The sequence below is a fragment of the Flavobacteriales bacterium genome (genome assembly GCA_016779995.1).
Taxonomy (GTDB): Bacteria; Bacteroidota; Bacteroidia; order Flavobacteriales; family UBA7312; genus UBA8444.
In genome coordinates, this window is sequence record JADHMO010000001.1 from 115,344 (window position 1) to 173,014 (window position 57,671).

The window sequence follows — 57,671 nt, forward strand, 5'->3', positions numbered from 1 at the left end:
AACGACACTAGTAAATTGGAGAAACAAAATAAAAGGCGACTTTAAAAAACGAGAAGGTCAGAACATTACCTTTACACCTATCTTTATTGAGGCAGTAGCCAAAGCCATCAAAGATTTCCCTATGATTAACGTATCGGTAGATGGTACTAATATTGTTATTCATAAAGACATTAATATAGGAATGGCAGCCGCACTACCATCGGGCAACCTTATTGTTCCTGTAGTAAAAGGTGCAGACCAAATGAATTTGATGGGTATTACTAAAACTGTAAACGATTTGGCCAACAGAGCACGTAACAATCAGCTTAAACCAGACGAAATACAAGGCGGCACCTTTACACTCACTAATGTAGGTTCTTTCGGTAATGTTATGGGAACACCGATTATCAATCAGCCTCAAGTAGCTATTATGGCAGTTGGTGCTATCAAGAAAAAACCTGCCGTTATAGAAACACCCCATGGCGACTTAATAGGTATTAGACACATGATGTTCTTGTCCCTATCTTACGACCACCGAGTAGTTGATGGTGCTTTAGGAGGTAGTTTCTTACGCAAAGTAGCCGATTACCTCGAGCAATTTGACGATAACACAAGTATATAAATTATATGGAATTATCACTAAAAAAGCCTATTGTATTTTTTGATTTGGAAACAACAGGCGTCTCAGTAGCTAAAGACAGAATTGTAGAAATATCTGTATTCAAAGTATATCCTAACGGCAACAAAGAAAGTAAAACTTGGCTAGTGAACCCTACTATACCTATACCAGCAGAAACCACTGCAGTACATGGTATAGACGATGCTAAAGTGGCTAATGAACCCACTTTTAAAGAATTGGCACACGACATTAAAAATATGATGGAAGGCTGCGATTTAGCAGGATACAATTCTAACCGTTTTGATATACCACTACTAGCAGAAGAATTTTTGAGAGCAGATGTAGATTTTGATATGAAAAAACGTAAAGCGGTAGACGTGCAAAATATTTTCCATAAAATGGAACAACGTACCCTATCGGCAGCCTATAAATTCTATTGTGCTAAAGACTTAGAAAATGCCCACAGTGCAGAAGCCGATACACAAGCTACTTATGAAATTTTGACCGCTCAACTGGAAAAATACCAAGAATTAGAAAACGATATTGACTTCTTGTCCGAATTTTCACAAAGAGGTAAGCCTTTTGCCGATATGGCTGGTTTCATCGTCTATAATGAGGACAACGAAGAATGTTTTTCCTTTGGTAAACACAAAGGACAAACCGTTGCCAGTGTTTTACAAACTAACCCGGGCTATTTTTCTTGGATACAACAAGCCGACTTCCCCCTTTATACCAAGAAAGTTTTAACACAAATCAAGCTGAGGGATTTCTAAGATGGAAGGTTCACCTATTTTTTTACACCTTTTAATTGGACCGTTAATGTTAGTGATAAGCCTAATATTCTTCTATTTTCCACCTAAGAAAATCAATCATGTTTATGGACATAGAACTACTTTATCTATGAAAAACCAAGATACTTGGAACGAAGCTAATAAAAGAAGTACACATATGATGCTTTTAGTTTCTGCTTTAACTTGTATCTTACAACTCATTGGAATAGTATTCAATATCGATGTAGATACAACAATACTTTACGCTACTATATTTCTAGTCGCCGGTTTAGTTATTGGAGTATTAGTGATAGAAAAACAATTGAAAACCATTTTTGATAAAGACGGCAATAGAAAAATGCAGCTATGAAAATCATTTGTATAGGTAGAAATTATGTCAATCACGCCAAAGAATTAGGTAATGCTATTCCTAGTGAACCCGTATTTTTTCTAAAACCCGATACCGCTATTTCACCCAAAGGTCACCCCTTTTTCATACCAGATTTTACTAGCAATGTGCATTATGAAGTAGAATTGGTCATTAAAATCAATCGACTAGGCAAACACATCGAAGAAGGCTTTGCTCATAAATATTATCAAGATATTGGACTAGGAATAGATTTTACTGCTAGAGATGTTCAAGAAGAAGTTAAAGCCAAAGGTTTACCTTGGGAAAAAGCCAAAGGTTTTGACGGTTCGGCAGTAATCAGCCGTAACTTTATTCCTAAAGAAGAATTAGACCTTAACAACATTGATTTTACACTAGAAAAGAACGGTAATACAGTACAAGTAGGTAATTCTAAAGATATGCTCTTTAATTTCGACAAAATCATAGCCTACATCTCACAATTTTACACCCTCAAAATTGGCGATCTCATTTATACAGGCACTCCTGCTGGTGTTGGACAAGTGAATAATGGCGATATCTTGAAAGGCTTTATTGGTAGGCAAAAGATGTTTGAAATCAAAGTGAGGTAAAAATCCTAATCCACTATATTCAGTCGCTCTACAACTACCTTATCCCCTATGGTAGCCTCAAGGATATAAATTCCTGATGGTAAAGCTGGAATTTCTATTGGAATCAAAGCGTAGGACCAATCGTTTTTCCCTTGTAAAATCTCTTGACCTCGTACATCTACTAAACGGTAGGAGATATTTGTATGATTGGCAGTATAAAGGTATGCCTTAGCATTTGAAGACACTGGATTAGGATAAATGTCTAAAGTCACTTCATCAATAGCTTCAATATCTAGTAACAAGGCGTTAGCTAAGGAATAATTGGGAATACCAAAGCCCATTTGATTGTCAGGTGTTTGGTACAAGTGGGCACTCTGTGTTATAGCCTCTATAATTTGCATATTACTTTTTTGGTAGTGGGCTTGCCACAAACAAGCCGTCATACCCGCAATAATGGGCGAGGAAAAAGAAGTCCCATTACTAGTAGCAATAGCATTACTAGAAGTAATTACAGTAGTATTACCCCCTTGTGCTGAAACTGTAGGTTTGACTCTACCATCTGAGGAAGGACCATAAGAAGAAAATGAGGAGGATAAACCATCGGCATTGACAGAACCTACACTCAAAATGCTATCGGCATCAGCTGGAGCACCAATATAATACCACGAATTATTACCCGAATTACCCGCCGAATTACATACTATCATACCCTTACGACTTGCCATAGTAGCTGCTCTGCTTATGACGGTTGTCTTTCCGTCCATATCGGCGTAGCTATGATCTTGAGATGCAATATCAAAAGTGGTATATCCTAGAGAAGAATTGATAATATCCACCCCTGCACTATCGGCAAACTCGGCAGCTACTGCCCAATTGTATTCCTCAATAAGTGTCTCCGAAGATGCATCTTCGGTACGCAACAGCCAATAACTAGCTTTTGGTGCTGTCCCTAAAAATTCATTTTCCAAATATCCAGCAATAGTAGATAGTACTGACATGCCGTGATAGTTATCTTCATAAACCGAAGATTCGCCATCGACATAATCCCAAGTGCCTAATACCTGATTATTGGCAAATAGATGGGTGAATGCATCTATCTCATCAGTTTTTCTAAAACCAGCGTCTAATACAGCAATGTGTATTCCTTGACCTTGATAGCCTTGTTCGTGCAGATTATCCCCTGACAACATTTCTATCTGATTTTTGGATTGTCCATAATCGTTTTCAAAAACGATATCATCAAATTTTGAGGCTTTTCTGACATCTGATAAATCTATAAATAATTGCAAAGAATCTACTTCTTTAATAAAATCTAAAGTCAATAAAGTATCTACATTAGCACCAGAGTATGAGGCTGTTACACCGTTAAACCACTTGCTTTTGTTGAGGATTGTAAATCCCAAATCTTGTAAGGTCAAAAGGTAGTCCGTAGGTATGGGCAAATCCGAATAGTGCAAAGGGATATTTTGTTTTGCTCTACGCTCAATAGCTCGAGGCGATAACAATTCTGAAGGGGTAAAATCACTGACCGTATAACTGCCTTTATCTTCAAAAGCAATCCACAATTTTAAAGATATACTATCTTGTGAAAAACTGAATAAAGGAAGAAATATAAGTAGCGTTAATAGTCTCATTGTTTAGCAATAAAGCCGCCTCCTAATACATCATTACCTTCGTAAAAAACGGCAGACTGACCAGGAGCAATTCCTTCTACCTTTTTATGAAACAAGACTTTTATTTCGTTATCTATATTATTTAAGGTCGATTGTTCCCCTTGATGCTTGTAGCGTACTTTGGTTAAACTTTCAAAATTATCTGGTATACTATCGTACTTGATGTAATTCAAACCCTTAACAACCATTTCTTGTTTATTGAGGTCTTCTTTAGTACCCACTACCACCTCGTTGGTTTCTGGCTTAATCTCAATAACATAAGAGGCATCTAAACCGAAGGAAACCCCCAATTTACGCTGACCAATGGTATAAAAAGGATAACCGTCATGAGTGCCTATGACTTCCCCTTTGGTATTGATGAAGTTACCCCCTTTGACTTGCTCTTCCAATCCTTCGACTTTACGCTTTAAAAAGCCTCTGTAATCGTTGTCTGGTATAAAGCATATTTCGTAACTCTCAGGCTTTTTGGCTAATTCCTCATAACCCCTATCAATAGCCATTTGCTTGATATCGTCTTTGTGGTATTGTCCCATAGGGAAAATGGTTCTACTCAAACACTCTTGAGAAAGCCCCCATAACACATAAGATTGGTCTTTCCATTCGTCTATGCCTTTGGATACTACATAACGCCCATTTTCTTCTCTGACTTGGGCATAATGACCTGTGGCGATGTACTCACAACCCAATTGATCGGCACGTTTTAATAAGGCTTCCCACTTAATGTGTGTATTGCACAAAACACAAGGGTTAGGCGTTCTTCCAGCAATGTATTCGTCCACAAAGTTATCAATGATGTAATCGCCAAACTCATCACGTATATCGAGTATGATATGAGGAAAACCGCAATCTACTGCCAACTGACGGGCATCGTTAATGGAATCCAAACTGCAACAGCCCGTTTCTTTGTTAGAGCCTCCAGAATTGGCATAATCCCAAGTCTTCATAGTAATACCTACCACCTCATAGCCTTGCTCGTGCAACAACAAAGCCGTAACGGTGCTATCAATACCACCACTCATCGCTACTAATACTTTTCCTTTCTTATCCATCTTGTCTACCTTGTGATATGCCGTTGATGTATTCTATCTGATAGTCAAAAGATTTATCGTCTTTGTAATACTTCCAAATGCCGTCTTTGATGTCGTTTAAGTATTTACCACTGTATTTTTTGACACCTGCCGAATTGTAAAGGGTGTAACTGCCCTCCAATTTGTCAGCTTTATAGTTTGCACTTAACTTTAATTGTCCGTTTCTATAGTATTGCAAACTCTTGCCATCTTTTTTATCTGCTACATAGGTACTCTTTTCTAATACATTTCCATCAGGATAGTATAAGATAGTCTGACCTTCCAACTTACCATTTTTATAATTTTCCTCTCTTATGAGCTTTTCTCTATTGTCATAGTACTTCCACAATTGTTCTTTCAGCTCATTTTGGTAAAGTCCTACCGCTTGTACTTTACCATTGGCATGATACAAACGTGCCGAAGCCGATTCACCTTCATTAAAATATTCCAAATTGGCCTTGAGAACACCTCGTTCTGTATAGTACAAAAATATACCTGAAGGATTATCATCTACAAAGCTACCTTCATAGCGCAATTGTCCGTTGTCGTGATTTTGTGACCACTTGCCCTGCTTTCTACCCTGCTCATCGGTCACATTTTGCGCCAATGCTACTGCAGAAATAAACAAACACATTATAATTTTATACATAGTGCAAAACTACTAAGAATATGGGTATTCTAAAACAACTTCTTAAAGATGATAAAATTGTATGAAAAGAGAAAAGAGTTAGATGGTAAACTGTTAGTTCTAGTTTAGACTAAGTAAGTAATATATTATAGCACGAGCAAGATGCTCGCGCTAGCGGGGCTTTTTTCTTTTACCAACTTAGTCTTTTTACAATTATCGTTTCATTGTCCGTCAAGAAACCGACGTAATAGTACACTCCGCCACCTTCTTCCATTGTGAACTCCTTTTTAATTTCCAAGTTGTCTGTGTACTCTAATGCTTTATCATATTCTGTTGTATAGGTTTTTTGTCCATTTTCTTTAAATCCTTTTTCGGTTAAAGTCTTAGTTAAATTCTTGTAAAAGTCATTCCCGACATTAATAATCGAAATTGAAGTATAGTCTCCAAATTGGTCGGGATAGGTAGCAGACTTGTACTTAAATTCAACATGCTTTGGTAATTCAATTCCTGTTACTTCGGTAAAGTCTATTCGATAAAAGTCTTCGCTTGGATAAAGTGCTGAATAAATCAAGTATGACATTAATAGTGTTGGTATCAGAGCAATCAGTCTTAGTCGCTTGTCGTAATTCCTCTTGGTTATGAAACGATAAATTAAATAGGAAAGTCCAATCGGGATTCCGATTATCAGTAGAAAGGCTAATATGATAAAAAGAAGAAGAAACATTAATTCTTAGTCAACGGTGTTTTTGTTTTGCATGAACACTGGGATTCACGCATGGCGTAAATCCAATCTTTAAGTGGTGTTATTTATTAGTCTTTTTTTAATCACTTCTGCTCTCTTTTTCAGTACGCACCACAAGGAAACGCATAAAAAAAATCCCCAAGAACAGAAATTGTCAAGGGGATTTTTAAAATGTGTGAACTCGGAGGGAGTCGAACCCCCAACCTCTAGAGCCGTAATCTAGTGCACTATCCAGTTATGCTACGAGTCCAAAACGTCTGCAAATATAAATAGCTAATTGAATATGAAGGCAAAAAAATGAAATTATTTCTTCTTCTTTAAACTGACCTTATTTTCATCGCCTCGCACCAAGCGTTCTATATTTCTTTGATGGGTAGCTATGAGTAGTATTGGCACAAATACCGCAAAAATCATCATAGTAGGCACTAAAGTTACTGAAAGATAATACACTCCAAACGGAAAGAATAAACCCGCAAAAATAGAACTCAAAGAAACGTATTTTGAAAAGAGTAATGTCAATACAAATACAACGATGGATATGAGTGCTGCCTCTGGAAATACAGCGAGCATAAAGCCTAAAAGTGTAGCTACTCCCTTACCTCCTCTAAAGCCCACATAAACAGGAAAAACATGCCCCAAAACTGCCGCTATACCAAAAGTAAGTTGTAAGTTGATGTATATCTCGGTAGATGGCACATAGGAAGTGTACCACACCAAATTGACGGCTAGATAGCCTTTGAGAATATCAAGTAGTAAAACTGGTATTCCAGCAGTTTTTCCAAGTACCCTAAAGGTATTGGTTGCTCCAGCATTACCACTACCGTATTCTCTGACATCAATACCCTTCAATAGCTTACCTGCTATAATGCTAAAAGGCACTGAACCTATTAGATAGGAAAGTATTAGAAAAACAATATTTGAGCCTGTAAGCATGGTCGCTAAAAATACAAAGTTTGAATACTATCTAAAAAATCGTTTTTTGAAGTTATCAACATCCGTTTCTGAAGACAAATCGTATTGGTATTGAGCTTGTCCCTTAGAGGCTGGTAGCTTCTTTTGTTGGGATTTCACTTCCAAAATACCAATGTTGTAATCTTCTATTGAAGAACGACTGAGTAATACCTCATTAGAATAGGTAAAGAAATACCACTCGCCAATATCTGTTTCTAAATAGACATTAAAGATGTCACCAGAATAATCTTTATTGAGCTCCAGTCGTCCTTTGTACAGCTTATTGATTTGGAAGTCATTAACGTTACCCAAGCCTAACATCTTTTTAGACATAATGCTTGAATTTTCTTGATCCCACTCTAGATTAACATCGTAGAAATAAAGGGTTTTCTTTAGTTTAGATGGTAACTTTTGAAACTGTCCATACATCTCGTATTCAAAAGATAAATCCTCATCCTTCAAGATTCTTTTAAAATTAGGAATATAAAAACTCTCTTTCATCTCTAACTCATCTGCCATTGGGTCGTTAAACAAGTCTTGCCCCATAAATTCCATAGCGTTATTGCTCATGTAAAAATCTAAGGATAACATACACTTAGTTTTAAAGGTATTCTCTACAGCATTGTAGTTGAAATTACCAATAGTAGAAAGTTCTACTCGTCCTAAATCAAGTCCTAAATTAAACTCTCCCTCTCCTTTCATTATACAACCCTCGTTGGTCATCGTAAATTTACTTGCCAAAGAATCAGTTTTATCTTGTACAATAAACATAGAAAGCCCTGTATTATAAGATAAATAACCATTAATAGGCATCATAACCAAATCCGTTTCTTGCTCTAGTACAGAAAGGAAAGCTGGATAGATTCTATCTTCTGACATGATAGGGCCTACATACAAGTTCTTGCCATTTTCGTCAAGTACTTCACCACCTATCGGCAATTGTATGTCTTCTACCCCAACGTAATCGCTGAACTTAACCCAACCGTCTTTGACTAAGTAACATTCGTGTTGTACTTGAAAAGCACCGTCGTAATAAAACTCTTTCATAGAGCCTTCCATCTTAACAGACCCTTTGTAAGAGAATTGAGGGTTAAACTTAAACCCTCTTTCTGAGCTAATAGTTCCTATACCCACCGATTGATAAATGCTATCGACATACAAGGAATCAAAGCGAATCAATTGTTCTTCAACACCTCTACCCTTGTAGTTTACCGAAGCACGACCCGCATAACTTTTACCACCATGAATCGTCACATCAGCATCAAATAATTCGTGGTAGCGTTTATCTCTATTAACTAAAATAGAAGCGCCTTTAAAACTTCTCATTCTTGCTCCTGTCTCCACCGTAACAGAACCATCAGCAGGATAAATAGCTGCATCGGCAACTAGTATCTCATCCACTTCTTCAGCATCTATAATGTAATTCTTTAAACTATATGAGGCTTTTCTAGAAACAAAAGACAAGGAATCTTGCTCGGGGTGAGTAGAAACAAACCTAGAGCCACTTCCGCCCTCAGACACACCCAATTCTATCAAACTTCTATCCATGAACCATTTTAGCTCATCGATAAAACAGATGTATTGGTTTTCAGGAAATGCCACAAATGAATTGTTACCGTTAGATTGGAATTTACCTGTTCTTTCTAATAAATTAATCTCCGTACGCAAGTTTACAGACTCAAAGGCAATGGCTTTGAAATCATCAGAGCGGTGCAAGACAAAATCGGCTGTATCGGCATTAAATTCATTGTGATTGAAGTAGTATAAATTAGAACTTAATTCGGAATCTTCTAGATAAACATTACCTGCTCCCGTAAGTCCACTAGGGCGAAGATAAAAACGACCATCAAGGGTTGCTTTAGCAGAATACAATACCAAATCTTCGGTCTTTTTTTCTACCATTAGAACGTCATCATAAGGTCGCCAATGCTCATATATAGTTTTACCACTAGCCTGAGGAAATTCAGCAATATTGGCTGTTCTTTCGAGGTCAAATGTGTTAGCATGGGTATTCATAGAATCTGGGAAGAATATATAATCGTCAGACTGTGTAGTCGAAGATAAATAGTCAAACCCTCCTTTACCTCTTAATCCAGATTTGTCTAATGATAATCTATTGTTGGCATGAAATTGACCTTTATCGCCATACAAAGGATAGCCCGTTTCTGGAATATCAATCTTGAACCCTAAAGCATTATCTTCTTGCACTCTTAATTCTTCTCTAAAACTTGGGAAAATGTTTGCCGAATTCAGCTCACCAGGAAAACTAAGCGAAGAACGGTTGTATGAATCTAAAGAATCTATTTCGAAAGGGTCTATATCGAAGTAAAAACGCTCTCTATCATATACTCCAGAAAATATTTCTTCTTGGTCGTAATATACCTTAGAACGGTCATAACTTCTGATGATTGGGTATTGGGGATAATCTTCTTTCCATATTCCCGATTTATTGATGGTTGTATCGACCAACAATTCGCCATTGGCAATAGTAATTTCATTCTCTAAAGGTTCTAATACCAACTCCCCTTTTTCATTGTATTTCTCCTGATTGTTAGGAATCCAAACCTCTGTTGAAGCGTCTTTAAAATAAAGTCTAAAATCTTCGTAGTTAAAGGTTATATCTTCTGAATTTATTCTAAAACGTCCTCCTGCTCCTGCTATTAATCGTCCACCCATAGTGAAATTACGTCCTTCTTTAACAACAATTTCTTGCTTAGTAGGTAAAGCTATGACATCTCTTACTTCACTCAACTGAACCCGCTTAACGTTAAAAACTTTTAAGTCCATAGTGTTTAAGTCCAGAATAGCATTCGCATTGTCTTGTGGTGCACTAGATTTAAAACGAATAACATCGTGGTCTTCCTTTTCTGATTTGGCCATAATATAACGAAGAACGTTATCTTTTACTCCTACTGTCCCCAATCCAGAATTGTAGGTGATAAAACCTTGCTTAGCCAAATTCATCAAAAAACGAATGTCCTGATCATCGGAATAGCCCGAAAGCCTAACAAAATCATCAATCAAGAATATATTATTGATACCATACTGCTTGTTAAAATTGTTAATCCTAACTAAAGGATGCTGAGCATCTATTCCTAACAATGCATCAAAATGTTTTTCAGTATAATACCTATTGGACTCAAAAAAGGCTGGCTGACTAGTATTTTCTGGTAAGGTTCCAAAAATGATTTCATCGTCATCGATGTTCCAACCTAACTTCTGAAAACGCATATCTAAATCGTGATACGAATTGATATAAGGAGCAGAAGATATACCATCTTCATCAGAAATTAAATCCAAACGTCTATCTTCTTGGTCATATATAAAATTTAAACCAGGGTGGGTAATAGAGTCATTAGCTAAAATGATTTTTACAGATGCATTAGAGGCTAAAACCCGCTTTCCAGTAATTGCAATTCTTTCCGAAGAAATACGAACAAATTGCTGACCTTTACGATAGAATATCAAACTTGCTAATTGACCATCTCCTCCCTTGGATACAAAACGGTTGCCGTACAAAGAATACCCTCCTATAAAATCTACATCTTCAATTAAATCAGAAAGAGTAATTTTCTTATCGTAAGAATCGAATTTAGGATAAGCTACCTTGCTATCATTCTTGTTCCTTTCAACCAGTTTATTCTCAAGACTTCCTAGTATGGGCTTGTCGTCAAAAACCATTAAATTATAAAAACGCACGGAGTCTGCTGAAAAGCTAGGTTGCTTTAAAGCAATAGAATACTTTGAAAGTTCGGCATATACTTCGGCAAAACTAAAACCTGCCTTACGCCAATCTATTAAACCTTCATTTCCTCGCCATAAACCTTCAATAGGATAAAATGTACCACTAGTTTGGGCTATTTTCATAGTGTCTTGTCTAGCAATACACATCATATCTATGGGCTGATTGAACTTTATCACTGGCACACTATCTTCTATAGCAAATTGATAGTTTAAGTTAGAAGTGTACCAACTCAAAGAACGGTTTCTAAAAAGTGTTTTTAGAGTAAATAAATCGTCGGAAAGGGTGTAAAATTTCAGTAATCTAGAAGTTGGAGAAGTTTCAATCAATAAACTAACTATAGCTGACCAATTATTAAACTGAGTGTCAAAGGATTCGGCATCTGTAAATGATACTATGGCTTTTAACAAAGACTCAAAATGAGTTGGTCTTTTTCTGTCTTTCAACATTTTGTTGGATAAATCAATGATAGAAGATTTTTTATCCGAAGAAAAAGTATTGCCTTCCCACATCTTAGAAAAATCTTTCATCATTTTCTTAGTTTCTTCAGAGGCAGAACCCGTTAGCATAAAGGTATTGATTTCCTCTAAAAAGACCTTATTGTCATCAGTAAACGCCCTTAACCTCTTGTTTGATTGTGCATAGACAGAGGATGCTAAAATGAAAAAAGATAATAGAAAAGTTAGTTTTTTAATAGCTTTCATAGTTTTTGAAATTTTGCTGTTACCCAATTATTTTTGGAATTATGACTGATGTATTTTAATCCTTGTCTTTTAGCTTCTTGCTTTATCAAGTCTAAATCTTGCTCGTAAAAACCACTAAACAAAATCAATCCATTTTGAAGCAAATGGCTAGAGTATGCATACATATCTTGAATCAAGATATTTCTATTGATATTGGCTAAAATTATATCAAACTCTCCTTCAATTTTTTCTTTACCACCTTTATGCACTACTATGTTTGAACTTCCATTCATACTAATATTTTCTAGTGCATTATTGTAAGCCCATTCTTCAATGTCAATAGCATCAACCTTATTAGAACCTAATTTGTAAGCTAATATTGCCAATACTGCTGTGCCACAGCCCATATCTAACACTTTCTTATCTTGAAAATCTAAGCTTAGCATAGCCTCCATCATACCATAAGTTGTTGCGTGATGCCCTGTTCCAAAGGACATTTTTGGGGTAATAATAATTTCATACTCTACTTCTAGTGGTTTATGAAAATCCGCTCGAATACCACACTTACTCCCTATGGTTATGGGTTGAAAATCAGATTCCCATTTGGCATTCCAATTTTCTTGCTTTATAACTTTATGATTGATGTCAATCTTACAATCCAATTGACTACAAATGCTTTCTATATCAGAAAAGTTAAAATCATCTTCTTTAATGTAGGCTCTTACTCCTTCGTTGATATCCTCAAAGCTTTCAAAATCTAGGTCAGACAGATAGGCTACAAGAATTTCACTCCACGGTTGCAGAGGCTGAAATGAAAATATAACTTCTTTATAGTTCATTAAAATGCGTTTATAATTTGACTAAAGTCATTAGCATTTAAAGATGCACCACCAATCAAACCTCCATCAACATCTTCTTTAGAAAAAATTTCTTGAGCATTGCTAGGCTTACAACTCCCACCATATAAAATGGATAGATCTTGAGCTACATCTACACCATATTTATCCGTAAATATTGAACGAATATAGGCGTGCATCTCTTGGGCTTGATCTGAACTAGCTGTAACGCCAGTTCCAATAGCCCAAACCGGTTCGTAAGCTATCACTACTCTAGACATCTGTTCGGCTGACAAATGAAACAAAGCTTCTTCAATCTGTGATTTGACTACCGCAAAATGATTGCCAAACTCTCTTTCAGAAAGTAATTCTCCACAACAGTAGATAACCTTCAAATTGTCCGACAAACATAAATCTACTTTTTTAGCTAAATCGGCATTATTTTCTTGATGATATGCCCTTCTTTCAGAATGCCCTAGAATAACGTATTTTGCCCCTGTAGATAGTATCATTTTAGTAGATACTTCTCCTGTAAAAGCACCGCTTTCTTGAGCACTGCAATTTTGAGCACTTACACTAAACTTATCAGAAATAGAGGCTATCTTATCAAGGTGTGTAAATGGCACTCCCAATATTACTTCCACATTGCTCGAAGATAACGTCAGTATTTCTGACAATTCGTTAGCCAAATCAGCACCTTCATTCAAATCTTTATTCATTTTCCAGTTTCCTGCTACAATTTTCTTTCTCATTTTAACTCATTCTAATTCTAGGGTCTAACCATCCATAAATAAGATCAACCACAATATTAATAATTACAAACATTAGCGCAATAGTCAATACACTTCCCATTACTAGTGGTAAGTCCAATTGATTTAATGCATCGACAATTTCTTTGCCTAAACCATTCCATGCGAAAATGTATTCTACAAAAACAGCCCCTGCTAATAAACTAGCAAACCAACCCGATACGGCTGTAACAACCGGATTTAGTGAATTTTTCAAAACATGCTTTCTCAACACTTTAACAAAACTTAAACCTTTGGCAAAAGCCGTACGCACATAATCTTGTGTCAAAGTTTCTAAAAAAGATGACCTTGTCAATTGTATAATAACCGCTAAAGGTCTTACGCCTAGGATTATAGCGGGTAGAATAAGGTTAGATAAACTAAGGAACTCTCCCCTTCCATAATCATCTACCGAATACAAGCTGCCAGTCATGTTTAAACCTGTAAGATGGTTTAACACAAAACCAAACAACCAAGCAATGAGTATCGCTGAAAAAAAGGATGGAACTGACATTCCTAAGACTCCAAAAAATAGAGCCAACTTGTCAATCCAACTGTCTTTGAAGATAGCGGCCAATATCCCAATGAAAATACCAACTACAATAGCAATAAGTATTGAAGAAAGTGCTAAGACAACCGTATTGGGCAATGTGTCTGAAATAATATGACTAACTAATTTGCCAGACTTTTTAAAAGATGTCCTTAGATAAGGGAACTTAATTACGATATCTGTATGTTTGATAGAAACTATTTTAAAGTAGCTATATGCTTTGGATTCAAGGTTAGAATAATCATTAAGCCCTTGTGAGTGCAAGGATATTGGAGATAAATCATTGAGATATAAAGCATATTGAGAAGAAAGTGGCTTGTCAAAGCCATATTTGGCTCTTATATTTTTCAACTGCTCAGCATCTTCCCTTTGATCTAACATCATTCTTGCTGGGTCACCAGGCAAAACATTAAAGAGTATAAATACTACAGTTACTACTCCCCACATTACTAGGAAACCATAACTCAAACGCTTGATGACAAATGCTAACAAAACTAATTATTGAACTTCTATATCACTTAAAGATGGGAAATCATTATGATGCCATTTTCCCATAATTGTTCCTTTTTGCAGATACATTAACCCTGGATTTGAACGAATCATCGTTTTTAAAGTGGTTTCATCTGTAAAATAAAATGGATATTCTATGTTGTTTTCTTCTGCAAAAGCTAAAATATTATCATCGCTAGAGGCACACAAAGCATAGAAAGAAATTCCTGCCGTTTGACAATCGGCATAAAAAGCATTGATTTCTTCTTGAGAAGAAGCAGAAGTTTTGTCAATATTATAACAAACCAATAGAAATGCGTTATCTTCATCTAGCACCGAATAGGTATAATCAACACCATCTTTAGTAATGGAAAAATCATGAATTGGTGGTTCGTAACCCTCTTGCAATACAATGGTTTTTTCTGTTGCTTCGACAAAATCATAGTCTTCCCACTTATCTTGATAATCTGTAGAAAGCATCTCTGAAACCTCTCCAGTTGCTTTGTTTTTTACGACATAATAATAGGCTTCTTCGGTACAAGGTAATTCTAACTCATCACAGGTTTTCATGCCCTCTGTTATGTTATTCCCTATAGCATAAGGTCTAAAATCTTTTACTGGTAAGTGTCTGTAGGTATGGACAACAAAAGCAAAACAGAAAAAAGTAACGATGGCTAAAAACATATTTTCCATTTTACGACTCAATAAGGATTTGATGTGTTTCTCCCCTAAGAATAAAATGGAAATGAAAAATAATAGAATGAGGTCTTTTCTAAATGACCCCCAAGGTGTGAGTTTAATAGCATCACCAAAACAGCCGCAGTCAGTTACTTTGTTATAATATGCTGAATAAAACGTTAGGAAAGTAAAAAATACAATCATCAACATTAAAGACCAATTGGCTAGTTTAGGACGTGCACCAATAAGCACCATAATACCAACTACCACTTCGAAAATACAAATACCTGCAGCCATAACAAAAGCTAGTGGTATCAAAAATTCTAAATTGAGTACATCGGCAGAAAAGTATTCTTCCAATTTGTATGAAAAGCCAAGAGCATCATTGGCTTTAATAAGTCCTGAAATGATAAAAAGAACTCCTACAATTAATCGAGACAAATAAGTTAAAAATTTCATATTATTTAAGTTTAATTAGTGCAAAAATAGAATAGTTAATCATATCAAAATAATTGGCATCAATCCCTTCAGAAATCAAGGTTTTACCTTGGTTGTCTTCTATTTGCTTAACTCTTAGAAGTTTCTGAAGTATCAAATCGGTCAAAGAACTGACTCGCATATCTCTCCAAGCCTCTCCATAATCGTGATTCTTAGATTTCATCAGTTCTTTGGATTCAGTGTAGTATTTTTCATACAGTTCTTGTACTTCATGATTTTCCATATCAGGCTGTTCTGCAATACCCTTCTCTAACTGAATAAGTGCAATGATGGAATAATTGACAATACCAATAAATTCATTTCTTATATCTTCACCAACCTTTTGAGAACCCTTCATCTCAATACTACGTATTCTTTGGGCTTTTATGAAAATCTGGTCCGTAAGTGACGATAGTCTTAGAATACGCCAAGCACAACCATAATCTTTCATTTTTTTGATAAAAATATCCTTACATTTGGCTGATGCCACATCATATTCACGAATGGTTTGTTCCATATTTCAATTTCGATTTGAAGAATGACTAAAAATAAAAATTTAAACACTCCTATAACGATAGATTGTAATTCAAAATTGCTCGATTTATCAACACCAGCAATAATGGGTATTTTAAACCTTACTGACGATTCTTTTTATGATGGCGGACAACACAATTCCATAAAAAAAGCACTTCTTCAAACTGAAAAAATGCTCGATGATGGAGCTAAAATCATTGATATAGGAGCCTATTCTTCTCGACCTAATGCTAAACACATTAGTCTTGATGAAGAGTGGCAAAGATTAGAAAAAACACTACAAATTATTAACAAAGAATTTCCTAAAGCTATACTTTCTGTAGATACCTTTCGTTCAGAAATTGCTTGGCGAAGTGTCGATAATGGTGCAGATATAATCAATGATATTTCTGCTGGAAATTTAGACCTAGAAATGTTTGATGTTGTTGCAGATTTAAATGTTCCTTACATTATGATGCATATGCAAGGCACTCCACAAACTATGCAAGACAATCCACATTACGATTGCATAGAAAAAGAAGTGGCGAACTATTTTTTAAACAAAGTGAAAACACTACAACAAAAAGGTCTAAGTAAAATCATTATTGACCCTGGCTTTGGATTTGGCAAAACACTTGAACACAACTACCAATTGTTAAATAATCTAGAAGAACTTCATACTCTAGAACTTCCCCTATTAGTAGGAGTTTCAAGAAAGTCAATGGTATATAAAGTATTGGAAACAGATGCTAAAAATTCACTCAACGGAACAACCGCTATTCATGCTTTGTGTTTAAGCAAGGGAGCATCAATTCTGAGGGTGCACGATGTAAAAGAAGCTGTTGAGTGTGTAAAATTAATTAACTTCGCCAAAAACCAATTATAAATGGGTTTCTTAGAATTTAACATATTAGACATTTTAGACATCTTACTGGTAGCATTTCTGCTATTTCAATTGTACAAATTGATAAAAGGTACTGTAGCCATTCGTATTTTTATTGGTATTGCAGCTATATATTTACTTTGGAAGTTGGTAGAAGCCTTACAAATGGAACTTTTAAGTGAAATTTTAGGGCAATTTATTGGTGTTGGTGTGTTAGCAGTCATTATTGTTTTTCAGCAAGAATTAAGACGCTTTTTATTGATGATAGGAAATACTAAATTTTTCTCTAAAGATGGAGTTTTAAAATTTAATTGGATAAATGACGAAACTGCTGCAGAGGTGAAAATTTCAGACATCGTACAGGCATGTGATGAAATGGCAAAAACTAAAACTGGTGCAATCATCGTTATCACTAGAGAAAATGGCTTACCCAATTACATTGAAACTGGCGAAATAATCAACGCCAAAACATCTAATATCTTTTTACAGAGTATCTTTTTCAAAAACAGCCCTTTACACGATGGTGCGGTCATTATCACTGGCGATACCATTAAAGCAGCTAGATGCGTTCTTCCTACTATAGAAAACGATAGTTTTCCTTCAAATTTAGGTATGCGACACAGAGCAGCGGCTGGTATTACCGAAAATACGGATTCTATTGCTGTTGTTGTTTCAGAAGAAAGGGGTAAAATTTCGGTTGCATACAAAGGCAAATTAGAGATTAGCCTATCTGCCGATCAACTCAAAGAATTCTTACAAAGGGAATTGCACCAATAATTAGCTTTTCAATCTAGGATCAAGTGCATCTCTTAGCCCCTCACCTATCAAATTATAGATAGTAATAGTTAAGAATATTGCAAATCCTGGGAACATAACCAACCACCACGCTTCAAATTCTTGACGTCCTAAATTAAGTAAAGACCCCCACGTTACTACATCATCTGGAACACCAATTCCTAGAAAAGATAAAGAACTTTCTATAAGGATTGCTGATGCTACACCAAAGGCAATTGACACAAATACAGGTGCTAATGCATTAGGAAGTGCATGTTTAGCAATGGCTCTAAAATTAGAATAACCCAGAGATTTAGCCGCTTGAACGTACTCTAACTCTCTGATACGTAAAAATTCAGCACGAGTAAAACGTGCTATACCAGTCCATGAAGTAAGACCAATAATTACCATAATTAACCATATACTTCTTACGAAAATGGCCGATATAGTAATGATTAGAATTAGTCTAGGAATTGAGTTTAAAATCTCAATACCTCTAGAAACAAAAGTATCAATTGGTACACTAACCTCTTTGGCTAACCAGCCAAATTTGAACACTCTAGATAAAAGACGCATTCCTACTATGATAGCAGCAATTAAAATTAAAGAGATGACAAGTTCCCAAATTCCATTGCCTGAAGTAAAAGCATTTGCTAAAGTGTATTTTCTAACACCAAAACCATAAAAGAAAGCTAAGAAAACTCCCAATAGTGTAAAGTAATATTTAGATCGAGGCATTAATAAATTTCTATCACCAAAGAAACCAGCCAAAGCCCCTAAAAAGACCCCAATAATACTTGCTATACCCATAGCTAATACTCCTACCAAAAGTGATATTCGAGTACCATGAATTAGTCCTGACGCCAAATCTCTACCTATGTTGTCAGTTCCCATAATGTGCCTTAAGCGGTTAGGAATGGCGACAATTTCATTGTCACTATTTTTATACCGTTGTTCATCGAATGGCGATACGTATTCTCTGTTATATCTGTCACCCTTGTCTGGAGAATAAGGTATAGGTGCCCAGACTACCTTTTCTAAATCTAGCTTCCTCCAATCTGTAATATCAAACTGAAGGATTTCAATAAGACCTGTTTCAGAGTTGATGACAGAATCTAACTTAGATGGATTAACCAAAGTGGAAAATGCAGGATAAAAAGTTTCTCCTTTATACTTACAATACAAAGGTTGGTCATTAGCTATAACAGGCGCAAATAAGGCTACAAAAACCAATGCTATCAGAATATATAATGATATTAGGGCTGGTTTGTTTTTCTTAAACTGCTGCCAAGCGTATTTTTTAAATGAAAAATCTCTCTGTTCCATAGTTTTATTTGTAAGAAATTCTAGGGTCTACTACTGCATAAAGTATATCGGCTACTAAATAACCGATCATAGTTAAAAAACCAATAATCGTAAATACGGCAACTATCATAGGATAGTCTGAATTGAGTATTGAACTATAAATCTCAAATCCCATACCTGGGATAGTGAAAATGGTTTCAATGATTACCGACCCTCCAATTGCTAAAGGGAAAATATTAGCAAAAACTGTAATTATTGGTAATAAAGAGTTTCTTAATGCGTGTTTCATCACTACTTTACCTTCACCAAGTCCTTTAGCTCGTGCTGTACGGATATAATCTTGTCCAAATACATCTATTACACCAACACGCATAATTCTACTTAAAAATGCAAAAGAACTATAAGTATAGGTTATCAATGGAAGTATAAAATAAGGTGCTCTGTGTGCTGCTTTTTCTAAGAAAGACCAGCTAGGGTCGTATAATGTAGGGTCTTGTATTCCTGAAACAGGAAACCACCTTAATGTGTCTGGATTGGCAAAGGTGTACAATAACAATACACCAATAAAAAAACCAGGCATTGAATACAAAACAAATACTACAATAGACGTAATCCTATCAAATTTTGTGTCCTTTTTGTAAGCTGAATAAATTCCTAGTGGAATACTGACTAAATAAGCAAAGATTACCGATAACAATGAAAAGGAAAAAGAAATCCATACCTTACTCCATATTTTAGTATTGATAGGCTGACTATCGATGTAAGAAAAACCAAAGTCACCCCTTACAACTCCTTTACGTTGTTCACCATCACCAAACAACCAAAAATGATATTGATTTTTAGAACCGTACCATATAATTTTAGGAATATAGCTTTTCCAAGAAGATTGCTTACTTAGCATATCATTGTATAACAACTTGGATTGTTCAAACTCCTTTTTTACGGGAGATAAAAAGGCATAATTACTATAAAGTGTATCTAAAGAATTAAATTTTGATGCTATCACATTAGGGTTGGCTGTTTCTAACATTGAATTGATTTCAAAATTAGATTCAGTAATTACATCATTGATTTCATTTTTAGAATAGTTAGGTCGCCCCTCAGCATCTTTATTCATCTCAAAGATATCATCTAAAATAAGCTTACTATGACTAAGCTGAGCTACATTTAGCTGATGAAAATAACTAGAAACATCTTCCCAATTGCCATAATAATGAGATAACTCAGCTAGACATGCTGAGTGGTCTTTATCTGCAACTCTGTAGAGTGTATCACAATCACTTATTGACCCAAAACTGAAGTAGAAAACTGGTAAATCAAGACCTAGTTTTTTTCGTAATTCTTGCTTAGTTTTTTTAGTCGCATTAGATTGCTGATTGGCTGCCCCTTCCTTGTCGGCAGAGCTAGATAATTTTTCTACAGGATCGGCTGGTGCACTTATACTAATAATGAAAGCTAATAATGAAATGGCTAACAATGTTGGTATAAAAATGAGTATCCTTTTCGCTAAGTATTTTAACATATTATTAAATTTTTAGGGTATTGGGACTTTAGTCTTATAACTTTCTTTGAGATTAAAATTATGTAAAACAAAACCGGGTTTTTCATAATACATATCGGCATTATCGAAACGCTTATGAATGACTATTTTACGCTTAGGACTATACATAAACACATAAGGCTGGTCTTCATATATCTTGGCTTGTAATTGCCATATGGCATTTCTATGTTCTTCAGGGTCAATGGCAGCATTAGCAGCGTCAATCAAAGAATCGCTATAAGCATCGCCAAAACCACAGAAATTAGAACCTTTGTTTGCCCAAGAAGAAGTGTGCCACAATTGGTAAGGATTGGAATAAGAGGCAGAACCACCCCAACCTCCAAGCATCATATCAAAATCATGCTCTTGAGCATTTTTATAAAACAAGGTAAAGTCCATTGGGTTTGGCTTAACTTCCACACCAGCTCTCCACATACTCTCTTTAATCATTAAGGCCGTCTCTTTAGAGGCAGCACCACTCATATAACTCAATTCAAAACTCAATTGTAGTTTCTCGCCATTGACAATTTTATCTCTAATGTTATTGTCGTCTGTATCTATCCATCCTGCTTCGTCTAATAATTGTTTGGCTTTTTCTAAATCCAATTTAATCAACTCTAAAGTATCGTTGTAGTTCTTTTTAAGATTGGATAACTGAGCGACTTGCCTAGAACCTTCTCCATGAAGTAATACTTCTACAATTTCATCGACAGGAACTAAATGAGCCATCGCTCTGCGTACTTTTACGTCAGTAAAAAATTCTTTTCTCTTGATACCGTCAGGACGCATATTCAAACCGGCATAATAGTATGAATATTGGTCTAAAAAGGCAGAATGGTAATTCTCATTAAAGTAATCGTGCTTCTGTAGTTTGAATAATTTAGAAGTACCTACTCTGTTAGTTGCATCTAACCCCTGACTTTTTAATGATAAAAATACAGAGGCATCATCAGTAATAATCTTAAAAATGATTTGTTCAGGATAATTTTGGTTATAAATAAGCGTATCGTTATCACCCCACCAATTGTCTTTTCTACTGGCTATGATGTAAGAACCAGATTCCCATTCACTAATTTGATAGGGTCCTAAACCTACTAGTCTTTCTGGTTGATAGCGATTGTCTCCATGATTGAAAGCATTAAACCAATCTGACCATTCTTTTTTTTCTTTAAAATTTTCGCTGTGGATATTTTCAAATGTTAAATCATCCAATATACCTTCTGGGTCCCAATGCGCTTTCTGTTGAATGTAGACCTCTGAGAAAATATTAGGGTTGGTAACATTTTTTCCAAAAGCTACCATAGTAAATTTCTTTGGCTCATTAGGATAAAGTATTATATCCTTTATTACAGAAGAATAATTACCTCTTACATTGGCATTATCAGTAAGTGGACACAGTTGTAATTTAGTCGTAAACTCAATGTCTTTTGCAGTCAATTCACTTCCATCATCCCATCTCACGTCATCTCTCAACTCATAGTGATACAAAAGCCCATCATCAGAAATTTCTGGTAAGGATTTAGCTAGAGATGGTATGTATTCTAAAGAACTAACATCTAACTTTACTAAAGTTTTTTGTGTATGTTCAAAAATGAAAGAACGCATGACCGAATTGTCATTATAAGGGTGCAAACCATCAGGGTTTGATGAAATATGAGCAACAACAATGTTCTGAGATAAATCTCTGCTATCAACACAGGCAGATAATGTAATGGCGGCTATTAAAGTAGCAAATATCTTATTCAACATAATCGTAGAATTTGAGTTTATGCAAATATAACATTCCGAATCATTTATAAGCTATGCAATTATCGAATTTATAGGATAAAAAAATAAAAAATAAAAAAACTTTGCGAAACAATGTAAATCATATAAATTTGCGCCCTTGTTCTTTTGGAGAGGTGGCTGAGTGGCTGAAAGCGGCACCCTGCTAAGGTGTTATACCGGTAACGGTATCGGGGGTTCGAATCCCCCTCTCTCCGCAGTATTGAAATTAATTTGGCTGTCTTGATTATTTGTTTAGATTTGCAGCCTTATTTCGGGGTGTAGCGTAGCCCGGTTATCGCGCCTCGTTTGGGACGAGGAGGTCGCAGGTTCGAATCCTGCCACCCCGACACACAATAATAACCGGAATAAAAAAAAGGGTTTGATAATTATCAAACCCTTTTTTATTTGTCATATTTATCCTCTTACTATTGTAAAATTAACTTTTCACTAGAGGTTCTATTATTTGTATTAATGAATAGGTTATAGATACCTTTGGGATATGTAGATAAATCCAAAATTATAGTATGATTTCCATTTGTATTTAACTTATAACTTAAAATTTTCTCACCAAGTAGATTAGTAACATTAATATCAATAATACCATTGGAAATAAATTCTAATGTAAAGCTATCATAAGACGGATTAGGGAATATACTTAGATTAAATTCTTCTTCCAATATAGAAGAAATATCTTGACATTGTTTTTCACACTCTTCTAAGCTAGAATATTCTCCTGTTCCATCGTTTAGAACCCCACAAACACCATTATCGCATCTCCAACTTTCATTTGTTGACGAACAGTTTTGCAAACAATCGTTGATAGTAGAGAATTCACCACTACCATCACTAGGGTCAATACAAACATTATTAACACAATTAAAACTAATCACTTCATCATCATCGCAAATGCCGTCATTATCAAAATCGTTATCAATAATAACGCCATCTTCACAGCTTTCACAAATACCATCTAAGTACACGCATGAAGAATCACTAATGGTTGCATAGTTAGAATAATTACAAGCTAAAGTATCTATACATCCATAAGCATCATCACAACTTACAGAGAGTTGCCAATTATAAAAGTAATAAAAATAACTTTGAGGGTTTGAGGTGGTATTGGCAGTAATACTGATATAATCCAAAATATTGATAGGAAAAATACTTGAATCCACATCATTGTTTCTATACAAGCCTTGATTATCCCCTATTACACCAATTTTGTAATCGTTACCAACTTCTATATCGTAATCTAGTGATAATGTATTCAATCCCTCATTTAGAAAAAAGTTTGCGCTAAAAATCTGTACATCGTTGACATCTAATATTTCAATCTCTACCACAAATGAAGTTTGGGCATATACATCAACAGAATTGATAGTTACATCTTCCATACAATCAAATACCATATCAATTTCATCATTGGTATGAAAACCGCCAACACCATAAGTTAGATTATCGACAGCACCGCCGTTGGCAACTAAGACATTAGCTGTAGAATCGTAATTTTCTGATAATGGATTAGTACAACCCAATTCTGGCATAATACAACTTCCATCGTCTTGACAAGCATCTGAATTAAAATTCAAAGCTGTGGGCTCAGTACAACCTCCTACGTAACAACAGTTAAAATCATCGAATAAAGCCCCTGAGTCGTAATTTAAAGCCGTAGTATCAGTACAACCACAATCATCACCAAGTTTAAATTTAATCAAATCATTAAAGTAAATCTGATTAATCCTATCATAACCTGAAGTGAAATATAAATCGCAATTAATTACAAAACAACCCGGTGCCCAACGTGCATTACCAGGGTGAGATTCTAATTGCACCCAACTATCTGTTTGTGGCGTATATTCCCACAGTTCACCACTATCCAAAGGGCCATGATCATCACCATCACCACTTAGCACATAGCCCTTACCATTGTAAGAAAATTGCGTTCCCGCTACTCTACCCTCAGAAGGAAATTCATTTAATGTTATCCAACTATCCGTTGTAGCATCGTATTTATAAAAGTCATTATAAATATTTATGGCACCATTTATACTATTGCCATGCCCAAAGCCTACAAAAGGGATACCATCTATACCGAAATAAAAAGGATGATGTCTAACTCCAAATTCAAAATCGGCTTTTTGCGACCAACTGTCAGAAGGGATATCGTACTCCCACCAATCGTCTAAATTTGCAGTATTACTTCCTAGACCTACATAAACTTTATCATTTACTAGTATTAGTGCTGGGTGACTTCTTCCTGCAGAAGGAAAATTAGCCAATTGTGTCCATTGATTATTGGGAATATCATAAGCCCACCAATCAGTAGGATAATCGGAATTGAATTTACCAAAACCGACATAAGCAGTCGTATTGTTGGAAACGCCATAAGCGTAACCTCGAGGACCACCAGGAAAATCATCGATTTGCTCCCAACTTTCTGTTTGAGCATCAAATCTATAGGCATCTTCTAAGTATTCTCCTAAAGCATTTTGCCCTGCCATAACGAAACCGTAACGGTCGTTTGAAAAAGTAATGGGATGATGACGGCTATCAGCATTATACGATGGACTTGACTGCCAATTTTGGGCTAAAGTAACAGACGAAAATACCATCATTAAGATAAGAAAAATAAGATGAAAAAACTTGATATTCACTTGAATTAGGGTTAGTTAGTAATGAGGTACAAAAATACTGATTTTTGAACTGACAAAGTGGTATCATACTAAATCGCAATTGTCATCTAACTTATTTACTACTAACTGTATGCTATCTATTCAAAAATATTTACATTTGCGCTCACATTTTTACTGGTCGCGTAGCTCAGCTGGATAGAGCATCTGCCTTCTAAGCAGACGGTCACAGGTTCGAATCCTGTCGCGATCACAGATAAGCTCAGCAAGACATTGTTGAGCTTTTTTTGTATAAAATGCTTTAATAGAAAATTGTAAGAAATTCTCTTCTTAAATAAATATGAATCTAAAAAAAGTATTTACCTACCCTTTTTGAGTGGGAATTTCATGCGATAATCGACCTTTACATTACCTTTAGAAATATCGTTTAGTTTACGTTTCAAAAGGCGTTTCTTTATGGCACTTAGGTAATCTGTAAAAAGCACGCCTTCAATATGGTCGTATTCGTGTTGTATGATTCTGGCTTTAGTGCCATCATATTCTTCCTCTATGGTATTGAAATCTTGGTCTTGATAACGGATACGAACTTTAGAAAGACGTGATACATCTTCTCTAATACTTGGAATGGACAAACAACCTTCGTTGAAATTCCATTCTTCGCCACTTTCTTCTACTATTTGTGGGTTGATGAATACCTTGCGAAAGCCTTCCATATCAGCATCTTCATCGGCAAAAGGGCTACCATCAACAATAAACAGACGGATACTCCTACCAATTTGAGGTGCTGCTAAACCTACTCCACTAGCTTCATACATAGTCTCGAACATATCCTCAATCAACTGTTCTAGGTTAGGATAATCGCTAGAAATAACTTCAGCTTTCTGTTTTAAAACCTTTGTTCCGTATGCTACAATAGGTATAATCATCTATAATAGCTCTTGAATAAGTTGTTCTATACTAATGCCTTCGGCATCAGCTTGATATGTTTTAACTAATCGGTGTCTCAGAATAGGTTCAGCTACGGCTTTGACATCTTCTATATCTGGTGAATACTTACCATTAATAGCCGCATGACATTTAGCACCTACCACTAAGAACTGAGAGGCTCTAGGCCCTGCTCCCCAAGCGATAAACTGATTAACTCTTTCTGTTGCCATTGGGGTGTTAGGACGTGTCTTTGCTACTAATTTAACGGCATATTCCATCACATTATCAGCAACAGGTATTTTGCGTATCAATTGCTGATAGCGTATAATTTGCTCGGCATCAAGTACTTTATCCAAAACCACAGTTTTGTCCGAAGTTGTACTTTTAATAACTTCCAGCTCCTCTTCATAGGATGGATAGTCTAAGACAACGTTAAACATAAAACGGTCTAATTGAGCCTCAGGCAATGGATAAGTTCCTTCTTGTTCAATAGGGTTTTGCGTAGCTAAAACGAAGAAAGGTTTAGCTAGTTCATAACTAGTACCTGCCGCCGTTACGGCTTTTTCTTGCATAGCTTCCAATAAAGCTGCTTGAGTTTTGGGAGGTGTTCTATTTATCTCATCTGCCAAAACGATATTTGCAAATAATGGGCCTTTGTTAAAAACAAATTGTCTGCTATCATCTAAAATTTCAGAACCGACAATATCAGATGGCATTAGGTCGGGAGTAAACTGTATTCTATTGAACTTTAAGCCTAAAGACTGTGCAATAGTTTGAACCAATAATGTTTTGGCTAAACCAGGCACCCCTACTAGCAAACAATGACCTTGACTAAAAATAGATATAAGCACATTTTTTACAACTTCATCTTGCCCAACAATTACTTTGGCTATTTCTTTTCTAAATCTCTCGTAGGATTCTTTAAATCCATCCAATTCTTCTACTTCAGACATCTTACTATTACTTTTTCCAATTATCTTTCCACACACAGTCAAAATCTTCTTTGATGTCGGTGTAGGTTTCTTTCAATACATCTTTTTTCCATTGGTCCAAAACCGTGACTTTCATCTCTTGAAGTGCCACGCTTTGAATACGGTCATAATCCTCTTTTAGACTTGCTTTATGCTCTTCTATTATTCTATCAACATTTATGATACGACAACCTTTACGACCATCAAAACTAACAAAAACCGTTGGTTTAGAATATTCGCCTTCTTTAAGACCGTCTATTGTAGATGACACTGAAAATTCCAATTCTTCTAATACAAATGATGAAGAACCCGTTTGAGGATTTACAATTCTACCTCCGTTATTTTTAGACTCATCTTCTGAATATTTAATGGCTAATTGCTCAAATGACAAAGTATCTTTTGCCATAAATTGAATAATACTATCTAGCTTAGACTTAGCATTTTCTATAGCTTTGGGGCTTATCTTAGGTTTTATAAGGATATGGCGAACGTTAAATTCTTGTCCTCTTCTTTTTACCATTTGTATGAGGTGAAAGCCAAACTTAGTTTCTACCACATCAGATAATTCGCCTTCTTGCAAACGAAAAGCCACAGATTCGAATTTAGGAACTAACTTACCTTTTTTCACAAAACCTAAATCACCACCATCTTTAGCGGAGCCTGGGTCATCTGAATACAAAGAGGCTAAAAAAGAAAAGTCCTCGCCATTTTGAACACGTTGCTTGAACCCTTTTAATTTTTTGGTTATGCGTTCACGTTCTGATTCTTCAACAAGAGGGTAAACAACCAATTGAGATAAGTATATTTCTTCAGGGAATATTGGCAAACTATCTTTTGGAATTTTATTGTAAAATTTCAAAACGTCTTGTGGAGTAACCTTAAGATTTGAAGTAATTTTACTTTCCATACGCTGAGCTAAACGCTGTTCTCTAAAAATCGTTTGGAATTCTTCTCTTATCTGAGAAATAGACTTGTCAAAATATTCTTCTAACTTTTTCTCTGAACCTATCTGACTAATAAAATACTCTATACGTTGGTCAATAGCATCGTTTACTTCGTCATCTGTAACAACTAAGCTATCTACTTCTGCATGATGACTAAGTAGCTTTTGAAACATCAGTTCTTCCATCACTTCACACCTAAGGTTGCTATTCGTCACATCAGATGCTCTAAGTTGTAGATACTGTTGCTCTACTTCAGATTTTAAAATGGCTTTATCGCCAATAACTGCTACAATCCCTTCAACCATTTCTTGTGCCATTAATGACAAAGTGAAAAATTGAAATGAAAGTATTAGAAAACTAATTTTTTTCATACTGAACATAATTTTTAGCAAGTGCATTTTGATATAAATCCATTTCTACATGTTTAAGAAAATCAATCTTTCTTTTATTAATAATGATAGAATGAATTTGGTTACTTACCATTTCCAATGGAGAAACGCTACCTTTTGATATATATTTTTTGACGTGAAGGAAATAATAATAATCGTCATCGGCAAATTCTATGTTTTTGCCTTTAAATAAGTTTCTAGATGTGTAACTATCTGGTAAAACTTTAAAGATGTCATCAACACTGAGCCAACTATCGTCTAGATAGTAATCGTCAGCAAATTGATAACAATAATCTTCTAAGGATAACTTACTTTCCTCATCTTCTTTTTTAAAGAGACGCTGAACCTTCCACAAGTAAGGGACTTCTTTTTTTAACTTGATATAATTAACTCTAACAACAGCATTGTTCAAGATGAAATTTTGTTTGTTCTTTTCGTAGTAAGACTGTATTTCATCATCATTAACTATGGTATCTAACTTTTGATTAAGTAATTCTTTCTGATATGAATAAATCAAAAGAGATTTTTCGTAACTCTCTACTTGCGCTTGTACGTCTTGTAGAACTAACGGAAGGTTAATTTTAGCTTTTTGAACAAGGAGTTGTTCCTTTGCCCATTTTTCACAAAGTGCCTGAACTAACTTTAGGCTATCTTCACCACTTAAGTCTGGAGAAATTAAATCTTGTATATCTGAAAAATACAATTTGTCACCATATACGGTAACAAGTAGCTTGTCAGTATCTTGCTTGAAGAAATTACAGGAAAAAAGCCCTAATACTAAAAATAATAATAAAGCTTTTTTCCTCATAATTTATACTTATTTATTAGTCTACTAATTTATAAAGAACATCTGTGTATACCTGAGCAGGATATTTTTGCTCTAACTCTAGTTTCCAAGCAGCCTCTAGGTAATTTTGATAATTAGTAATCACCTCACCCTTAGCTTCTTCAAATGTTTTTTGTTCTCCGTTTTTCAATTCTTTAACGTCAGCAAAAAATACTGAACCGTCAAGATTAGTCTCATTTTCAGTAAGACCATTGTACCAATGGTTATCAACTGCGGTACTTTTTCCTTTTTCAAAAGAACGAGATGAAATTTTAAGATTATTAGCTCTGTAACGGTTCATCAACTTTAATATACGAGCATCGCTAAGATAAAATTCTCCTTTACCAAAACCTAAATAACTCATTTCTTCAGAAGTTAATACACTAGAGTTATAACGGTTGTTTATCAAAGTCCTAACTCTACTAGCTGTTAGTTCATCGTTAGATGTGTAAACTGTTGTGAGAGCTCTTTCGTCCCATCGGTAATTTTCTTTGGTAAGGTTATAATAGTTCAATAGACCTAATGTATCGTCAATAGCTCTTGACCATACTTTTTGATCCATCAAATCGAACAACATAATACCATCGTGATATTCCTTCATTAGGGCTTTAAACTCAGGGTGTTTTTCTTCTAGTTTAGAGTCTTCGTAATCTAAACATGTCTTATTTACCCAGTCTTCATATCTTTCTTTTACAACAGGGCAACTGTTTGCAGAGTCAACCTTAATTTTATTAACTGCCAAATAATCAGCGAAATCGTCTTGTGTGTAGGCAATACCATCTAATGTAAACATTGTTTTTCCTTCAGTGGTATATGATGCTCTATCCCAAGTTTTGTAATTAATTTTACAAAAAGGGTCAATGTTGTTTGAGTAATTATCGAAATCAAAAGTTAACTGGTTTAAACGAGAAATATAAAAATCTTGATGTCTAGAACGACTTTTTCCTTCTGAAAAATTGTACTCGTCTTTAATTCTAGCTATCAGTGCCTCTTCACCTCTATTGCTTCTAGCATCTCTCTTGATTTTATTTTTGATATCAGCCTCAGCATCTTCAAATGATGGTATACCTCTTCTGTCCAATAACTTAATTACGTGCCAACCATACATAGTTTGAATAGGCTTAGAAATATCTCCAGGAGATGATAGGTTGAAGGCTGTATTTTCGAACTCTGGCACCATTTGACCTGCTCCAAACCAAGGTAATTCACCCCCGTTTTTAGCAGAGCCTTTGTCATCTGAAAATTTAGTCATTTCTTCAAATGTTGCTCCATCTTTCAAAGACTGCATTAACTGCTGAATTTTTTCTTGGTTGGCAGTTTTTTCTTGTGAAGTAGCATCGTCTCTTTCTTCAATCATAATATGAGCTACTTTTACCTCTCCTCTATTTGCTCGTTTGTCAACAGATTTAAGGATATGATAACCAAATTGTGTTCTAAAAATATCAGACACCTTACCAACGGGAGTATTATAGGCTGCAGATTCGAAAGGGTAAACCATTCTAAAAGCAGAAAAATAACCTAAATCACCATAATTGGTTTTTGCTGAAGGGTCATTAGAGTATTGCTGAGCTAATTGACCAAAGTCTTCTCCTTTAAGAGCTCTATTTCTAAGTCCTTTAATGGTGTTATATGCTTCCAAAGTATCTTGTGGAGTAGCATTTTCTGGAATTGTAATTAAAATATGACTAGCACGAACTTCATACTTCATTCTGTCATATGCTTCAGCTACTAACTCATCTTCAGCAGCTTGGTCTGTTAAATATGGACGAGCAAGTTGCTTTCTATATCCTGCTAACTCTCTTTTGAATGCTACTGAAGTATCCATTTGATTTTCTTGAGCATACAAGACTTTTCTTTTAAAATCAATAAAAAGATTAGTGTAGTCATCAAGGTATTCTTTTGTGACATTTTCTTCATTATTGTTTTTGTTGAAAATAGATTCAAATTCTTCAAGTTGAACCTTTTCTGGGCCTACCTGCATCACCATAGATGGGTCATCAGAAGGAGCTGACGGTTTAACAGTAATGTTTCCGTCTGCCATTGCCAGACTGGTAGTCAAAACAAGGGCAAGTAAATTTAAAAATTTGTTCATTTTTTTTAAGATTAGTTATTAAATAAGTTTATCGACTATAATTAGGTGCTTCTTTTGTTATACTTACATCATGAGGGTGACTTTCTGCCATTCCTGCAGATGTTATTCTAATAAATTTGGCTTCGGAAAGTTCAGAAATATTATGTGCACCACAATATCCCATTCCTGCTCTTAGCCCACCAATCATTTGATGAATTACCTCATCCAAATTTCCTTTGAAGGCTACTCTACCAACAATGCCTTCGGGAACTAATTTTTTAGCATTGTCTTCATTAGCCTGAAAGTATCGGTCTTTAGAACCTGCTTGCATGGCTTCTACAGAGCCCATACCTCTATAAGTTTTAAATTTTCTTCCTTCGAAAATGATAGTTTCACCGGGTGCTTCCTCAACACCTGCAAAAATAGAACCCAACATGACAGAACTAGCACCAGCCACAATTGCTTTTACTATGTCTCCCGAATAACGAACACCACCATCGGCAATGATAGGAATACCTCTATCTTTTAAAGCTTTAGATACACTTATTATGGCAGACAATTGTGGTAAACCGACACCAGCAACGACTCTTGTAGTACAAATAGAACCTGGCCCTATACCTACTTTAACAGCATCTACTCCAGCATCAGCTAAGGCAATAGCAGCTTGTTCTGTGGCTATGTTACCAGCTATAATATCTATTTCGAATTGGGATTTGAGTTTCTTAACGGTGTCAATTACACCTTTACTATGACCATGAGCAGTATCTACAATGATAGCATCTACTCCAGCATCCACTAAGGATTGAACACGTTCGCTAACATCAGCTGTTACACCAACGGCTGCTGCAACTCTCAAACGACCGTAGTGGTCTTTGCAAGAATTGGGACGTGTTTTATTTTTCATGATGTCTTTGTAGGTAATTAAGCCAACTAATTTACCATTTTCATCGACAACAGGCAACTTTTCGATTTTATTGGTCTGTAGAATATCTTCTGCATTTTCTAAATCAGTAAGTTGTGTAGTGATTAAATTATCTAGACTAGTCATAACTTGAGAAATTGGTCTAGATTGGTTTTTCTCAAAACGTAAGTCTCTATTAGTCACTATTCCTAACAAATCGCTATCAGCAGAAACAACAGGAATGCCACCAATTTTATTTTCTTTCATTATGTCGAGAGCATTACTGACCAAGGAGTCTTGAGGGAGTGTAATGGGGTCAAGAATCATACCACTTTCAGAACGCTTTACCTTACGGACTTCAGCCGATTGTTCAGCAATAGACATATTTTTGTGAAGAACACCTATTCCACCATCTTGAGCAATAGATATTGCCATTTTGGCTTCTGTAACAGTATCCATAGCGGCAGACACAATAGGAATGTTTAATTTTATGTTTCTGGAAAATTGCGTGGTCACATTGACTTGATGCGGTAAAATGTCAGAGTAATCTGGCACAAGTAAGACATCATCATAAGTTAATCCTTCGCCTATTATTTTCTGATTGTAATCCATACTCAAAAATTAGTGTGGCAAAGGTAGTAAAATCTTGATTATAAAGAAGAAAAAATAAATGAGATTATCTTAAGAGTATTATACTTCCATTCTCAATTAATTGTTCACCTTGAGCATAGTCAATCTGAATATTGTATATATATACACCATCAGGAGCAAGAGAATTATTTATAGTTCCATCCCAAGCTTCATCGATTGAATTTGTTTCAAAAATGGCTTTGCCATATCGGTCATATATCTTCAAATTAAAGTTTTGAATGGCACTTTCCCCATAAACAATCACTTGCCATTTATCATTTTTCATGTCCTGATTTCTTGGGGTAAATGCTTTGGGAATAAAAAATAATGGTGATTTAGAAATACAAACCTTATTGGAAAGCACAGTATCTTTTCTATTCAGAGAATTTAAGACGTTTTCTGTCGAGATAAGATACACACACACCTTACCAACATCGGACATAATAGGCACATCGTAAGTACTGTTGGGATAGGCATCTCTAAGATAGCTTTGTTCTCCATTGACTTCTTTCCATAATTCAAGATGAGAATTAGATAAAAAGTTATCGTATTTAGCACTTTCTACAGATATAGATTCCTTAGTTACAGATAAAGGGCTTAATTTCAGATTATAAGCATAAGACGTATCTGTTAATGTTAAATACTGAGGCAAATCATATTCTTTGCCACAAATATCTACTGGTTTCGCTTGATAATAATAGACGTTCCTTTCAGGTAATACCAAAGGATCTACGGCAATATACTCATCATTTACACGATTGGCTTTTCCTAAATAAAACTGAAAGCCATTTTCTAAGTTAGACTTGTAAATATTAACATGACTTAAATCATCTGAATCAGATAAAACACTAACCTCTAAACTATTTTTTCCTATTACACTAACTCTATTAATGTAACTGTATTGAGGTATATCAATATCGGTAGTTATGGTTTCTAAAAAATTAGATTTTGACAAATAACCCACAGGGCTTATTGTTTCTAACCACAAGGTGTATTTACTTGAATATTCGATAGGAAAACTAAAAGAAGTATCATCAGAACTTATAGCGATGGTTTGCTCTGGAAAAACCGTTCCAGACCTTATATCTTCTCTAATAGCTTTAAGTTGATAGCCGTCCATAGCGAACATATTCAGATAACTGTTCCAAAGTAACAATAAAGATGTATCACAGTTTTGATAATCGAATTTGAGAAAAACGGTAGAATGTGATTCACTTCGTACACTACTATTTCCCATAGCGTCAATAGCAACCACACTAAAGGTTTCTTTTTTTTGCTGAGGACTTGCGTTTGAGGTTAAATAAGTAGTATTAGCAATTCCCATTATCGTATCAAGAGGTATCCATAATCCTGAAATGTCTTCAAAATAAATGACGTAGCCTACTACGTTTGGCGTAGAATTAACCCAATTGATTTCGACTTGTTGTGTGCTATGATCAACACTGAGAAAAGTAATGATAGGAGCATCAGGGTCTTGTGCATTGGACACTAAAGTACTCAATATTGATAAGGTTAATAAAAAAAATTTAAGAATTCGCATTTCAGATTAACTAACGGATAAGTTCTACAACACCATTTTAGAAATTTTATTTTTTATCAGTTGAAATTCTTCTATTATTTCTTGAACAATTTCCCCAGCAGGTTTGATGGTATCCATAGTAGCTGATATTTGTCCCACTTCTAACTCACCTTCTTCCAAATCACCTAAAAACATACCTTTTTTAGCTCTGCCTCTACCCAATAACGCTCGAAGTTCTTCTTTTGTTGTTCCCTTATCGTAAGCCGAAACAATTTGATTGTAAAACTCATTTTTTAACAGCCTAACCGGAGTAATTTCTTTCAACATAAGCTGAGTATCGCCCTCTTTGGCATGAAGTATATAGTCCTTAAAATTTTGATGAGCCGATGATTCTGGAGAAGCAATAAAACGACTACCTATCTGTACGCCATCTGCTCCTAATGCCATAGCCGCCAACATAGACGCACCACTACCGATACCTCCAGCAGCGATTAATGGTATAGAAACGGCTTTTCTTATCAAAGGAATTAAACACATGGTGGTTGTTTCCTCTCTACCGTTGTGCCCACCAGCTTCAAAACCCTCAGCCACAATGGCATCAACACCGGCATCAACTGCTTTTTTAGCAAATTTGACATTACTTACAACGTGTACAACAGTTATGTTGTGTGCTTTCAAGTGAGAAGTCCACTTAGCTGGATTTCCTGCTGATGTGAAAACTATCTTTACCCCCTCTTCTATGATGATGGAAATATGGTCATCTATTTGTGGATAAAGCAAAGGTAAATTTACTGCAAAAGGCTTATCTGTATGTGCTTGGCATTTTTGGATATGCTCTTTCAAGACATCTGGATACATAGAACCTGAACCTATTATTCCTAGACCTCCAGCATTACTAACTGCCGAAGCTAATTCCCAACCACTACACCAAATCATACCCGCTTGAATAAGTGGATATTTTATACCAAATAATTGAGTAATAGTATTGTTCATTTTCTATCTTTGTTCTCGCAAAAAAATAATGCAGCGAAATTAGATAAATTTTACCAATGAAAAGAGATAACACTATTTTTAACCTTATAGAAGAAGAAAAAAACCGTCAAACTCACGGTATTGAGTTGATAGCCTCAGAAAATTTTGTTAGTGAACAAGTCATGGAAGCTATGGGTTCTGTACTAACCAACAAATACGCTGAAGGCTTTCCTAACAAACGATATTATGGTGGTTGTGAAGTTGTAGATAAAGTAGAGCAATTGGCCATTGATAGAGTAAAAGAACTCTTTGGTGTTGAGTATGCCAATGTGCAGCCTCACTCTGGCTCACAGGCCAACGCTGCCGTTTATTTAGCAGTATTAAAACCGGGTGACAAAATTTTAGGCTTTAACCTTGCTCACGGTGGGCATCTTACACACGGTTCGCCTGTAAACTTTTCAGGAAAGATTTACCAAACTAGCTTTTATTCTGTCAAAGAAGAAGACGGACTTATCGACTACGATGCGATGGAACAAACCGCTATGGAAGAAAAGCCACAACTCATTATCTGCGGTGCATCGGCATACTCTAGAGATATTGACTACGCTCGTTTTAGAGCTGTTGCCGACAAAGTTGGTGCTTTGTTGATGGCTGATATTTCTCACCCTTCAGGTCTTATTGCTGCTGGACATTTGAATAATCCTGCACCACATTGTCATATCTTAACCACTACAACTCACAAAACACTAAGAGGACCTAGAGGTGGACTTATAATGATGGGCAAAGACTTTGAAAATCCTTGGGGCTTAAAAACACCGAAAGGAAATATTCGTAAAATGTCTGCCTTACTCGATTCTGCTGTGTTTCCGGGCACACAAGGTGGGCCATTAGAACATGTTATTGGAGCAAAGGCTGTCGCTTTTGGCGAAGCCCTAGAATCTGATTTTAAGACTTACACAGCTCAAGTCATTAAGAATGCTGAAGTAATGGCTCAGTGCTTTATAGAAAAAGGCTATAAAGTTATTTCTGGAGGGACAGAAAACCATTGTATGTTGTTGGATTTACGCTCAAAAGGAATTTCAGGGAAAGATGCTGAAAATACGCTAGTATTAGCCGACATCACTGTAAACAAAAATATGGTTCCTTTCGATGATAAATCTCCTTTTGTAACTTCTGGTATGCGTGTAGGAACACCAGCTATTACCACTCGAGGAATTAAGGAAGACACTATTCCTCAAATTGTAGATTTGATAGATGAAGTATTGATGAATATTGACAATGAAGAAGTGATTGCTAATGTTCGCAAAAAAGTCAATGAGTTAATGGGACAATTTCCATTGTTTGCATACTAAATACTTTTATCAAAACACTACCAAAACTGGCTAGTGCCCCACAGTTTCACCAAGAGGCTAACTATAATTTGATACGCACTGCCCCAGCAGTAGTCCTATACAATGCACCAGTTGCTAAGCCTCCAGCCGTAGCAGCAGCTTCATCGGCATAGACTGGTAAATTTGAAAAATTGACATCTCTTGCAAAAATGGTACTGTCTGATTTTATGTTTCCAACAACATGAAGTTTCTCGCTTGGATTATCAGACCCAATACCAACATCTACAGAAAATCTAGCTTCCCTTGAATAAATAATACTATCAACTTTAAGATTGTCATCAATGTGCAGCAATTCACTAGGTAAATTTGTTCCAATACCCACTTTTCCATCAGATAATATAGTAAGTCTAGCGATAGTATCCGTAACAAACTGTAAAGGAGATTGTGCATTATGAGGGGGATTAGAAAAAGTTCCAAAATAAGCAGCATTCCGACGACCTTTATGAAATTCGGCGCCTGGTTCTCCAGTTATACCTATTCTGGCTTCAATCAAACCACCATCTTGCTGAAAAACTATTCGTGGGTTATGAGTTTCATCATCATTACCTTTATCAGCTGATAAGGTAAGAACAACATCATGATCATCAGATTCAATTTTATCAAAGTTTTCTAAGTTCAAGCAATCCCATTCACCTTCTTCCCTAGCAAAAAGACAATTGCTATCCGTATTGAATACCAACATACCATCTTTCCATCCACTTTGAGCATTGAGCTGGGCTATAGATAATCTTGGTAGGTAAAGAGCTTTTGTGGTTGATTCTAAATGAATGATAGAAAGAGGATCGGGGTTGTTTGTGCCATACCCTACTTGAGAATATAGATGAGAAGACCACATAAATAGAAATATCGAAGAATATAAGTTTTTCATAAAACAAATATATAATAATTTATCATATATGATAACCTATAAATTTTTTTTTATTATCATTATTGATAACCTAAGATAGTTCGATTTGAAATCACCAAAAGACAAAAATCATATACAATTGTATATAGGTAAAAGAATTAAAAGGATTCGTGAAGAAAAGGGAGTACCACAACAGGTATTAGCGGCACAATGCAATATGGAAAAGTCTAATTTGAGTCGCCTAGAATCTGGTCGTTCAAACCCTACTTATTATACCTTGTATAAAATATCATTTTATCTTAATATTCCACTTTCAAATCTTACAGAACTGAAAGAAAATAGGTAACTTGCAAATATGAATTTATTTGAAAAAAACATTAATATCAATCGCCAATCTTGGGAAGACAGAACCGCTGTTCATTTGAAGTCTAAATTTTATGATTTAGAAGCCTTTAAAAAGAACCCTATGTCCTTGAAGTCGTTTGAGTTGGAGGGGCTTGGTGAGGTAAAAGGAAAATCCTTATTGCATCTACAATGCCATTTCGGACAAGATAGTTTGTCCTGGGCAAGAAAAGGTGCCAAAGTAACTGCCGTAGATTTTTCACCTTCTGCTATAAAAGCAGCTAAAGCACTTTCTGAAGAATTGGATATAGAGGCTGAATTTATAGAATCTAACGTCTTAACACTAGACTTAAAACAAGAATTCGATGTGGTGTTTATGTCTTATGGTACATTAGGTTGGTTACCCGAGCTCAAACAATGGGGAGCAGTTGTTGCCAAACACCTTAAACAAGGCGGTACATTTTTTATTGCTGAGTTTCACCCTGTCTTGGATATATTAGATGAAAAAACACAATTTGGCTATTTTTTCGATGAAAATACACCCACTATTAAAGAAGTTGGTAGCTATACCGATGGCGGAGAAGATATGACTACCGAATATTGTTGGTGGAATCACTCACTATCAGAAATATTTGTTGCTTTAGAATCTAACGGTTTGAAGTTGCAATCCTTTGCTGAGTTTGATTATTCTCCTTATTACATTAAAGGTACTATCAAACGCCAAGAAGGTCAATATGTTTTAGAAAATAGAGCCAAGCAATCTTTGCCTTATGTGTTTACACTGAAAGCAACTAAGAAATAGGAAATTGCATTATTACTAATCTACAAAAAATACCGTCGCACTTATTCCGACTCTTTCTTCATATTTTGAATAAACACATTAGGGTTAATGATGGGCAACATAAATCCATCACGAAGCATTGTTGGGGCTAAGGATGAGCATAATAATGCTCGAGCGTGTGTATAGCTTAGTCCATACATTGTAGCTAAAATATGATCAGGCAAATTAATGATGCTTTCATGGTCAACAACGGTAATGTATTGATCAAAGTTGAATATAGCAAAGTGAGTTTCTGAAAGATGACTAAATATTAAAAAGTCACCATGTGTAACTTTAACCTTTATCTGAAAACGAATACTCTCCTTATTGTCAGATAATCTTATGTTAAAATCAAGATTAGATTTAAAATCTTCTTCAATTTTTTCAGTCCAAGCCGTTGTGCCAATGTTAGATACGTCAAAACTCACGGTTCTAACCGTTGATACTGTAAATCTAGCTTCTTTATTGTTCTTTTTCATGCTACTTCTAGTGAGGGATAAACTTTTACAGCATTTTCTTCTGGCGATAGGTTTGCAAACGAAATACTAAACGATTTTGAAGTATCATCTAAGTCATCTAAAAATACTGACTTATCCACCAGTTTAAAGTCTGGGTATAAGTTCAGCTTAAGAGCTAAGTTTACTAAAGTCTCCAAACGGAAATTACTTTCATCGTTAAGAATTTGAGATAAACGACCAGCACTAATACCCAAATACTCAGCCATTTGTTTTTTATTCATGCTATTAGACTCCATAAAGGATACAATATGATGGTAAAGCATACCATTCACACCTTCAATCCAATACTCTGGACCATCTAATAGTATTTTTTTAATTTCAGCTCTAGTCATAGTTTCTTAATTAAATCTCTACAATTAATTATATCTTGCTTTTGAGTGGCTTTATAGCCAAATTTCAAAACAATTATTTTTTTATTTCTACTCATTATATAAATCCGAATACCGTTTTTAGACTTTAACTCTAGTAAATTGCTAACTGATACTATAGACCTGATTTTTGGTGATCTAAAATTCGGATTATTTGCATAACACTCAAGCACACGAACCAAGGAGCGTAAATCCTTATGTAGGTTACTACCTAAACTACTTATCTCCTCCTCTATTCTGTTACGCCCATCAATGTGCAAATCAAAAATAGGTGTAATCGTTGCAACAACACAAAGAACGGATTTTTCTATGGCAAAGTTACTCAAAATTTAGCTATAACTAAAGTTTATTAATTAATATAGTTTTTAATACATAATTTAAACTCTTCAAAAAAATTATAAAAAAGGAATTGACTTATTATTGAAAAACGATTTTAGAAAATATTGTAGAGTTGTGAACAGTAAAACTGATAATGACAATAATTTGTTTCATGGTTTTAGGTTTTAATCTGTTTGTATTGTCGAATAACTATCGCACTTTTTGTCTCCGACTTTTTTTGGAAAGCTGACAGTCAGCTATAACTTGCTGACTGTCAGTACTTTTCAGAGTAGCGAGGGAGAGATTTGAACTCTCGGCCTCCGGGTTATGAATCCGACGCTCTAACCAACTGAGCTACCTCGCCATAGTTGGGTCGGCAAATATACTATTTTTGTCAACTCCTCAAATCACTTTTTTAATTTTTAAGAGCGACCCTCCTCATCTAACAATGAGGTGCTTCTTTTCAGGGTTCTAAGAATCAAACTGAGTACAATAGTAATAGCTAATATATACCAGCCCATTTTTGGAATAAGAATCTCATTTTCTTGAAAGAAATTTCTAATTAATTCAACAAATACAAAACCAATTACTGTGGCTAATACCCCCGAATATTCTCGTCTCATTACACTTATTATTGAAAATGGGATATGGCTTTTTTTAAATTGAGATAATTTAGGCACAAATGCTGGTAAATTACTCGCCCAATCTAGATAGTCTTGCCCAAATTTACGTTCTAAAAAACGTTCTTCAGCAAACATAATGCGTTCATAATAAAGATAATATAACAGACTTACTATAATTACGAAATACCAGTTGAAGGTAAAAAATACGATACCGATCCACATAAAATAATTGCCTAAATACAAAGGGTGGCGTACCACAGAATATATGCCAGTGCTATTAAGTACTTCAGCCACTTGTTCTTTAGTATTTCTACCAGAAGTACCTCTTGGAGTAGTGCCAATAGTATAAGCCCTAATGACAAAACCTATACTAGATAACACTATGGCTGCCAGGGTGAAATTATCTTCTACCTGCAAACACATGGAATCTGTGAAATAAATAAATGGAATAGCTAAAATAAAGAGGACAATTGGAAATTGCCCTCTATATTTAAATAAAAAATTACCTTGTTTTTCTATTTCGTTGATTAACGCCATTAATTAATAGACAATAGTTCTACTTCAAAAATAAGCGTTTCATTAGGTCCTATTGAACCTCCCGCACCTCTTTCACCATAGGCCAAATCGGATGGGATATACAATTTATACTTTGAGCCTACATTCATCAATTGTAAAGCCTCTACCCAACCTGGTATAACACCATTGACTGGAAAAGTAGCTGGCTGACCTCTTTCTACAGAACTATCAAAAACTGTACCGTCTATAAGAGTTCCGTGATAGTGAACTGTGACCTTATCGGTTTCAACAGGAGTTGCTCCTGTACCATTCGTTAATACTTCGTATTGTAATCCAGAAGCTGTAGTTGTTACACCATCTTTTTTACCGTTTTCATCTAAGAATGCTTGACCTGCAGAAATAGCCTCTTGACTTTTCTTTTGAGACAACTCAACAAAATATTCTTGAATCAGCATATTAGCATCTTCTTCATTTATTTTGACCTCATTACCTTCAAAAACGTCAGAAAAAGCAGAAGCAACAGCATGAGTTTCTATAGTCTCAAAACCACTGCTTTTTAAGTTGTTTGCCACACTAATTCCCAAGCTATAGCTCACCGAATCCATTTGTGTGTTTAATTCTACATTGTTATAAGAAGTTTGGTTACATGCAACAAATGTTACTGCAATACCAAGGATAAAAAGTTTGTTTTTCATTGTTTTTAGTTTTAGTTATTAATATAGTTAGTAATTATTCTTTTAAATGTTGTAATGGCTTCTTCGATAGTAGAAGCAGCACCTCCTGCGGCATTGATATGCCCTCCTCCGTTAAAGTGATCTCTAGCTAATTGATTGACAGAAATATCTCCTTTAGAACGAAACGATATCTTAATTATTCCATCACGTTCGACCATAAAGGCAGCGACATTAACACCTTCTATTGATAAGGCATAATTGACGACACCCTCAGTATCACCTTTCTTAAAATTAAATCGTTGTAATTCTTCTTGAGTTAAAGTTATGATTGCAACTCCTAAATCAGTCAATACCTCCATCTTTTCACTCAAGCAATACCCCAACAACTTCAATCTATCAACTGAATTATTATCGTGTATTTTATCATAAACCCAATCGTTTCTTGCGCCTTTTTCCATTAAAAAGCTAACGACTTGATGGGTTTTAGAACTCACCGAATTGAATCTAAAATTACCTGTATCAGTCATGATACCAGCGTATAAACATTCAGCGATATCTTGATCTATTTCATCTGTATCTTCTAGCAATTCAAAAAACTCAAAAATCAATTGAGCCGTAGAACAAGCTGATGTATCTGAAAAATTAAAATCAAAAGTATCGGGTTGCTGATGGTGGTCAATCAATACTTTTAATGCATTTGAACGTTCAACTATTGGTGCATAGGTGTCAATTCTGCTTAAAGTATTGAAGTCCAAACAGAAAATTAACTCTGCCGATTCAGTAATTTTTTTAGCTTTTTCTTCATGAAAACAATATTCTATAACATCTTCATCGCCTTTCATCCAATTTAAAAAACTAGGATAATCATTAGGAGTAATAACATGAACCGAATGACCTTTTTTAAGAAGGTAATTGTATAGTGCTAAAGAAGAGCCCATAGCATCACCATCTGGTCCTTTGTGAGTGGTAATAACAACCTTTCTTGGTTCCGACAAAAAGACTTTTAACTGATTTAATTCTGTTGCTTTCATAAAGTTTGCTAAAATAAGAATAAAACTGAGTGTAAATAGAAAAGGAATTTTATAAATTCGCGGCATAAAATTTAAAACTAAAAAATGGCAACAAATAGAACCTTTACAATGATTAAGCCCGAAGCTGTAGAAAATGGACACATCGGAGCTATTTTAGAACGAATTAATGCTGCTGGCTTTACTATTGTGGCAATGAAAAAAACAGCTCTTACTTCTGAAAAAGCAGGAGAATTTTATGCCGTTCATAAAGAACGCCCATTCTATGGAGAACTAGTTGACTACATGAGCTCTGGACCTATTGTAGCTGCTATTCTAGAAAAAGAAAATGCTGTTGCCGATTTTAGAACGCTTATTGGCGCGACTGATCCATCTGAAGCTGCTGAAGGTACTATTCGTAGTGAATTTGCAGAAAGCAAAGCTAAAAATGCTGTTCATGGCTCTGACTCTGATGAAAATGCTGCTATTGAAGGTGACTTCTTCTTTTCAGCAGAAGAAAGATTCTAACACAAAGATATATCTACTAAAAAGCTCTAATTTACATTAGGGCTTTTTTTATTTTAAAATGATATCGTTAATCACTTCTTTTCCAACTGCAGCATTTAAGTCTTTAACGATTTCGGACTTCTTATAAGAAAGCTCTTGCCTTAAAGTGGAAGAATTTAAACGAATATGTAATTTTTTATTTTGAATAAAGACTTCCTCGGTATATTTAGCCAAATTAGGTCCTAAAACCTTGTCCCATTGCGTCATTATTTTAACTTCATCGAGTTTACGCTCCCAACCACTTTGTTTTAAAAAATCTTGGATAACCTCTCCTAGAGATTGCTGATTACTCTTCCTTTTCAATAGCTCCGTTTTTTATGTGAAACAATTTGTAATCGGCATTAATCTTATTAAAGATTTGCTTGGAACGTTCAGGATGGGTATCCGTGACGAATATTTGACCAAAATGGTGTTGATCAACTAACTTCATAAGATGCTCTACCCTATTGTCATCTAACTTATCGAAAACATCGTCTAAAAGTAGCATCGGCTTGTAGCCCAATGCTTCTTGCATGAAATCAAATTGTGCTAGTTTGAGTGCAAGTAAATATGTTTTTTGTTGACCTTGAGAGCCAACTCGCTTTACAGGATAACCATTTAGGTAAAATATTAAATCATCTTTATGTACACCGACTGAAGTGAATTTAACTAATCTGTCTTTTTCTGAGTTTTGTTGACATAAATCAAGAAAATTCTTTTCGGATAGTTGAGAATCGTAATGTATAGTCACTTGCTCACTGGTGTTAGAAATAGCTTTGTAATAATTTAGAAAAATAGGAGCTAACTGATTTAAAAATAATTGCCTTTTCTCGAAAATGATATGAGCTAGTGGTGATAATTGTTCATCATACAATGACAAGTTAGATAGATTAGCGATATTTGAATCTGAAGATTTCAAAAGCGCATTTCTTTGCAAAATCAACTTATTGTAAGCTATTAATGTATTAAGGTATTCCTTATCAAATTGAGAAATAACACTATCCATGTATTTTCTTCTCACATCACTACCTGACAATAACAATTCGTTATCGGTTGGTGAAACCATTACAAGAGGAAATAATCCGATATGCTCAGCCAATTTATCGTATTTCTTTTTGTTGCGCTTAACTACTTTTTTTCCTTCAGTCTTAAAAGCACATTGTACTAATTCCGTTTTATTATCTTTTTCAAAAACCCCCTCGATAGTCATAAAAGCTTGGTCGTAAAGCACATTCATACTATCCTGTTTGATGAAGAAGCTTTTGGTAAAAGACAAATAATGAATAGCATCTAGTAAATTAGTCTTTCCAGAGCCATTATTACCCACAAAACAATTGATATTTGGGTTAAAATTTAAACGACTATCGGAATGATTTTTAAAATTTAAAACAGATAATTTCTCTAAATACATAGGTGTTCCAATTCTACACCACTAAAGTATCTATTTTTTAAGTTATTGGAAGTCAATTACAACAAACTTTTTCAAATGGAAAAAAAGGTTATTTTTGTGGCTCAAATTTTAATAAAAATGGCAAAGAAGAAAGATAAAACTGAAGAACAATTCGCAGCAGTAGAGGAAACGTTAACTAGAACTGAACAATGGGTAGAGAGTAATCAAAAGACTTTATCTACAATTGTTTTTACAATAGTTGGAGTTATTGCTTTATTCTTAGCCTACGACAAGTTTTACCTAGAACCTGTAAATGAAGAGGCTCAACAAGAACTTTTTAAAAGTGTTACTTATTTCGAAGCAGACTCTTTTAACTTAGCTCTATATGGAGTAAATGGCGAATATGGTCTACTTGATATTATTGATGAATATGGTTCAAGCGATGCCGCTAATCTTGCGAATTATTATGCTGGTATATCTTTTCTAAATATGGGTGACAATGAAAGTGCCATAGATTATTTAAACGACTTTTCAAGTGATGATGAAGTTGTATCTTCAATTGCTTTTGGAAGTATTGGAGATGCCTATATGAATATGGGAGAGTTTGACGATGCTATCAATTTCTGGACTAAAGCTGCTTTCAATAGCGAAAACAATTTCACTGCACCAATTTATCTTAAAAGAGCGGCAATGGCTCTTGAGGAAGATGGTAATATTGATAGAGCATTAGAATACTATTCAACTATACAAAAAGACTATTCAGAATCAGACGAAGCTAGAGACATTGATAAGTTCATTACTCGAGCTCAATTGAAACAATAATTTAACAGCTCGCTTAGCGAGCTTTTTTTATGGCTACAGTTAATAAAAATTTATCCAATTACGATTTCAGCTTAGTTCCTTCTGCTAGAGGTATGAAGTTTGGAATTGCTGTTGCCGAATGGAACGAAAATATTACTGAGGGTTTGTTCAAAGGGGCTTTGGACGCCTTATTAAATTGTGGTTGCCAAGAAAGTAATATTATCAGAAAAAACGTTCCAGGTAGTTTTGAGCTTCCTTTGGCAGCTCAATTCTTTTTTGAATCAACTGAAGTAGATGCCGTCATTTGTTTAGGAAGTGTAATTCAAGGAGAAACTAAACACTTTGACTTTGTATGCCAAACTACAGCTTTGGGTATAAAAGATGTATCGCTTAAGTACAATAAACCTGTAATTTTTGGTGTACTTACTGACAACACTATGCAACAAGCTATTGACCGCTCTGGAGGAAAGCACGGCAATAAAGGTACTGAGGCTGCCATAAGTGCTATAAAGATGGTCAATTTATCATCTCAATTCTAGCTATCTTTTTTTTTCGTAATTTTGTGCTTATAACTTAAGCCAGAATTTAATGTATTTTCGAAATTGCTTCCTTTTATTAGCTCTTATTGTTAGCTATACTCTTTTTGGACAAAACACAGTTTCTATTTTTATTTTAGATTCAAACAATAAGGTAGATAGTGCTTGGGTAGCCGACAGATATACTCAAGTAGGATTTACACCATCAATAACAATTTCAGAAATAAATACTACCCTTAATACCTCAAATTTTGATGTGGTAATTGTTGCTGAAGGATATTCATACGATAATAACGTAGGTGACTTTACCCTTGATATCATCAATGAAAACGAACGTCAGATTATTCAAAATTTTGTTGAAGATGGTGGTCATGTGGTTTGGATAACAGAAAATTGGGATGACTACCCAGCCTCAAATGCAGCCTTCCAAACTATTAACACTATTTATGAAACTTTTGTAAGTGAAAGTGCTTTCTTTAATAATGGAGGAATGGGATCACCAAACATATACAGAATACATCCAAGTATAGGACCTGCTGGACTATCACCAACAGAAACAGTCTTATCTTCAGGAAGTTATAGTACAATGATTAATGTACCTGAATGCAACAAATTATATACACCTGATGTTGCTGACAATTCTGGCAATATTTTTGAGACATGTACGCACACTGTACTAGCCGTATTTCCAGCAAGACCAAAACCAAATGAAGGGTCAATCATTATTTCAACTGAATTAGGACTGCCATTCCAACCTTTTATATTTTATGGGTTCGAACCTATATTTGAATATAATGAAGAATTGGATAGTGCGATAGCACTTTTACACTACAAGCTTCTCATTGAAGAAAATACCAATGAATTAAATGATTGGTCTGATATCAGTTCAAATGCGAACCCCAATTGCCCTGTTAATGTAGCTAGTTATACCCTAAGTGATACCGTCGTTTGTGTAGGAGATACAATTTTTTTTACTCATAATTATGATGGTGATGTTTTATTCTATTCAACTCAAGATTCTGGATATATAGATATTACAATTACTAATTTCATAATTAACGGAACATGTAATGATGATACTATGGTAACTGTTCGTTTTGTTAATCCCATAGTTGATCCCGGTAATAATATAAATATTTGTGTAGGAGATGAAATTGTATTATCAGCAGAAAACCCTTCAAACGCTGAAATAAGCTGGAATAATGGCGTAATAAATAATGTACCCTTTGTTCCCCAAGAAAGTGATACTTATATTGTAGAATCTACGCTTTTAGGTTGTTCTTACAGAGATAGTTTAAAAGTGTTTGTTATTGAAGAACCTGTCATTTCCTTAAATACTGAATATAATACCATTGCATGTAAAGGAGAGCAACTTATTTTTAACGCTACAACAAACCCAAATTCAAATATAAACTGGAACAACAATATCAATAACAACACTCCATTTACTGCCGATAGTAGTGCTGACTATTTTGTACAAGCAAGTATTGGAAATTGTATTTCTACTGACTCTATTCGACTAACTGTATACGAAACACCAATTGTTGAAGCTGGTGATGACCAAGAAATATGTATTGGTGAATCTGTAATTCTTGACGCAGTAGTAGAACCAATAAATTCAATTATTAGTTGGAATAATCAAGGGGTTGATGGAATATATTTTTATCCTAACCAAACAAAAACATACACAGTAACAGCCAATTTTAATGATTGTATTTCAAAAGATTCACTAACGGTAATTGTAAATATACCACCTAAACCCTCTTTTGAAGTAGATATCAATTACGATACCGATTATATAAATACATACTTCTTTCAAAATTCAAGTAGCGGTGGAATGAATTATGATTACTTATGGGACTTTGGAGATAGTACTCAAAGCAACGCATTCTCACCTTCACACGATTATGATAGCAGACATATAAAATTGGCGAATGTAACGCTATATATTTATGATGATTTTGGTTGTTTGGATAGTATAAGTAAGTCTTACAGAATAAATGAGAATTTAAAAGATAGTGTATTTGTCCCTTCAGCATTTACACCTAATGGAGATCAAGATAATGAGCTATTTATACCAATATTTAACATATCACCTAGAGAATATGAATTTTCCATTTTTAATAGATGGGGTCAGCGTATATTTTATAGCACAGATCCAAAGTTAGGTTGGAATGGTAGATATAAAAATAAACTTGTTCAAAACGGCATTTACACCTATAAATTACTATTCAACTTAAAATCGATAACGGGAACATTTACTGTAATGGGGGAAAAATAAAAAAGGTCTGAAAAATCAGACCTTTTTGCGGAGAGAGAGGGATTCGAACCCCCGGTACATTGCTGTACAATGGTTTTCAAGACCACCGCATTCGACCACTCTGCCATCTCTCCTGCGGACGGCAAAAGTAAAATATTTTTAGTTTTATTTCACATATTGAAAGAAAAAAACAATAAAATTTTTAGAATTAATTATCGATATTAATTTTTTAACTTAGCATTATGAAGTATTATCTATTTACTAAGAGTCTTTTCACTTGCTTTTACCTCTTACTTTTTCAGTCATTTTCATATGCTCAACAAATAGATGCTAGGTTTGATATTGCTCATTTTCAATCTGAAAAAATACCCTATATAGAAACTTATTTATCTGTAAATGGAAATGGAGTAAGCTATCTAAGCCAGGCAAATGGTACTTTTCAAGCCCAACTTGCAGTTGTTGTTGAATTCGTTCAAGATGATAATATCATAAAAGTAGACAAGTATAATTTATCGAGCCCAGAAATAAAGGACACTTCATTTATCGACTTTGTTTTTTTAGACCAACAACGCTATCAGCTTTCTGAAGGGGATTATACTCTTAGGTTAAACATAACGGATATTAACAAAACTGAGGTAGAAATTAAGCATGAACAAGCCATTACAATAAATGTAATTAATAATGGTTTTTCAGATGTTCAATTAGTAGAATCGTATAGCCAAACAATAGAAAAAAATATATTAAGTAAGGGTGGTTATGATTTAGTACCTTTTATTTCAAACCTATACAATACTGCAAATAAAAAATTAAGTTACTATTTCGAGTATTATTCTGATACTGATGAAGAAGTACTAATTCAAAGCAGTATTATTTCCCAGTCAACACAAAAAATTGTTAATGAGCTTGTCAAAAGAAAAAAATGTAACTCCATGTTTGACGCTAGTTTAAATACATTTCCCATCGACAATTTAACAAGTGGTACTTACTATTTAAAGATTGAGGCTATAAATAGAAATAATGAAGTTATACATACTCAAAAACGACAGTTTTATAAAATAAATAAAGACCTAAAAGATGAATTTGTTTTTGAGGATACTTTTATATTATCAGTAGATAACAAAGACACTTTAAAACAATACATAGAGTATTTACACCCCCTACAATCATCGATAGAAAATATTCAAGCTAAAAACTTAGATTATGAGAATGTAGAAATGCTACAAAAGTATTTTTACAGATTTTGGTATGATCGAGATCCATTCAATACTGAACAGAGTTGGAAAAATTATTACAATCTGGTGAAGCTGGTCAATAAAGAGTTTACAAATGGAATAATTGATGGGCACTTAACCGATAGAGGAAGAATATATTTAAGTTATGGCTCTCCAAATTCTAGGTCACAAGAAATAATGCCTAAGGGTTTTCAACCCTTTGAAGTTTGGCACTACTACTCTATTGGAAATGAGAGGGATATTAAGTTTATTTTCTCTAACGATAGAATGCCTAATGAGTATCGCTTAGTTTATACCAACAAATTCGGAGAAATCAATGATAAAGATTGGCTAAACCGATTCGAAGAAAATTATTACGATGATTTCGATGAAGGAAAAAAATCTCCTATTGATTATTACAACAACCCTAACTAACACCACTTGAATAGCTTTTTATTGATATTGCTAAAATTGTATGCTCGTCTTCCAATGGGTTTAATCTACATTATAGGTATCAAATTAGCCCTTCTTCTAAGAATTTTTTCCTACAGAAAAAAAGTGATTGACAACAACCTAACAAATGCTTTTCCAGATAAGGATAAGTCATCACTAAGAAAAATAAAAATTCAATTTTACTCTTATTTTGGGCAACTCCTCGCAGAGTCCATAAAGCTATTTCATTGTTCTGAAGATACGATTAGAAAAAGTCATAAATTCGTTAATGATTCTCAAGTAAATGCTTTTTTAAAACAAAATAAAGATGTCATTATAGTTTTGGGTCATTATGGAAATTGGGAATGGGCTCTTTTAGCTTCATCATTAAATTTTGATGCCGAAATGGTAGGTATTTACAAACCACTTTCTTCTACATTTTGGAATAAGCAAATATTAAAAATGCGCTCTCAATTTGGGGCTACCTTAGTGAGTATGAAAGAAAGTGTCCGTTACCTCTTAAAAAAAGGAAAAAAACCTAGAGTAATAGGTGTTTTATCAGACCAAACTCCTTCTTCTGATGAATTGAATTACTGGATTAATTTTTTAAATCAAAAAACTCCAGTATTTTTGGGTACAGAGAAGTTAGCAAAAAAGATGGATTGCCCTGTATTTTTTGCACACATTAAGCCTTTGAGTCGTGCCAAATATGAAATAAATTTTGAACTCATAACTGACACGCCAAATCAATGCCAAGAAGGAGAAATTACTCGCTTACATTCCCAGATTTTAGAACAAAATATTAATAGAAATCCAGCCTATTGGCTGTGGTCACATAGAAGATGGAAACACCAACAAAAGTAGCAGTAGTAATTCTTAACTACAATGGTATTCATTGGCTTAAAAAGTTTTTGGGAGATGTAGTAGAAAAAACCACTAATGCCGAAGTGATTATTGCCGACAATGCGTCAACAGATGACTCTGTTAATTATGTTTCTAACAATTTTCCTAGTGTAAAACTTATTCTAAACAAAACTAATGAAGGTTATGCTGGTGGCTACAACAAAGCATTGCAACAAATATGTGCTGAGTATTATGTTCTACTTAACTCCGATGTAGAGGTTACTAAAAATTGGATAGCTCCAATCATCGAATTAATGGATAGTGACAAGAGTATAGCTGCTTGTCAACCAAAAATAAAGAAATACGACGACAAAAATAGTTTTGAATACGCTGGTGCAAGTGGTGGCTTTTTGGATAAGTATGGCTATCCATTTTGTAGAGGTAGAATCTTTGATTCTTTGGAAGAAGACAAGGGACAATATGACGATGCTTCTGAAGTATTTTGGGCTAGTGGTGCTTGTCTTTTTTTACGTGCCGAAGCTTTTTACGAAGTTGGTGGTTTTGATTGGGACTTTTTTGCTCATATGGAAGAAATTGACCTATGTTGGAAACTTAAAAACAAAGGTTATAAAATTATGTGCGAACCCAAATCAACTGTTTTTCATGTGGGAGGAGGTACTCTCAGTAGTGGAAGTACGTTTAAAACCTATCTAAACTATAGGAATAACCTACTAATGTTATACAAGAATCTTAAACCTGAAAAGCGATTCAGTACTTTATTTAAACGTATGTTGTTAGATGGATTGTCTGCTATCAAATTCATTTTGAATGGCAAACCTCAGCATGTGTTATACATTTTGAAAGCACACCTCAAATACTATACTTTACTGAGTGCATTTAAAAAGAAAAGACCACAAAGCTACCAAGCTAAGTTATTTCCAAAAAGTGTAGTGTATTTGTATTTTGTTAAGCGTCTAAAAACTTACCATCAACTCAATAAAGATTTTAGCTGATTTACAGTATAATCTATCTCTTCAATCGTGTTGTATTTACTAAAGGAAAAGCGTAGAGATGGGCGACTCATATCGCTACCAATAGCTCTTAATACGTGAGAACCTAAATTGCTACCTGACGAACAAGCACTACCCCCAGAAGATGCTATGCCCATTATGTCTAAATTGTAGAATAGCATTTCACCTATTTCAGTTTGGGGAAATAGAACATTTAATACCGTATATAATGACTTTTCTAAGCTAGCACTCTCGCCATTGAATTCAACACCAGGTATAGCATCTTTAAGACCTTTTATCATATGTTGTTTTAGCATCTCTATATGTGTTCTATGTTCTTCTAAGTCACGATATGAAACGTCCATAGCCTTAGATAGTCCAGCTATACCATAAACATTCTCTGTTCCAGCACGCATATTCCTCTCTTGACCACCTCCAGAAATAAAGGGTTTTATTGTGATATCGGCATTGATATATAAAAACCCATTGCCTTTAGGACCATGAAATTTATGCGCTGCACCAGTTAAGAAATGTATGGGTAATTCTTGTAAATCAAAGGTATAATGCGCCATAGTTTGAACCGTATCAGAATGGAAAATAGCATCGTAAGTCTGACACATTTCACCGACAGCCTTGATATCTAATAAATTACCAATTTCATTATTGGCATGCATTAAGGAAACAAAACTTCGGTTGTTAGATTTTAATAATTCTTCAAGGTGAGACAAAACGACATTTCCCTTATCATCTAAATCCACATAAGATAGCTTAATCAAACCCTTAGAAGCCATATCTTCCAAAGTATGACCAACTGCATGGTGTTCAATTTTAGAAGTAATAGCATGATTAATTCCCAAATCGACCATACCACAACGAATAGCCATATTATCGGCCTCAGTACCCCCAGAAGTAAAAAATATTTCTCCTGGTGCACAATTCAAATGTTTGGCAACATTTTTTCTTGCTTTTTCAACTATTGAGCGAGAAATTCTACCAAAAGAATGTATAGAAGATGGGTTGCCAAATCCTTCTTGCAAAATAGGCATCATAACCTCTATGACTTCCTTATCAATTGGCGTTGTCGCCGCATTATCTAAATAAACTTTCATCGTCTAATTGATGGTCAATTCTTTAATTTCATTCATAAAGCGTTCAGCCAAATTATCGGCATTTTCTTTACTTACACTTTCTGTGTAAATTCTTATGATAGGCTCAGTATTAGATTTTCTTAAGTGAACCCATTCTTCAGCAAAATCTATTTTCACTCCATCTATTGTTGTAACATCTTCGTGAGCGTATTTTTTTGACATTACTGATAAAATCATATCTACATCAATCTCAGGTGTTAGTTGAATTTTATTTTTTGACATAAAGAAACTAGGGTAAGAAGCTCTTAATTCCGAGCATTTCATTTTCTTTTCTGCTAAAAGAGATAAAAATAGTGCAATACCTACTATTGAATCTCTACCATAATGAGATTCTGGAAAAATAATTCCTCCATTTCCTTCACCACCAATTATAGCCTTACATTCTTTCATTTGGTTGACAACATTGACTTCACCTACTGCCGAAGAAAAATATTGACCGCCATGCTTGTGAGTGACCTCTCTCAAAGCTCTCGAAGAGGATAAATTAGAAACTGTATTGCCTTTTTCTTTAGATAAAATATAGTCAGCACAAGCCACTAGTGTATATTCTTCTCCAAACATACTACCATCTTCATTGACAAGGGCTAATCTATCTACATCTGGATCAACAACTATACCACAATCGGCATTAGTTTCCACTACTAGCTTAGAAATTTCTGTCAGATGTTCAGCCAAAGGCTCGGGATTATGAGGGAAGTGTCCGTTAGGTTCACAATACAAAGAAACACAACTCACTCCTAAACTTTCTAAAAGTGCAGGAACGGCTATTCCACCAGTAGAATTTACAGCATCTACTACAACTTTAAAGTTGGCAGCTTTAATAGCATCTGTATTTACCCATTTTAATTTCAACACACTGTCAATATGTTTCTGAATATAAGTATCATCAGAATAATATTTTCCTAAATCATCAACCTCAGCAAAATTATAATCGTCGGCCTCTGCAATAGCTAAAACCTCAGCACCATCATCGGCATTAATGAATTCTCCTTTTTCATTTAACAATTTCAAAGCATTCCACTGTTTAGGATTATGACTTGCAGTTAAAATTATTCCACCATCTGCGTTTTGCATTTGTACTGCTAACTCTACAGTAGGTGTTGTTGACAATCCTAAATCATAAACATCTATTCCTAAGGCTTGTAGAGTGCTTACCACTAACTGTCGAATTATTTCGCCTGAAATTCTAGCATCTCTGCCTACAACGACAGATGGAGACTTTTGACATCGGTTTTGTATCCAAGTGCCATAAGCGGCTGTAAAACGAACCGTATCAACAGGGGATAAACCCTCTCCTACTTTACCTCCTATAGTTCCACGAATACCAGAAATAGATTTGATTAAAGTCATGTGTTATTTTTTGATTAGGACAAAAGTAATATTTTAAAATATTTGAATTAGATATATTATAAAAACCTTTAGAATTAAACTATTTTTTTTTAGAAATTTGCCTATATTTATATGGCTATGAAAACTAGGATACTTATTTTCCTATTTATTTTTTCAATTACTCAATTCTCTTATTCTCAATGTCCTCAATTTTATGACTTTGATGGTAATTTAAGCTCCACGCCTGAATGGATTGTTTGTGATGGAAATGACTTTATTCTTAGTCTGCAGTCTAATGAGGATATCGGTAATTATTCTATTGATTGGGGCGATGACAGTCCCCAAAGCTCTGGTACTTCGTGGTTAGCTAATACCCCAGTTGAACATACCTACTCACAAGCCGTTGCTACTTATACAGTTACGATAAACCTAACTGATATTCCTTGTGTTGTACTTGGCGAGGTTACTATGGAAGAACCAACCAATGCTTCTATTCAAATTCCATTTGGAGGTTTGACTAGTACATGTGCCCCAGGTAGTCTAGATTTTATTAACTCGTCAACAGACGTTTCTGAAAATACAACCTTCATTTGGGATTTCTTTGATGGTACAGCTAATGAAACTTATGACCATACTAATGTAGGTCAACTCATTTCTCACCTCTACGAAGAAGGAAGTATTAACTGTGCGACACAAGTCACACTAACTGCAGAAAATAAATGTAACACCCTGCAAGGTGGACCTAGTTTAGCAACATTCACTCCACTGAGAATTTGGGATATAGACAAGGCATCGATTTCAGCCAACAAAACACTGTTATGCTATCCCGATGTAAGCGTAAGTTTTCAGAACACTACGGAAAGAAATTGTTATGCTCAAGGAAATGTGTCACAACGCTATGAATATTGGAATTTAGGAGATTATTGGGGCTTGGGGTACGACTCCATCATCAATTGGCGACCTTGGCCTCCTGCTTTAGAAGTTAATGTTGATTACCCTGATGTTGGTGTTTATGAAGTTATGCTTATTGACAGCAGCTATTGTGGCTTAGATACTGCTACTTTATCAATCAATATAGTAAATCCTCCAATTGCAGGTATATCTGCCAACAAAGACACCATTTGTGTTGGCGAGTCTATTACGTTTTACAACCAAAGTACTGGCTATGCTACTAGTTATATTTGGAATTTTGGAGATGGTAGTTCATGGACACAGGTTTGGAATGGAAATGTAACGAGAGCTTTTTATTCTCCTGGAGATTATGAAGTGCTTTTAATTCCTCAATTGACTGGTGGTATATGCCGAGACACCGCAACAGTAAAAATACATGTTTCTGATGTTCCTAACGCTAACTTCTCATTTGACAATAATAATGGTTGCGACAGCATGTACGTTCAAATAAATAATCTTTCGTCTAATGATGTCATACAATGGAATTGGGACTTTGGTAACGGAAATACAGATAATTCATCCAGTCCACCACTACAACATTACTCTAGTTCTGGCAGCTGTAATGTAACTCTAAATGTCTTAAATAGCAGTGGCTGTACCAATAGTCTAAGCAAAATTATAAATCTGTATCAAACCCCTACACCTAATTTTGAACCCACAAGTGTATGTGTTAATGAACAGTCTCAATTCAATGACTTATCCGTTTCTCAAGCTAATGATACTATAAATTCATGGACTTGGCAATTTGGAGATGGTGGCACTAGTAGTTTGAAAAATCCAACACACATTTATGCTAATTCAGGTGACTATGATGTTATTCTTGAGGTATCAACTGCACATTGTCAAAATAAGGATACAATTAGTGTAACTGTAGAAAGCATACCGACAGCAGATTTCAGCGCAGATATAAATTCAGGTTGTTCACCCCTTGATATTGTCTTTACTAATAATTCATCTAACAACTCAATACAATTTTATTGGAATTTTAGTGATGGTAACTTTAGCAATCTAGAAAACCCAACACACCAATTTTTAAATAACACAGCATTAGACAGCATATATAGCATTTCTTTAACTGTTTCGACTTTAGCAGGTTGTAAAGATAGTACGTCAAAATCCATCACTGTATTATCTATTCCTATAGCTTCCTTTGTAAACAATGCTGTTTTAGATTGTGCTCCTTTAGAAGTAAATTTTAGTAATACCTCACAATATGCCATAAATTACAATTGGAACTTTGGAGATGGAACGCCCTTAGACACCAATACACACACTAGTCATACGTTTAGTAATCTTAACTTGCTAATTGAAACATTTGACGTTCAATTAATAGCATCTAACCCCAATGGTTGTAAGGATACAGCATCTCAAAATATAATAGTTTACCCCGAGCCACAATTTACTTTCTCAAGTATTCCTGCATCTGGTTGCTCGCCTCTCGAGGTAAACTTTCCTTCAGTCAATGGTGCTGTTGAATACAATTGGAATTTTGGAGATGGTAATCTATCTAACAGTTCTACGCCAACACACACTTTTGAAAATAATAGTATCAATAGTCAAAATTTTCTAGTTAGCCTAGTTGCTACCTCTCCATTTGGGTGCAAAGACAGTTCTACACAACAAATTAGTGTAAATCCAAATCCAACTGCAAATTTTGTATCCTCAGAATATACATCTTGTTCTCCATTGAACACTACATTAACCAACAACTCCACTAACGCCACTATTTATGAATGGAATATTGGTGATTCTACTTTTTACAATACAAATAGCACCTTCAATATTGATATTAATAATACAGCATCTTACAGTCAAAACTACGAAGTGAAGTTAATCGCTACTAACAATTATGAATGTAAGGACAGTCTATCTCAAAACATTATTGTTTATCCTAAGGTGAGTGCTGAATTCACTTCAGATACTACGGGTTGTAATCCTCTTAATGTTAGTTTTATCAATAATTCTGTTGGGGCTAGTGAATTCCTTTGGGATTTTGATAACGGCATAAGCAACTCCAACGCTAATAATCAGAACCACCTCTACATTAATAACACTTCTGATGTGGTTACTTTCTACCCTTCTTTGATGGTTGAATCAGTATTTGGTTGTAAAGATAGTATTCAAAAAGCTATTGAAGTATTCCCTTCTCCAAATGCAAGTTTTACGGCATCTGAATACGTGGGCTGTTCTCCTATCTATGTAGATTTTACTAATAACTCTACTAATGCTCAGGAATATATGTGGGATTTCGGAGATGGAAACAGTTCTGATATGTTAAATACTAATAACTATGAATACACTAATTTAAGTACAATCGATTTTAGCTATAGTGTAAAGCTGATAGCCAAGAATCAATACAACTGTCTAGATAGTGTAAATCAAAACATTGTCGTATATCCTCAAGTAAAAGCTGATTTTGTAAGCGATTCCATTGGTTGCTCTCCTTTAGAAATTGACTTTTACAATTTATCTATTGGTCAAGATTGTTTTTGGGATTTTGGAGATGGTAGCATTTCTAATAGTTCGAATAATCAAAGTCATACCTACACCAATACAGGAATTAACCAAACCAGTTATTTAGCTAAATTAAATGTTCAAA

51 protein-coding genes and 6 tRNA genes (2 of these 57 cut by a window edge) are annotated in these 57,671 nt (G+C 34.8%); 20 read left to right on the top strand and 37 right to left on the bottom strand.

The features are described from left to right. The 4 genes in view from ISP71_00545 to ISP71_00560 are tightly spaced (at most 5 nt apart) and all read left to right on the top strand, a layout consistent with a single transcriptional unit that may run on beyond the window. Positions 1–601, top strand: partial view of a 2-oxo acid dehydrogenase subunit E2 gene (locus ISP71_00545; protein ID MBL6662568.1) — the 3' end only. 725 nt of this gene lie to the left of the window's left edge; only the last 601 of its 1,326 coding nucleotides appear in the window; its start codon lies beyond the left edge, outside the window; the stop codon is at positions 599–601. Between the two features lie 5 nt (positions 602–606). Beyond that, positions 607–1,371: a ribonuclease H-like domain-containing protein gene (locus ISP71_00550; protein ID MBL6662569.1), complete on the top strand. Its 765-nt coding sequence runs from the start codon at positions 607–609 to the stop codon at positions 1,369–1,371. A gap of 1 nt (position 1,372) precedes the next feature. Beyond that, on the top strand, positions 1,373–1,738 hold the full coding sequence (locus ISP71_00555) for an SdpI family protein (protein ID MBL6662570.1): 366 nt from the start codon (positions 1,373–1,375) through the stop codon (positions 1,736–1,738). After that, positions 1,735–2,346 (top strand): fumarylacetoacetate hydrolase family protein, encoded by a 612-nt coding sequence (locus ISP71_00560; protein ID MBL6662571.1) that lies wholly within the window; start codon positions 1,735–1,737, stop codon positions 2,344–2,346. Before ISP71_00555 ends, ISP71_00560 begins: the two co-directional genes overlap by 4 nt. A 5-nt stretch (positions 2,347–2,351) precedes the next feature. Here the strand turns inward: ISP71_00560 and ISP71_00565 are convergent, their stop codons facing one another. The 12 genes from ISP71_00565 to ISP71_00620 form a co-directional block, all read right to left on the bottom strand. Beyond that, complete coding sequence (locus ISP71_00565) at positions 2,352–3,959, bottom strand: S8 family serine peptidase (protein MBL6662572.1); 1,608 nt, start codon at positions 3,957–3,959, stop codon at positions 2,352–2,354. Next, a complete protein-coding gene (gene mnmA / locus ISP71_00570) occupies positions 3,956–5,047 on the bottom strand; it encodes a tRNA 2-thiouridine(34) synthase MnmA (GenBank protein ID MBL6662573.1) in 1,092 nt (363 codons plus the stop codon). Before mnmA ends, ISP71_00565 begins: the two co-directional genes overlap by 4 nt. After that, positions 5,040–5,714: a toxin-antitoxin system YwqK family antitoxin gene (locus tag ISP71_00575; GenBank protein ID MBL6662574.1), complete on the bottom strand. Its 675-nt coding sequence runs from the start codon at positions 5,712–5,714 to the stop codon at positions 5,040–5,042. The genes mnmA and ISP71_00575 overlap by 8 nt, the downstream gene beginning before the upstream one ends. Before the next feature lie 169 nt (positions 5,715–5,883). Then, entirely contained in the window at positions 5,884–6,417 is a 534-nt protein-coding gene (locus ISP71_00580) for a hypothetical protein (protein ID MBL6662575.1), read from the bottom strand. 194 nt (positions 6,418–6,611) lie between these two features. Then, a tRNA-Arg gene (locus ISP71_00585) sits at positions 6,612–6,685 on the bottom strand. A gap of 53 nt (positions 6,686–6,738) precedes the next feature. After that, entirely contained in the window at positions 6,739–7,368 is a 630-nt protein-coding gene (gene plsY / locus ISP71_00590; GenBank protein MBL6662576.1) for a glycerol-3-phosphate 1-O-acyltransferase PlsY, read from the bottom strand. Between the two features lie 27 nt (positions 7,369–7,395). Beyond that, positions 7,396–11,832: a hypothetical protein gene (locus tag ISP71_00595; protein MBL6662577.1), complete on the bottom strand. Its 4,437-nt coding sequence runs from the start codon at positions 11,830–11,832 to the stop codon at positions 7,396–7,398. Then, entirely contained in the window at positions 11,829–12,650 is an 822-nt protein-coding gene (prmA, locus tag ISP71_00600) for a 50S ribosomal protein L11 methyltransferase (GenBank protein ID MBL6662578.1), read from the bottom strand. Before prmA ends, ISP71_00595 begins: the two co-directional genes overlap by 4 nt. Continuing rightward, entirely contained in the window at positions 12,650–13,399 is a 750-nt protein-coding gene (locus tag ISP71_00605) for a triose-phosphate isomerase (GenBank protein ID MBL6662579.1), read from the bottom strand. The genes prmA and ISP71_00605 overlap by 1 nt, the downstream gene beginning before the upstream one ends. 1 nt (position 13,400) lies before the next feature. Further along, positions 13,401–14,477 carry an ABC transporter permease gene (locus ISP71_00610; protein ID MBL6662580.1) on the bottom strand — a complete coding sequence of 359 codons (1,077 nt, stop codon included), beginning with the start codon at positions 14,475–14,477 and terminating at the stop codon, positions 13,401–13,403. Positions 14,478–14,483: 6 nt separating this feature from the next. Beyond that, positions 14,484–15,611, bottom strand: coding sequence for a DoxX family protein (locus tag ISP71_00615; protein MBL6662581.1), 1,128 nt, complete (start codon positions 15,609–15,611; stop codon positions 14,484–14,486). A 1-nt stretch (position 15,612) separates the two neighbouring features. Beyond that, positions 15,613–16,146: a DUF1599 domain-containing protein gene (locus ISP71_00620; GenBank protein MBL6662582.1), complete on the bottom strand. Its 534-nt coding sequence runs from the start codon at positions 16,144–16,146 to the stop codon at positions 15,613–15,615. A 21-nt stretch (positions 16,147–16,167) separates the two neighbouring features. Between ISP71_00620 and folP the strand changes: the two genes are divergently transcribed. Both folP and ISP71_00630 read left to right on the top strand, forming a co-directional pair. Beyond that, on the top strand, positions 16,168–17,028 hold the full coding sequence (gene folP, locus ISP71_00625; GenBank protein MBL6662583.1) for a dihydropteroate synthase: 861 nt from the start codon (positions 16,168–16,170) through the stop codon (positions 17,026–17,028). Next, positions 17,029–17,802 carry a TIGR00159 family protein gene (locus tag ISP71_00630; protein MBL6662584.1) on the top strand — a complete coding sequence of 258 codons (774 nt, stop codon included), beginning with the start codon at positions 17,029–17,031 and terminating at the stop codon, positions 17,800–17,802. On the opposite strand, the gene ISP71_00635 is transcribed toward ISP71_00630, so the two are convergent. The 3 genes from ISP71_00635 to ISP71_00645 are packed head-to-tail and all read right to left on the bottom strand — an operon-like array spanning position 17,803 to position 22,393. Further along, a complete protein-coding gene (locus ISP71_00635) occupies positions 17,803–19,125 on the bottom strand; it encodes an ABC transporter permease (protein MBL6662585.1) in 1,323 nt (440 codons plus the stop codon). A 4-nt stretch (positions 19,126–19,129) separates the two neighbouring features. After that, on the bottom strand, positions 19,130–20,626 hold the full coding sequence (locus tag ISP71_00640) for an ABC transporter permease (GenBank protein MBL6662586.1): 1,497 nt from the start codon (positions 20,624–20,626) through the stop codon (positions 19,130–19,132). Positions 20,627–20,638: 12 nt separating this feature from the next. Then, the gene (locus tag ISP71_00645; protein MBL6662587.1) at positions 20,639–22,393 is read right to left on the bottom strand and encodes a hypothetical protein; all 1,755 of its coding nucleotides are present in this window, start codon (positions 22,391–22,393) and stop codon (positions 20,639–20,641) included. A 146-nt stretch (positions 22,394–22,539) separates the two neighbouring features. Here ISP71_00645 and ISP71_00650 point away from each other — a divergent pair. Then, positions 22,540–22,626: transfer RNA gene (locus tag ISP71_00650), tRNA-Ser, on the top strand. A 57-nt stretch (positions 22,627–22,683) separates the two neighbouring features. Beyond that, a tRNA-Pro gene (locus ISP71_00655) sits at positions 22,684–22,758 on the top strand. A 78-nt stretch (positions 22,759–22,836) separates the two neighbouring features. On the opposite strand, the gene ISP71_00660 is transcribed toward ISP71_00655, so the two are convergent. After that, positions 22,837–25,026, bottom strand: coding sequence for a T9SS type A sorting domain-containing protein (locus ISP71_00660; protein ID MBL6662588.1), 2,190 nt, complete (start codon positions 25,024–25,026; stop codon positions 22,837–22,839). A 194-nt stretch (positions 25,027–25,220) separates the two neighbouring features. Between ISP71_00660 and ISP71_00665 the strand changes: the two genes are divergently transcribed. After that, positions 25,221–25,294 (top strand) — tRNA-Arg (locus ISP71_00665). A gap of 106 nt (positions 25,295–25,400) precedes the next feature. On the opposite strand, the gene ISP71_00670 is transcribed toward ISP71_00665, so the two are convergent. The 8 genes from ISP71_00670 to ISP71_00705 form a co-directional block, all read right to left on the bottom strand. After that, positions 25,401–25,967, bottom strand: a complete 567-nt coding sequence (locus tag ISP71_00670; protein ID MBL6662589.1) for a peptide deformylase — start codon at positions 25,965–25,967, stop codon at positions 25,401–25,403. After that, positions 25,968–26,921 carry a MoxR family ATPase gene (locus ISP71_00675; protein MBL6662590.1) on the bottom strand — a complete coding sequence of 318 codons (954 nt, stop codon included), beginning with the start codon at positions 26,919–26,921 and terminating at the stop codon, positions 25,968–25,970. A 7-nt stretch (positions 26,922–26,928) separates the two neighbouring features. Continuing rightward, a complete protein-coding gene (locus tag ISP71_00680) occupies positions 26,929–28,254 on the bottom strand; it encodes a peptidylprolyl isomerase (GenBank protein ID MBL6662591.1) in 1,326 nt (441 codons plus the stop codon). Next, the gene (locus tag ISP71_00685) at positions 28,241–29,080 is read right to left on the bottom strand and encodes a hypothetical protein (protein ID MBL6662592.1); all 840 of its coding nucleotides are present in this window, start codon (positions 29,078–29,080) and stop codon (positions 28,241–28,243) included. Before ISP71_00685 ends, ISP71_00680 begins: the two co-directional genes overlap by 14 nt. Before the next feature lie 16 nt (positions 29,081–29,096). After that, complete coding sequence (locus tag ISP71_00690; protein ID MBL6662593.1) at positions 29,097–31,190, bottom strand: peptidylprolyl isomerase; 2,094 nt, start codon at positions 31,188–31,190, stop codon at positions 29,097–29,099. Between the two features lie 28 nt (positions 31,191–31,218). Then, on the bottom strand, positions 31,219–32,682 hold the full coding sequence (gene guaB / locus ISP71_00695) for an IMP dehydrogenase (protein ID MBL6662594.1): 1,464 nt from the start codon (positions 32,680–32,682) through the stop codon (positions 31,219–31,221). A 64-nt stretch (positions 32,683–32,746) separates the two neighbouring features. Next, positions 32,747–34,201, bottom strand: a complete 1,455-nt coding sequence (locus tag ISP71_00700; GenBank protein MBL6662595.1) for a gliding motility-associated C-terminal domain-containing protein — start codon at positions 34,199–34,201, stop codon at positions 32,747–32,749. 63 nt (positions 34,202–34,264) lie between these two features. Next, entirely contained in the window at positions 34,265–35,212 is a 948-nt protein-coding gene (locus ISP71_00705) for a DUF561 domain-containing protein (protein MBL6662596.1), read from the bottom strand. Positions 35,213–35,268: 56 nt separating this feature from the next. Here ISP71_00705 and ISP71_00710 point away from each other — a divergent pair, with 56 nt between their 5' ends. After that, complete coding sequence (locus ISP71_00710) at positions 35,269–36,543, top strand: serine hydroxymethyltransferase (GenBank protein MBL6662597.1); 1,275 nt, start codon at positions 35,269–35,271, stop codon at positions 36,541–36,543. A 61-nt stretch (positions 36,544–36,604) separates the two neighbouring features. Here the strand turns inward: ISP71_00710 and ISP71_00715 are convergent, their stop codons facing one another. Continuing rightward, the gene (locus tag ISP71_00715; protein MBL6662598.1) at positions 36,605–37,450 is read right to left on the bottom strand and encodes a hypothetical protein; all 846 of its coding nucleotides are present in this window, start codon (positions 37,448–37,450) and stop codon (positions 36,605–36,607) included. A gap of 85 nt (positions 37,451–37,535) precedes the next feature. On the opposite strand from ISP71_00715, the gene ISP71_00720 reads away from it, so the two are divergent. Both ISP71_00720 and ISP71_00725 read left to right on the top strand, forming a co-directional pair. Then, positions 37,536–37,775, top strand: a complete 240-nt coding sequence (locus ISP71_00720; GenBank protein MBL6662599.1) for a helix-turn-helix transcriptional regulator — start codon at positions 37,536–37,538, stop codon at positions 37,773–37,775. A gap of 9 nt (positions 37,776–37,784) precedes the next feature. After that, positions 37,785–38,573, top strand: coding sequence for a methyltransferase domain-containing protein (locus ISP71_00725; protein ID MBL6662600.1), 789 nt, complete (start codon positions 37,785–37,787; stop codon positions 38,571–38,573). 41 nt (positions 38,574–38,614) lie between these two features. Here ISP71_00725 and ISP71_00730 read toward each other — a convergent pair whose 3' ends face one another. The 7 genes from ISP71_00730 to ISP71_00760 form a co-directional block, all read right to left on the bottom strand. Then, positions 38,615–39,070, bottom strand: coding sequence for a hypothetical protein (locus ISP71_00730; GenBank protein MBL6662601.1), 456 nt, complete (start codon positions 39,068–39,070; stop codon positions 38,615–38,617). Further along, the gene (locus tag ISP71_00735) at positions 39,067–39,441 is read right to left on the bottom strand and encodes a helix-turn-helix transcriptional regulator (GenBank protein MBL6662602.1); all 375 of its coding nucleotides are present in this window, start codon (positions 39,439–39,441) and stop codon (positions 39,067–39,069) included. Before ISP71_00735 ends, ISP71_00730 begins: the two co-directional genes overlap by 4 nt. Further along, on the bottom strand, positions 39,438–39,803 hold the full coding sequence (locus tag ISP71_00740; protein ID MBL6662603.1) for a hypothetical protein: 366 nt from the start codon (positions 39,801–39,803) through the stop codon (positions 39,438–39,440). The genes ISP71_00735 and ISP71_00740 overlap by 4 nt, the downstream gene beginning before the upstream one ends. 282 nt (positions 39,804–40,085) lie before the next feature. Further along, positions 40,086–40,159 (bottom strand) — tRNA-Met (locus ISP71_00745). A 58-nt stretch (positions 40,160–40,217) separates the two neighbouring features. Beyond that, positions 40,218–40,955, bottom strand: coding sequence for a DUF1295 domain-containing protein (locus tag ISP71_00750; protein ID MBL6662604.1), 738 nt, complete (start codon positions 40,953–40,955; stop codon positions 40,218–40,220). Further along, positions 40,955–41,539 (bottom strand): FKBP-type peptidyl-prolyl cis-trans isomerase, encoded by a 585-nt coding sequence (locus ISP71_00755; protein ID MBL6662605.1) that lies wholly within the window; start codon positions 41,537–41,539, stop codon positions 40,955–40,957. The genes ISP71_00750 and ISP71_00755 overlap by 1 nt, the downstream gene beginning before the upstream one ends. Before the next feature lie 101 nt (positions 41,540–41,640). Next, positions 41,641–42,639, bottom strand: a complete 999-nt coding sequence (locus ISP71_00760; protein MBL6662606.1) for a bifunctional oligoribonuclease/PAP phosphatase NrnA — start codon at positions 42,637–42,639, stop codon at positions 41,641–41,643. An 84-nt stretch (positions 42,640–42,723) separates the two neighbouring features. On the opposite strand from ISP71_00760, the gene ISP71_00765 reads away from it, so the two are divergent. Next, complete coding sequence (locus tag ISP71_00765; protein ID MBL6662607.1) at positions 42,724–43,143, top strand: nucleoside-diphosphate kinase; 420 nt, start codon at positions 42,724–42,726, stop codon at positions 43,141–43,143. Positions 43,144–43,191: 48 nt separating this feature from the next. Here ISP71_00765 and ISP71_00770 read toward each other — a convergent pair whose 3' ends face one another. Both ISP71_00770 and ISP71_00775 read right to left on the bottom strand, forming a co-directional pair. Further along, a complete protein-coding gene (locus ISP71_00770) occupies positions 43,192–43,485 on the bottom strand; it encodes a DUF721 domain-containing protein (GenBank protein MBL6662608.1) in 294 nt (97 codons plus the stop codon). After that, entirely contained in the window at positions 43,469–44,572 is a 1,104-nt protein-coding gene (locus tag ISP71_00775; GenBank protein MBL6662609.1) for a DNA replication/repair protein RecF, read from the bottom strand. The genes ISP71_00770 and ISP71_00775 overlap by 17 nt, the downstream gene beginning before the upstream one ends. Before the next feature lie 75 nt (positions 44,573–44,647). Here ISP71_00775 and ISP71_00780 point away from each other — a divergent pair, with 75 nt between their 5' ends. The 3 genes from ISP71_00780 to ISP71_00790 are packed head-to-tail and all read left to right on the top strand — an operon-like array spanning position 44,648 to position 48,169. Continuing rightward, positions 44,648–45,373, top strand: coding sequence for a tetratricopeptide repeat protein (locus tag ISP71_00780; GenBank protein MBL6662610.1), 726 nt, complete (start codon positions 44,648–44,650; stop codon positions 45,371–45,373). A gap of 29 nt (positions 45,374–45,402) precedes the next feature. Continuing rightward, entirely contained in the window at positions 45,403–45,891 is a 489-nt protein-coding gene (locus tag ISP71_00785; GenBank protein ID MBL6662611.1) for a 6,7-dimethyl-8-ribityllumazine synthase, read from the top strand. 49 nt (positions 45,892–45,940) lie between these two features. Beyond that, positions 45,941–48,169: a gliding motility-associated C-terminal domain-containing protein gene (locus tag ISP71_00790; protein ID MBL6662612.1), complete on the top strand. Its 2,229-nt coding sequence runs from the start codon at positions 45,941–45,943 to the stop codon at positions 48,167–48,169. A gap of 28 nt (positions 48,170–48,197) precedes the next feature. Here ISP71_00790 and ISP71_00795 read toward each other — a convergent pair. Next, positions 48,198–48,282 (bottom strand) — tRNA-Ser (locus ISP71_00795). A gap of 108 nt (positions 48,283–48,390) precedes the next feature. Between ISP71_00795 and ISP71_00800 the strand changes: the two genes are divergently transcribed. Genes ISP71_00800 through ISP71_00810 form a run of 3 tightly spaced genes read left to right on the top strand, consistent with a single transcriptional unit; the run spans position 48,391 to position 51,647 of the window. After that, the gene (locus ISP71_00800; protein ID MBL6662613.1) at positions 48,391–49,794 is read left to right on the top strand and encodes a GWxTD domain-containing protein; all 1,404 of its coding nucleotides are present in this window, start codon (positions 48,391–48,393) and stop codon (positions 49,792–49,794) included. A 6-nt stretch (positions 49,795–49,800) separates the two neighbouring features. Continuing rightward, the gene (locus tag ISP71_00805) at positions 49,801–50,655 is read left to right on the top strand and encodes a lysophospholipid acyltransferase family protein (protein ID MBL6662614.1); all 855 of its coding nucleotides are present in this window, start codon (positions 49,801–49,803) and stop codon (positions 50,653–50,655) included. After that, positions 50,634–51,647, top strand: coding sequence for a glycosyltransferase family 2 protein (locus ISP71_00810; protein MBL6662615.1), 1,014 nt, complete (start codon positions 50,634–50,636; stop codon positions 51,645–51,647). The genes ISP71_00805 and ISP71_00810 overlap by 22 nt, the downstream gene beginning before the upstream one ends. Here the strand turns inward: ISP71_00810 and ISP71_00815 are convergent. Together ISP71_00815 and glmM are read right to left on the bottom strand one after the other, a co-directional pair. Continuing rightward, positions 51,623–52,753, bottom strand: coding sequence for a cysteine desulfurase (locus ISP71_00815; protein MBL6662616.1), 1,131 nt, complete (start codon positions 52,751–52,753; stop codon positions 51,623–51,625). The two genes, ISP71_00810 and ISP71_00815, sit on opposite strands and share 25 nt — an antisense overlap. Positions 52,754–52,756: 3 nt before the next feature. Next, positions 52,757–54,142, bottom strand: coding sequence for a phosphoglucosamine mutase (gene glmM / locus ISP71_00820; protein MBL6662617.1), 1,386 nt, complete (start codon positions 54,140–54,142; stop codon positions 52,757–52,759). A gap of 117 nt (positions 54,143–54,259) precedes the next feature. Between glmM and ISP71_00825 the strand changes: the two genes are divergently transcribed. Beyond that, positions 54,260–57,671, top strand: the 5' portion of a protein-coding gene (locus ISP71_00825; GenBank protein MBL6662618.1) for a PKD domain-containing protein. It continues 1,607 nt past the right edge of the window; only the first 3,412 of its 5,019 coding nucleotides appear in the window; the start codon lies at positions 54,260–54,262; the stop codon falls past the right edge of the window.

Excerpts from the sequence above, each read along its gene's own strand:
- ISP71_00550 (MBL6662569.1), top strand. The coding sequence starts at position 607 with ATGGAATTATCACTAAAAAAGCCTATTGTATTTTTTGATTTGGAAACA.
- ISP71_00555 (MBL6662570.1), top strand. The coding sequence starts at position 1,373 with ATGGAAGGTTCACCTATTTTTTTACACCTTTTAATTGGACCGTTAATG.
- ISP71_00560 (MBL6662571.1), top strand. The coding sequence starts at position 1,735 with ATGAAAATCATTTGTATAGGTAGAAATTATGTCAATCACGCCAAAGAA.
- ISP71_00565 (MBL6662572.1), bottom strand. The coding sequence starts at position 3,959 with ATGAGACTATTAACGCTACTTATATTTCTTCCTTTATTCAGTTTTTCA.
- mnmA (MBL6662573.1), bottom strand. The coding sequence starts at position 5,047 with ATGGATAAGAAAGGAAAAGTATTAGTAGCGATGAGTGGTGGTATTGAT.
- ISP71_00575 (MBL6662574.1), bottom strand. The coding sequence starts at position 5,714 with ATGTATAAAATTATAATGTGTTTGTTTATTTCTGCAGTAGCATTGGCG.
- ISP71_00580 (MBL6662575.1), bottom strand. The coding sequence starts at position 6,417 with ATGTTTCTTCTTCTTTTTATCATATTAGCCTTTCTACTGATAATCGGA.
- plsY (MBL6662576.1), bottom strand. The coding sequence starts at position 7,368 with ATGCTTACAGGCTCAAATATTGTTTTTCTAATACTTTCCTATCTAATA.
- ISP71_00595 (MBL6662577.1), bottom strand. The coding sequence starts at position 11,832 with ATGAAAGCTATTAAAAAACTAACTTTTCTATTATCTTTTTTCATTTTA.
- prmA (MBL6662578.1), bottom strand. The coding sequence starts at position 12,650 with ATGAACTATAAAGAAGTTATATTTTCATTTCAGCCTCTGCAACCGTGG.
- ISP71_00605 (MBL6662579.1), bottom strand. The coding sequence starts at position 13,399 with ATGAGAAAGAAAATTGTAGCAGGAAACTGGAAAATGAATAAAGATTTG.
- ISP71_00615 (MBL6662581.1), bottom strand. The coding sequence starts at position 15,611 with ATGAAATTTTTAACTTATTTGTCTCGATTAATTGTAGGAGTTCTTTTT.
- ISP71_00620 (MBL6662582.1), bottom strand. The coding sequence starts at position 16,146 with ATGGAACAAACCATTCGTGAATATGATGTGGCATCAGCCAAATGTAAG.
- folP (MBL6662583.1), top strand. The coding sequence starts at position 16,168 with ATGACTAAAAATAAAAATTTAAACACTCCTATAACGATAGATTGTAAT.
- ISP71_00630 (MBL6662584.1), top strand. The coding sequence starts at position 17,029 with ATGGGTTTCTTAGAATTTAACATATTAGACATTTTAGACATCTTACTG.
- ISP71_00635 (MBL6662585.1), bottom strand. The coding sequence starts at position 19,125 with ATGGAACAGAGAGATTTTTCATTTAAAAAATACGCTTGGCAGCAGTTT.
- ISP71_00640 (MBL6662586.1), bottom strand. The coding sequence starts at position 20,626 with ATGTTAAAATACTTAGCGAAAAGGATACTCATTTTTATACCAACATTG.
- ISP71_00645 (MBL6662587.1), bottom strand. The coding sequence starts at position 22,393 with ATGTTGAATAAGATATTTGCTACTTTAATAGCCGCCATTACATTATCT.
- ISP71_00660 (MBL6662588.1), bottom strand. The coding sequence starts at position 25,026 with ATGATGGTATTTTCGTCTGTTACTTTAGCCCAAAATTGGCAGTCAAGT.
- ISP71_00670 (MBL6662589.1), bottom strand. The coding sequence starts at position 25,967 with ATGATTATACCTATTGTAGCATACGGAACAAAGGTTTTAAAACAGAAA.
- ISP71_00675 (MBL6662590.1), bottom strand. The coding sequence starts at position 26,921 with ATGTCTGAAGTAGAAGAATTGGATGGATTTAAAGAATCCTACGAGAGA.
- ISP71_00680 (MBL6662591.1), bottom strand. The coding sequence starts at position 28,254 with ATGAAAAAAATTAGTTTTCTAATACTTTCATTTCAATTTTTCACTTTG.
- ISP71_00685 (MBL6662592.1), bottom strand. The coding sequence starts at position 29,080 with ATGAGGAAAAAAGCTTTATTATTATTTTTAGTATTAGGGCTTTTTTCC.
- ISP71_00690 (MBL6662593.1), bottom strand. The coding sequence starts at position 31,190 with ATGAACAAATTTTTAAATTTACTTGCCCTTGTTTTGACTACCAGTCTG.
- guaB (MBL6662594.1), bottom strand. The coding sequence starts at position 32,682 with ATGGATTACAATCAGAAAATAATAGGCGAAGGATTAACTTATGATGAT.
- ISP71_00705 (MBL6662596.1), bottom strand. The coding sequence starts at position 35,212 with ATGAACAATACTATTACTCAATTATTTGGTATAAAATATCCACTTATT.
- ISP71_00710 (MBL6662597.1), top strand. The coding sequence starts at position 35,269 with ATGAAAAGAGATAACACTATTTTTAACCTTATAGAAGAAGAAAAAAAC.
- ISP71_00715 (MBL6662598.1), bottom strand. The coding sequence starts at position 37,450 with ATGAAAAACTTATATTCTTCGATATTTCTATTTATGTGGTCTTCTCAT.
- ISP71_00725 (MBL6662600.1), top strand. The coding sequence starts at position 37,785 with ATGAATTTATTTGAAAAAAACATTAATATCAATCGCCAATCTTGGGAA.
- ISP71_00730 (MBL6662601.1), bottom strand. The coding sequence starts at position 39,070 with ATGAAAAAGAACAATAAAGAAGCTAGATTTACAGTATCAACGGTTAGA.
- ISP71_00735 (MBL6662602.1), bottom strand. The coding sequence starts at position 39,441 with ATGACTAGAGCTGAAATTAAAAAAATACTATTAGATGGTCCAGAGTAT.
- ISP71_00750 (MBL6662604.1), bottom strand. The coding sequence starts at position 40,955 with ATGGCGTTAATCAACGAAATAGAAAAACAAGGTAATTTTTTATTTAAA.
- ISP71_00755 (MBL6662605.1), bottom strand. The coding sequence starts at position 41,539 with ATGGATTCGGTGAGCTATAGCTTGGGAATTAGTGTGGCAAACAACTTA.
- ISP71_00760 (MBL6662606.1), bottom strand. The coding sequence starts at position 42,639 with ATGAAAGCAACAGAATTAAATCAGTTAAAAGTCTTTTTGTCGGAACCA.
- ISP71_00765 (MBL6662607.1), top strand. The coding sequence starts at position 42,724 with ATGGCAACAAATAGAACCTTTACAATGATTAAGCCCGAAGCTGTAGAA.
- ISP71_00775 (MBL6662609.1), bottom strand. The coding sequence starts at position 44,572 with ATGTATTTAGAGAAATTATCTGTTTTAAATTTTAAAAATCATTCCGAT.
- ISP71_00780 (MBL6662610.1), top strand. The coding sequence starts at position 44,648 with ATGGAAAAAAAGGTTATTTTTGTGGCTCAAATTTTAATAAAAATGGCA.
- ISP71_00785 (MBL6662611.1), top strand. The coding sequence starts at position 45,403 with ATGGCTACAGTTAATAAAAATTTATCCAATTACGATTTCAGCTTAGTT.
- ISP71_00790 (MBL6662612.1), top strand. The coding sequence starts at position 45,941 with ATGTATTTTCGAAATTGCTTCCTTTTATTAGCTCTTATTGTTAGCTAT.
- ISP71_00800 (MBL6662613.1), top strand. The coding sequence starts at position 48,391 with ATGAAGTATTATCTATTTACTAAGAGTCTTTTCACTTGCTTTTACCTC.
- ISP71_00810 (MBL6662615.1), top strand. The coding sequence starts at position 50,634 with ATGGAAACACCAACAAAAGTAGCAGTAGTAATTCTTAACTACAATGGT.
- ISP71_00815 (MBL6662616.1), bottom strand. The coding sequence starts at position 52,753 with ATGAAAGTTTATTTAGATAATGCGGCGACAACGCCAATTGATAAGGAA.
- glmM (MBL6662617.1), bottom strand. The coding sequence starts at position 54,142 with ATGACTTTAATCAAATCTATTTCTGGTATTCGTGGAACTATAGGAGGT.